This is a genomic window from Pseudomonas matsuisoli (assembly GCF_014647635.1).
Lineage (GTDB): Bacteria > Pseudomonadota > Gammaproteobacteria > Pseudomonadales > Pseudomonadaceae > Pseudomonas_P > Pseudomonas_P matsuisoli.
The window spans coordinates 57,672-114,476 of record NZ_BMPO01000003.1 but is presented as its reverse complement, the minus strand read 5'-3'; the positions used below and the strand labels follow the sequence as shown (position 1 = coordinate 114,476).

The 56,805-nt window shown below is 60.1% G+C and carries 52 protein-coding genes and 1 tRNA gene (2 of these 53 running past the window's edge); 23 read left to right on the top strand and 30 right to left on the bottom strand.

The window, feature by feature from the left end; all coding sequences use genetic code 11:
- Nucleotides 1–514: the 3' portion of an NAD-dependent protein deacetylase gene (locus tag IEY47_RS06830; protein WP_188982424.1), read on the top strand. It extends 302 nt beyond the left edge of the window; the window shows 514 of its 816 coding nt (coding positions 303–816); the start codon falls outside the window, past its left edge; the stop codon is at nt 512–514.
- Between the two features lie 42 nt (nt 515–556).
- On the opposite strand, the gene IEY47_RS06825 is transcribed toward IEY47_RS06830, so the two are convergent.
- Nucleotides 557–1,447 carry a polyprenyl synthetase family protein gene (locus tag IEY47_RS06825; RefSeq protein WP_188982423.1) on the bottom strand — a complete coding sequence of 297 codons (891 nt, stop codon included), beginning with the start codon at nt 1,445–1,447 and terminating at the stop codon, nt 557–559.
- 243 nt (nt 1,448–1,690) lie between these two features.
- On the opposite strand from IEY47_RS06825, the gene fni reads away from it, so the two are divergent.
- The 6 genes from fni to IEY47_RS06795 all read left to right on the top strand — a co-directional run bounded on the left by fni (nt 1,691) and on the right by IEY47_RS06795 (nt 8,668).
- Entirely contained in the window at nt 1,691–2,743 is a 1,053-nt protein-coding gene (fni, locus tag IEY47_RS06820; RefSeq protein WP_188982422.1) for a type 2 isopentenyl-diphosphate Delta-isomerase, read from the top strand.
- Nucleotides 2,740–4,023, top strand: coding sequence for a glycosyltransferase (locus tag IEY47_RS06815; RefSeq protein WP_188982421.1), 1,284 nt, complete (start codon nt 2,740–2,742; stop codon nt 4,021–4,023). Before fni ends, IEY47_RS06815 begins: the two co-directional genes overlap by 4 nt.
- Entirely contained in the window at nt 4,020–5,192 is a 1,173-nt protein-coding gene (crtY, locus tag IEY47_RS06810) for a lycopene beta-cyclase CrtY (protein WP_188982420.1), read from the top strand. The genes IEY47_RS06815 and crtY overlap by 4 nt, the downstream gene beginning before the upstream one ends.
- Nucleotides 5,189–6,679, top strand: coding sequence for a phytoene desaturase (locus tag IEY47_RS06805; protein ID WP_188982419.1), 1,491 nt, complete (start codon nt 5,189–5,191; stop codon nt 6,677–6,679). Before crtY ends, IEY47_RS06805 begins: the two co-directional genes overlap by 4 nt.
- Nucleotides 6,676–7,602, top strand: a complete 927-nt coding sequence (gene crtB / locus IEY47_RS06800; protein ID WP_188982418.1) for a 15-cis-phytoene synthase CrtB — start codon at nt 6,676–6,678, stop codon at nt 7,600–7,602. Before IEY47_RS06805 ends, crtB begins: the two co-directional genes overlap by 4 nt.
- 262 nt (nt 7,603–7,864) lie before the next feature.
- Nucleotides 7,865–8,668: an SDR family NAD(P)-dependent oxidoreductase gene (locus tag IEY47_RS06795; protein ID WP_188982417.1), complete on the top strand. Its 804-nt coding sequence runs from the start codon at nt 7,865–7,867 to the stop codon at nt 8,666–8,668.
- 80 nt (nt 8,669–8,748) lie between these two features.
- Here the strand turns inward: IEY47_RS06795 and IEY47_RS06790 are convergent, their stop codons facing one another.
- Nucleotides 8,749–9,261: a sterol desaturase family protein gene (locus IEY47_RS06790; protein WP_188982930.1), complete on the bottom strand. Its 513-nt coding sequence runs from the start codon at nt 9,259–9,261 to the stop codon at nt 8,749–8,751.
- Nucleotides 9,262–9,436: 175 nt separating this feature from the next.
- Between IEY47_RS06790 and IEY47_RS06785 the strand changes: the two genes are divergently transcribed.
- Complete coding sequence (locus IEY47_RS06785) at nt 9,437–10,879, top strand: ATPase domain-containing protein (protein ID WP_188982416.1); 1,443 nt, start codon at nt 9,437–9,439, stop codon at nt 10,877–10,879.
- Nucleotides 10,880–10,907: 28 nt separating this feature from the next.
- Nucleotides 10,908–11,279 carry a response regulator gene (locus IEY47_RS06780; RefSeq protein WP_188982415.1) on the top strand — a complete coding sequence of 124 codons (372 nt, stop codon included), beginning with the start codon at nt 10,908–10,910 and terminating at the stop codon, nt 11,277–11,279.
- Nucleotides 11,280–11,288: 9 nt separating this feature from the next.
- On the opposite strand, the gene IEY47_RS20745 is transcribed toward IEY47_RS06780, so the two are convergent.
- On the bottom strand, nt 11,289–11,573 hold the full coding sequence (locus tag IEY47_RS20745; protein ID WP_188982929.1) for a DUF3253 domain-containing protein: 285 nt from the start codon (nt 11,571–11,573) through the stop codon (nt 11,289–11,291).
- Nucleotides 11,574–11,776: 203 nt separating this feature from the next.
- Between IEY47_RS20745 and IEY47_RS06770 the strand changes: the two genes are divergently transcribed.
- A complete protein-coding gene (locus IEY47_RS06770; RefSeq protein ID WP_229779327.1) occupies nt 11,777–12,106 on the top strand; it encodes a septal ring lytic transglycosylase RlpA family protein in 330 nt (109 codons plus the stop codon).
- Between the two features lie 46 nt (nt 12,107–12,152).
- Here the strand turns inward: IEY47_RS06770 and IEY47_RS06765 are convergent.
- From IEY47_RS06765 to IEY47_RS06680, 18 genes are all read right to left on the bottom strand, one after another.
- Nucleotides 12,153–12,229, bottom strand: a tRNA-Asp gene (locus IEY47_RS06765).
- Nucleotides 12,230–12,334: 105 nt separating this feature from the next.
- Nucleotides 12,335–13,351, bottom strand: a complete 1,017-nt coding sequence (locus IEY47_RS06760; protein WP_188982413.1) for a serine/threonine protein kinase — start codon at nt 13,349–13,351, stop codon at nt 12,335–12,337.
- On the bottom strand, nt 13,348–14,076 hold the full coding sequence (locus IEY47_RS06755; RefSeq protein WP_188982412.1) for a PP2C family protein-serine/threonine phosphatase: 729 nt from the start codon (nt 14,074–14,076) through the stop codon (nt 13,348–13,350). The genes IEY47_RS06760 and IEY47_RS06755 overlap by 4 nt, the downstream gene beginning before the upstream one ends.
- Entirely contained in the window at nt 14,076–17,585 is a 3,510-nt protein-coding gene (gene tssM, locus IEY47_RS06750; protein WP_188982411.1) for a type VI secretion system membrane subunit TssM, read from the bottom strand. Before tssM ends, IEY47_RS06755 begins: the two co-directional genes overlap by 1 nt.
- Nucleotides 17,582–18,466: a type IVB secretion system protein IcmH/DotU gene (icmH, locus tag IEY47_RS06745; protein ID WP_188982410.1), complete on the bottom strand. Its 885-nt coding sequence runs from the start codon at nt 18,464–18,466 to the stop codon at nt 17,582–17,584. Before icmH ends, tssM begins: the two co-directional genes overlap by 4 nt.
- Before the next feature lie 2 nt (nt 18,467–18,468).
- Nucleotides 18,469–19,800, bottom strand: a complete 1,332-nt coding sequence (gene tssK / locus IEY47_RS06740) for a type VI secretion system baseplate subunit TssK (RefSeq protein WP_188982409.1) — start codon at nt 19,798–19,800, stop codon at nt 18,469–18,471.
- Nucleotides 19,797–20,276 (bottom strand): type VI secretion system lipoprotein TssJ, encoded by a 480-nt coding sequence (tssJ, locus tag IEY47_RS06735; RefSeq protein WP_188982408.1) that lies wholly within the window; start codon nt 20,274–20,276, stop codon nt 19,797–19,799. Before tssJ ends, tssK begins: the two co-directional genes overlap by 4 nt.
- A 5-nt stretch (nt 20,277–20,281) precedes the next feature.
- On the bottom strand, nt 20,282–21,460 hold the full coding sequence (gene tagH, locus IEY47_RS06730) for a type VI secretion system-associated FHA domain protein TagH (RefSeq protein WP_188982407.1): 1,179 nt from the start codon (nt 21,458–21,460) through the stop codon (nt 20,282–20,284).
- A 13-nt stretch (nt 21,461–21,473) separates the two neighbouring features.
- Nucleotides 21,474–21,602: a type VI secretion protein gene (locus tag IEY47_RS06725; RefSeq protein WP_188982406.1), complete on the bottom strand. Its 129-nt coding sequence runs from the start codon at nt 21,600–21,602 to the stop codon at nt 21,474–21,476.
- A 156-nt stretch (nt 21,603–21,758) separates the two neighbouring features.
- On the bottom strand, nt 21,759–23,267 hold the full coding sequence (locus IEY47_RS06720; RefSeq protein ID WP_188982928.1) for a sigma-54-dependent Fis family transcriptional regulator: 1,509 nt from the start codon (nt 23,265–23,267) through the stop codon (nt 21,759–21,761).
- A gap of 10 nt (nt 23,268–23,277) precedes the next feature.
- Nucleotides 23,278–25,824, bottom strand: a complete 2,547-nt coding sequence (gene tssH / locus IEY47_RS06715; protein WP_188982405.1) for a type VI secretion system ATPase TssH — start codon at nt 25,822–25,824, stop codon at nt 23,278–23,280.
- Nucleotides 25,821–26,843: a type VI secretion system baseplate subunit TssG gene (gene tssG / locus IEY47_RS06710; protein WP_188982404.1), complete on the bottom strand. Its 1,023-nt coding sequence runs from the start codon at nt 26,841–26,843 to the stop codon at nt 25,821–25,823. Before tssG ends, tssH begins: the two co-directional genes overlap by 4 nt.
- Nucleotides 26,807–28,597 (bottom strand): type VI secretion system baseplate subunit TssF, encoded by a 1,791-nt coding sequence (gene tssF / locus IEY47_RS06705; RefSeq protein WP_188982403.1) that lies wholly within the window; start codon nt 28,595–28,597, stop codon nt 26,807–26,809. Before tssF ends, tssG begins: the two co-directional genes overlap by 37 nt.
- Nucleotides 28,598–28,654: 57 nt before the next feature.
- The gene (gene tssE, locus IEY47_RS06700) at nt 28,655–29,059 is read right to left on the bottom strand and encodes a type VI secretion system baseplate subunit TssE (protein ID WP_188982402.1); all 405 of its coding nucleotides are present in this window, start codon (nt 29,057–29,059) and stop codon (nt 28,655–28,657) included.
- A 55-nt stretch (nt 29,060–29,114) separates the two neighbouring features.
- Nucleotides 29,115–30,590 (bottom strand): type VI secretion system contractile sheath large subunit, encoded by a 1,476-nt coding sequence (tssC, locus tag IEY47_RS06695; protein ID WP_188982401.1) that lies wholly within the window; start codon nt 30,588–30,590, stop codon nt 29,115–29,117.
- A 25-nt stretch (nt 30,591–30,615) separates the two neighbouring features.
- Nucleotides 30,616–31,122 carry a type VI secretion system contractile sheath small subunit gene (gene tssB, locus IEY47_RS06690; RefSeq protein WP_188982400.1) on the bottom strand — a complete coding sequence of 169 codons (507 nt, stop codon included), beginning with the start codon at nt 31,120–31,122 and terminating at the stop codon, nt 30,616–30,618.
- A 32-nt stretch (nt 31,123–31,154) separates the two neighbouring features.
- Nucleotides 31,155–32,723 carry a type VI secretion system protein TssA gene (tssA, locus tag IEY47_RS06685; RefSeq protein ID WP_188982399.1) on the bottom strand — a complete coding sequence of 523 codons (1,569 nt, stop codon included), beginning with the start codon at nt 32,721–32,723 and terminating at the stop codon, nt 31,155–31,157.
- A 378-nt stretch (nt 32,724–33,101) separates the two neighbouring features.
- Complete coding sequence (locus IEY47_RS06680; protein WP_188982398.1) at nt 33,102–34,115, bottom strand: asparaginase; 1,014 nt, start codon at nt 34,113–34,115, stop codon at nt 33,102–33,104.
- 210 nt (nt 34,116–34,325) lie between these two features.
- Here IEY47_RS06680 and IEY47_RS06675 point away from each other — a divergent pair, with 210 nt between their 5' ends.
- The gene (locus IEY47_RS06675) at nt 34,326–35,138 is read left to right on the top strand and encodes a helix-turn-helix domain-containing protein (RefSeq protein WP_188982397.1); all 813 of its coding nucleotides are present in this window, start codon (nt 34,326–34,328) and stop codon (nt 35,136–35,138) included.
- A gap of 62 nt (nt 35,139–35,200) precedes the next feature.
- Here the strand turns inward: IEY47_RS06675 and IEY47_RS06670 are convergent, their stop codons facing one another.
- Nucleotides 35,201–36,637, bottom strand: coding sequence for an alanine/glycine:cation symporter family protein (locus IEY47_RS06670; protein WP_188982396.1), 1,437 nt, complete (start codon nt 36,635–36,637; stop codon nt 35,201–35,203).
- Between the two features lie 307 nt (nt 36,638–36,944).
- Nucleotides 36,945–37,838, bottom strand: coding sequence for a LysR substrate-binding domain-containing protein (locus tag IEY47_RS06665; protein WP_188982395.1), 894 nt, complete (start codon nt 37,836–37,838; stop codon nt 36,945–36,947).
- A 220-nt stretch (nt 37,839–38,058) separates the two neighbouring features.
- Between IEY47_RS06665 and IEY47_RS06660 the strand changes: the two genes are divergently transcribed.
- From IEY47_RS06660 to IEY47_RS06620, 9 genes are all read left to right on the top strand, one after another.
- The gene (locus tag IEY47_RS06660) at nt 38,059–39,126 is read left to right on the top strand and encodes an ABC transporter substrate-binding protein (RefSeq protein ID WP_229779287.1); all 1,068 of its coding nucleotides are present in this window, start codon (nt 38,059–38,061) and stop codon (nt 39,124–39,126) included.
- A gap of 106 nt (nt 39,127–39,232) precedes the next feature.
- A complete protein-coding gene (locus IEY47_RS06655) occupies nt 39,233–40,306 on the top strand; it encodes an ABC transporter ATP-binding protein (RefSeq protein WP_188982394.1) in 1,074 nt (357 codons plus the stop codon).
- A complete protein-coding gene (locus IEY47_RS06650; RefSeq protein ID WP_188982393.1) occupies nt 40,293–41,165 on the top strand; it encodes an ABC transporter permease in 873 nt (290 codons plus the stop codon). Before IEY47_RS06655 ends, IEY47_RS06650 begins: the two co-directional genes overlap by 14 nt.
- A 5-nt stretch (nt 41,166–41,170) precedes the next feature.
- Nucleotides 41,171–41,968 (top strand): ABC transporter permease, encoded by a 798-nt coding sequence (locus tag IEY47_RS06645; protein WP_188982392.1) that lies wholly within the window; start codon nt 41,171–41,173, stop codon nt 41,966–41,968.
- A complete protein-coding gene (locus IEY47_RS06640) occupies nt 41,965–43,101 on the top strand; it encodes an NAD(P)/FAD-dependent oxidoreductase (RefSeq protein WP_188982391.1) in 1,137 nt (378 codons plus the stop codon). The genes IEY47_RS06645 and IEY47_RS06640 overlap by 4 nt, the downstream gene beginning before the upstream one ends.
- Complete coding sequence (locus IEY47_RS06635; protein WP_188982390.1) at nt 43,091–43,438, top strand: (2Fe-2S)-binding protein; 348 nt, start codon at nt 43,091–43,093, stop codon at nt 43,436–43,438. Before IEY47_RS06640 ends, IEY47_RS06635 begins: the two co-directional genes overlap by 11 nt.
- Complete coding sequence (locus IEY47_RS06630) at nt 43,435–44,814, top strand: FAD/NAD(P)-dependent oxidoreductase (RefSeq protein ID WP_188982389.1); 1,380 nt, start codon at nt 43,435–43,437, stop codon at nt 44,812–44,814. Before IEY47_RS06635 ends, IEY47_RS06630 begins: the two co-directional genes overlap by 4 nt.
- 1 nt (nt 44,815) lies before the next feature.
- Nucleotides 44,816–45,943, top strand: coding sequence for an NAD(P)/FAD-dependent oxidoreductase (locus tag IEY47_RS06625; protein WP_188982926.1), 1,128 nt, complete (start codon nt 44,816–44,818; stop codon nt 45,941–45,943).
- Between the two features lie 9 nt (nt 45,944–45,952).
- Complete coding sequence (locus tag IEY47_RS06620; RefSeq protein ID WP_188982388.1) at nt 45,953–46,312, top strand: RidA family protein; 360 nt, start codon at nt 45,953–45,955, stop codon at nt 46,310–46,312.
- A gap of 394 nt (nt 46,313–46,706) precedes the next feature.
- Here IEY47_RS06620 and IEY47_RS06615 read toward each other — a convergent pair whose 3' ends face one another.
- The 3 genes from IEY47_RS06615 to IEY47_RS06605 all read right to left on the bottom strand — a co-directional run bounded on the left by IEY47_RS06615 (nt 46,707) and on the right by IEY47_RS06605 (nt 48,612).
- Entirely contained in the window at nt 46,707–47,375 is a 669-nt protein-coding gene (locus tag IEY47_RS06615) for a GNAT family N-acetyltransferase (protein ID WP_188982387.1), read from the bottom strand.
- Between the two features lie 4 nt (nt 47,376–47,379).
- Nucleotides 47,380–47,832: a GNAT family N-acetyltransferase gene (locus IEY47_RS06610; RefSeq protein WP_188982386.1), complete on the bottom strand. Its 453-nt coding sequence runs from the start codon at nt 47,830–47,832 to the stop codon at nt 47,380–47,382.
- A 153-nt stretch (nt 47,833–47,985) separates the two neighbouring features.
- Nucleotides 47,986–48,612 (bottom strand): FMN-binding negative transcriptional regulator, encoded by a 627-nt coding sequence (locus IEY47_RS06605; protein WP_188982385.1) that lies wholly within the window; start codon nt 48,610–48,612, stop codon nt 47,986–47,988.
- A gap of 47 nt (nt 48,613–48,659) precedes the next feature.
- Here IEY47_RS06605 and pdxR point away from each other — a divergent pair, with 47 nt between their 5' ends.
- Nucleotides 48,660–50,171: a MocR-like pyridoxine biosynthesis transcription factor PdxR gene (gene pdxR, locus IEY47_RS06600; RefSeq protein WP_229779285.1), complete on the top strand. Its 1,512-nt coding sequence runs from the start codon at nt 48,660–48,662 to the stop codon at nt 50,169–50,171.
- Between the two features lie 375 nt (nt 50,172–50,546).
- Here the strand turns inward: pdxR and IEY47_RS06595 are convergent, their stop codons facing one another.
- A complete protein-coding gene (locus IEY47_RS06595) occupies nt 50,547–51,971 on the bottom strand; it encodes an aspartate ammonia-lyase (RefSeq protein WP_188982384.1) in 1,425 nt (474 codons plus the stop codon).
- A 169-nt stretch (nt 51,972–52,140) separates the two neighbouring features.
- Here IEY47_RS06595 and IEY47_RS06590 point away from each other — a divergent pair, with 169 nt between their 5' ends.
- On the top strand, nt 52,141–53,052 hold the full coding sequence (locus IEY47_RS06590; protein ID WP_188982383.1) for a LysR substrate-binding domain-containing protein: 912 nt from the start codon (nt 52,141–52,143) through the stop codon (nt 53,050–53,052).
- Nucleotides 53,053–53,301: 249 nt separating this feature from the next.
- Nucleotides 53,302–55,809, top strand: coding sequence for an ATP-binding protein (locus IEY47_RS06585; RefSeq protein ID WP_188982382.1), 2,508 nt, complete (start codon nt 53,302–53,304; stop codon nt 55,807–55,809).
- 22 nt (nt 55,810–55,831) lie between these two features.
- Here the strand turns inward: IEY47_RS06585 and IEY47_RS06580 are convergent, their stop codons facing one another.
- The 3 genes in view from IEY47_RS06580 to IEY47_RS06570 are tightly spaced (at most 13 nt apart) and all read right to left on the bottom strand, a layout consistent with a single transcriptional unit that may run on beyond the window.
- The gene (locus IEY47_RS06580) at nt 55,832–56,161 is read right to left on the bottom strand and encodes a Na+/H+ antiporter subunit G (RefSeq protein ID WP_188982381.1); all 330 of its coding nucleotides are present in this window, start codon (nt 56,159–56,161) and stop codon (nt 55,832–55,834) included.
- A 13-nt stretch (nt 56,162–56,174) separates the two neighbouring features.
- On the bottom strand, nt 56,175–56,444 hold the full coding sequence (locus IEY47_RS06575) for a K+/H+ antiporter subunit F (protein WP_188982380.1): 270 nt from the start codon (nt 56,442–56,444) through the stop codon (nt 56,175–56,177).
- Nucleotides 56,429–56,805, bottom strand: partial view of a Na+/H+ antiporter subunit E gene (locus tag IEY47_RS06570; RefSeq protein WP_188982379.1) — the 3' portion only. It continues 124 nt past the right edge of the window; 377 of the gene's 501 nt are visible here — the last part of the coding sequence; its start codon lies off the right edge, out of view — the gene reads right to left on this strand; its stop codon occupies nt 56,429–56,431. Before IEY47_RS06570 ends, IEY47_RS06575 begins: the two co-directional genes overlap by 16 nt.

Below are 56,805 nucleotides of genomic sequence, written 5' to 3'. Positions count from 1 at the left end.
GTTGCACAGCGCCGCCGGCAGCCCGGATGTCGTTGATTTGCATGGCAACCTGCATCGAGTGCGCTGCTTGGACTGCGCCGGTACCTTTTCCCGTGCCGATATCCAGACCCGGCTAGAAGCGCAAAATCCCGATCTGCGTGACATCGAAGTGGTGCTCGCCCCGGACGGCGATGCCCAGGTTGCGGCAGAGTTTCTAGAGGGCTTCGTGCTACCCCTCTGCCCCAGGTGCAGTGGAGAACGACTCAAACCGGATGTAGTGTTTTTCGGTGAGAACGTTGCTGCAAATGACGCGACCGCCGCGATGGCACGGGTTCAGGCAGCGGATGCATTGCTTGTCGTCGGCTCGTCCTTGATGGCCTTTTCCGCATTCCGGCTATGCCAGGCAGCGCATCGAGCCGGCAAGCCGATATTTGCGATCAATCATGGTAAGACGCGGGCAGACGAGTTGATTGCACTGAAGATCGACATCCCCTGTGAGCGCGCGTTGCCGTTGCTTTGCAACCTGGTGACGTAAAGCGTGCTCCGCGGGGGCTATCCAGTTCCCGGTGGCGTGGGTTCACGCGATATGGAATAGGGTGCCGAGGTATTGGCTGATTGTGTTCCCAGGCCCGTACACGTGCGTGAGCTCGGCATTGGCAGCGTTCATGTGCGCATGCAGCCGACGCCGTACTTCATCTGTGCCCAGTAGAGCCAATAGGGTCGATTTACCGTCATCCTTGCAGGTGTCTTTGCCGGTCGAGCTGCTGTCACGGCGGTCCTGTAAGTCGTCATAAAGCTGGAAGGCCTGGCCTAGCTCAACGGCAAAATTCCTCAGCGACTGGCGAACTTCGTCCGACGCGCCCGCGACCAATCCGGCAATTTCCAATGCGGTGCCGAAAAGCACACCCGTTTTGAGCTCGTTCGTATCGATGATGTCTTCCGCGCGGCGCGCGCCGTTGCCTTCACGCAGATCCTTGTACTGGCCTCGCACCAGTCCCTGCGTTCCGACCACATCGGCAAGGCTGGCCACCAAGCGATTGCGCAGGGGCGGCGCAACATTCGGCAACGATGCGACTACCCGAAAGGCGTGGCTGAGCAGCGCAACGGCCGCTAGAACGGCGACGTCTTCGCCGAAATGGCGATGGATCGTTGGGCGACCGCGCCGCAGCGCTGCGTTATCCATGCACGGCATGTCATCAAGTATCAGCGACGCGGAATGAATCATCTCGACCGCGCAGCCGAGGTCGAACAACTCGGATCCGTCGTATCCCAGGTCGCGTGCGGCCAGGATCATCAGCATGGGGCGAATGCGCTTGCCGGGCGCCAAGGTGCTCTCGCGCATCGCCAAGCACACGAGATCTCGATCGTCCGCGGGGCTTGGTAGCACTTCCTCAAGCCGCTTGTTCAGCGTATGACGCAATGAGCCCACGAGGTCTGGGGCGGCCACGGCGGATACGAGTGTTGTCATGCGGGCCATTCTCCGTTGGGCGTTGCGCCTATCGCTAGGGGCGCTTCCAGTCTATTAGTCATGACGTCGCATCCCGCTATCGATTCGAAAATGCTTCGAAGAGTGCCACAGAGGGAACGGCGCGGGCCACGAGTTGCCTTATAGAACGTTACGCGACATCGTTGTACAAGAGTTGTACAAGGCTGTCGGCTTAATCAAAGGGACAGCAGAGTCGGCGAAAAATCCCTTGTTCAGGAGTGATTCATGGAGAAAGCCCAGCTGGTGAGCCGGAAGAACGATCACCTCGACATCGTTCTGGATGCCGACCGTGCGGGCGTGCTTTCTCAAACAGGATTTGCGGCTTACACCTTCGAGCACTGCGCATTGCCGGAGTTGGACTTCGATGCGATCGACCTTCGCACGCAATTGTTCGATCGCCCCCTGCAGGCCCCTTTGCTGATCAGCTCCATGACGGGTGGCGCCGCGCGTGCATCCCGTATCAATCATCACCTTGCAGAGGCGGCGCAAGCACTTGGCATTGCGCTGGCCGTGGGGTCGCAACGTGTCGCGCTGGAAACCGACTCGAACTACGGCCTCACGCGCGAACTGCGAGGACTCGCACCGGATGTTCCGATCCTCGCGAACCTAGGCGCTGCGCAAGTGCTGTCGCAAGGCGTCGATCTGGCCCAGCGCGCAGTCGACATGATCGAAGCGGACGCGTTGATCGTTCATCTCAATCCGCTTCAGGAGGCGGTGCAGGTCGGCGGTGATCGTGACTGGCGAGGCGTGCTGGAAGCCATTGCTGGGTTGGTACAACGATTGTCCGTGCCCGTGGTGGTCAAGGAAGTCGGTGCCGGTTTGTCCCCGGCTGTTGCCCGCGCACTTGTGGACGTCGGCGTCTCCGTCATCGATGTCGCAGGCGCAGGCGGTACCAGTTGGGCTGCGGTGGAGGGCGAGCGTGCCAAAGATCCTGCTGATCGCGCCGTGGCCATGGCGTTTGGCAGTTGGGGGATACCGACTGCGCGCGCGCTTATTGCTGCGCGTGAGGTATTACCCGCAACGACCCTGATCGCGTCGGGTGGCGTCCGCGATGGCGTGGACGCGGCAAAGGCCATTCGCCTCGGTGCCGATATCGTCGGCCAGGCGGCTTCGGTGCTGGCGAGCGCGGTGGATTCCACCGAGGCGGTTGTGGAGCATTTCTCGGTGATTACTCGGCAGCTTCGGGTGGCTTGCTTCTGCACTGGCTCGGCCAGCCTCGACGCATTGCGCGTGGCGCCGATGGTGACGTGCGCACCGGCGACGGTCCGCCTTCCATGATGCACTTTGGATTCATCGCCCCGGCGTTCCCTAGCCATTTCAGTGCGCTGCAAGCCCTGGCACTGACGCTCATTGCGCGAGGGCATCGCGCGACGTTTTTCCACCAGGCGGACGCCGCAGGCTTACTCCGCGATCCCCGTATAGGGTTCGTGCCGTTGGGCGGTTCGACGCACCCGTCAGGCTCGCTGGCGCAATCCCTACGACGTGCAGCCAGCCCTGGCGGCCCCTTCGGATTGAAGCGCGTAATCGACGATCTGGCATTGACGACGGACATGCTCTGCCGTGAGCTACCTGCCGCGCTGGAGCGGCACCGTGTGGACGCGTTGGTAGGTGACCAGATGGAGGCCGCAGGTGGGCTCGTCGCTGAAGCGGTGGGGATGCCGTATGTGTCCGTCGCCTGCGCGCTGCCGGTCAATCGAGAGCCCGGCCTGCCGCTGCCCGTCATGCCCTGGAGTTTCTCTCAGGGCGCGCGGGCCGACCGTCTTTATGAAACCAGCGCGCGCATTTATGACCTGATCATGGCGCCGCATCGCCGGGTCATCGAACGCCACTCGCGGGCGTTCGGGTTGCCGGTCCGCGGAGCGCTTCACGAATGCTTGTCGCCACAGGCGCAGATCAGCCAGACCGTCGCTGCGTTCGACTTTCCCAGACAACAGCCTCCCGCTCATTTTCATGCGGTCGGCCCATTGCGGTCGTCTGCGTCAGACACGTCGCTCGAACTGGATCTTCGTCAGGATCGTCCCTTCGTGTTCGCCTCGTTGGGGACCTTGCAAGGCCAGCGCTATAACGTCTTTCGCAAAATCGTCGACGCGTGTCGGCGGTTGGATGTCCAGCTGTTGCTTGCTCACTGCGGTGGGTTAAGTACGACGCAGGCGGATGCCTTGAGCGTGCCGGGAAGTATTTGGGTGACCGACTTCGCACCTCAGCAGGCGGCGCTGGCGCGGGCGGACGCGGTGATCTCCCACGCCGGACTGAACACGGTGATGGATGCGTTCGTCGCAGCGACCCCGATCCTGGCGATGCCCATTGCCTTTGATCAACCCGGCGTGGCATCGCGGGTGGTGCATTCCGGCAGCGGCCTGAAAATCTCGGTCCATTTCGCGAGTGCGCAGCGTATCGGAAAGCATCTGGAGCGACTGCTGGCCGAGCGGACGTTTGCCATGCGGGCAGCGGTGTTAGGAAATGCGGTGAGAGAGGCGGGCGGCACGGCGCGTGCGGCCGATATCGTCGAGGCAACGGTTTTAGGTGCACCCGTGCGGCGCATCGAGGCGGCTATATGACAGACCGTTACGACCTCATTCTGGTCGGCGCCGGGTTGGCGAACGGGCTGATCGCGTTGCGCATACGTGAGGCGCGTCCTGACCTGCGAATGCTGGTGTTGGAAAGCGACCCCGTTCCAGGCGGCAACCATACCTGGTCATTTCACGACGGCGATCTGAACCACGCGCAGCACCGCTGGCTGGACCCATTGGTGAAGCACCGCTGGCCTGCTTACTGCGTGCGCTTTCCCGAACGTACGCGCCGTCTGGACACCGGATATGCGTCGATCCTTGCAGAGGATTTCGCGCAGCACCTGCAAGACATTTTGGGTGATACGTTGCTTTGTAATACGACGGTCGTGGAGGTCGCCCCAACACGCGTGACCTTGGCCGACGGCCGCGTGCTCGAAGCGGCTGCGGTGATCGATGGCCGAGGCCCGCGCTCGAGCGACCATGTTGCGTTGGGCTACCAGGCATTTCTCGGACAGGTCATCAGAACCCGAACGCCCCATGGGCTCACTGTGCCCATCGTCATGGATGCAAGCGTGGCACAGGGGGAGGGCTATCGCTTCGTCTACGTTTTGCCATTCGCGCCCGATGTGTTGCTGATCGAAGACACGCATTACGTGGATTCCGCCCACCTCGACGATGCGACGCTCAGAGTGCATATCGAGGCTTATGCGCGCCAGCAAGGTTGGGAGATTGCAGAGGTTCTTCGCGAAGAGCAGGGCGTTTTGCCAATCACGCTTGCCGGCGATATCGACGCGTTCTGGGCGCAGACGCAGGGGCAGCCCCATGCTGGATTGAGCGCAGGGCTTTTTCACGCGACCACGGGCTATTCGCTCCCCCACGCTGTCAGACTCGCGGAGCGGATCGCTGCATTGCCCGAGTTCGACGCGCCGGCCGTGTACTCAGCTGTACATGGGTTCGCGTCGGAAAGCTGGCAGGCGCAAGGTTTCTTTCGATTGCTCAACCGCATGTTGTTCATGGCCGGTCGCCCTAGCGATCGGTGGCGGGTGATGCAACGTTTCTACGGTTTGTCCGAGGGGCTGATCGAACGCTTCTACGCAGGGCGACTTACAGTCTTCGACAAGCTGCGTATCCTTTCCGGTAAACCGCCGGTTCCGATCGGCGAAGCATGGGTCGCCATGCAGCAGACCGATCCCCATCGCATAAGGAAGTCCAGATGACCCAACCCAAACGCGCCGTAGTGATCGGTGCGGGTTTCGGTGGTATCGCGCTCGCCATTCGGTTGCAGGCCGGCGGCCACCAGACGACGTTGCTGGAGAAGCGCGACAAGGCCGGTGGGCGCGCGTATGTGTATGAGGATCACGGCTTCGTCTTCGACGCCGGCCCCACGGTCATCACTGATCCTTCGGCGCTTGAGGAGCTGTTCACCCTCGCCGGCAGAAAGATGTCCGATTACGTCGAGTTGCTCCCAGTGAATCCGTTCTACCGTCTCTGCTGGGAAGACGGCTCCTACTTCGACTATGCCAACGATCAGGATGCACTGGACCGGCAAATTCACGCGCGCAATCCAGCGGATGTCGAAGGCTATCGACGCTTTCTGGCCTACTCCAAAGCGGTGTTCGAAGAGGGTTATCTAAAGCTCGGCGCAGTGCCGTTCCTGTCTTTCCGCGACATGTTGCAAGCCGGACCACAGCTGGCCCGGTTGCAAGCGTGGACGAGCGTCTATGGCATGGTGTCGCGCTTCATCGAAAACGAGCAGCTGCGCCAGGCCTTTTCCTTTCATTCGCTGCTCGTGGGAGGCAACCCGTTCGCGACGTCTTCCATCTATACGCTCATTCATGCCCTGGAGCGGGAGTGGGGCGTATGGTTCCCCCGGGGCGGTACCGGCGCGCTGATCAAGGGCATGATCAAACTCTTCGAGGATCTCGGTGGACGCGTCGAATTGAATGCCGAGGTCTCTCGCATCGACGTGCAGGAAGGCCGCGCGCGTACCGTGCAGTTGGCGGACGGACGTCAATTTGCAGTGGACATGGTGGCGTCCAATGCGGATGTCGTGCACACCTATGCGAAGTTGCTCGGTCATCATCCACGCGGTGTGCGGCAAGGGGAGGCGTTGAAACGCAAGCGGTTCAGCATGTCGCTGTTCGTTCTCTACTTCGGTCTGAGCAAACGCCACGAACAGCTGCGGCATCACACCGTGTGCTTCGGTCAGCGTTACCGCGGGCTGATCGAGGAGATTTTCAATCACGACACGCTCGCTGACGATTTCTCACTGTATCTGCATGCACCGTGCGCAACGGACCCTTCGCTGGCACCGCCCGGCTGTGGATCTCACTATGTGTTAGCGCCGGTCCCGCACCTCGGAAATGCAGAAATCGACTGGACCGTCGAGGGGCCTCGCTATCGCGATCGCATCTTCGATTATCTGGAACAGCATTACATTCCGGATCTGCGCCGTGATCTGGTCACGAGCCGATTCATCACGCCGTTCGACTTCCGCGATGAGCTCAATGCGCACCATGGCTCCGCCTTCTCGCTGGAGCCCATCCTGACGCAAAGCGCCTGGTTCAGGCCGCACAACCGCGACACGACGATTCCCAATCTTTATCTGGTTGGCGCAGGCACCCATCCCGGCGCAGGCATTCCCGGGGTGGTGGGTTCGGCAAAAGCGACCGCGGGTTTGATGCTGAGTGAGGCCCGCGGATGAGCGAGGCGCTGCTGGAGCATGCCACCCGCTCGATCGAGGTCGGGTCCAAGAGCTTTGCGACCGCGTCCAAGCTGTTCGATCCGCTTACCCGGCGTAGCGCGGTGATGCTCTACGCGTGGTGCCGTCACTGTGATGACGTCGTCGACGGGCAAACCTCCGGATTCGGCCAGACGCAGGGCGATCGGGCTGATAGCGAGCAACGCTTGGCGGAACTGTTCAGCGCGACGAACAGCGCGTACGCAGGCGAGCCCATGTCGGATCCAGCGTTCGCGGCCTTGCAGGAAGTGACGACTGTTCACGGGATTCCCAAGCGTTTTCCTCTTCAGCATCTCGAAGGCTTCGCGATGGACGTCCACGATCGTCGATACGTAACGCTCGACGATACGCTGGAGTACTGCTACCACGTGGCGGGCGTCGTCGGCGTTATGATGGCCATGATCATGGGCACGAAGGATGAGGCGACCCTCGACCGAGCGTGCGATCTGGGACTGGCTTTCCAGCTCACCAACATCGCACGTGACCTCGTCGAGGACGCGGAAATAGGGCGCTGCTATCTACCGTCGCAATGGCTGGACGAGGCGGGCATTCCGCAGGACGCAATCGCCGATCGCCGACACCGAGCAGCGCTGGCGACGCTGGCGGCCCGGCTCGTCGAAGCAGCAGAGCCGTATTACGCGTCAGCGCGTATTGGCATCAGCGCGCTTCCGGTGCGTTCTGCCTGGGCGATCGCCACGGCGCGCGGCGTCTATCGAGAGATCGGTGTCAAGGTCAAAGCCCGCGGTGCAACGGCCTGGGACGAGCGAGTGTCAACGTCGAAGCTAGACAAGCTTCGGCTGCTGACCGAGGCAGCCGGCACCGCGTTGGCATCGCGCGGTGCGAATGCCGAACCGCGTTCGCCGGGGTTGTGGCAGAGGCCGCGGTAGGAACCTGTCAGTAAGTTCGCGGGAAAACCTGTAGGAGCCAGCTTGCTGGCGATCGCGTTCGATCAGGCAAGACGGAATGTTCTGCCGCTACCGGATCGCCAGCAAGCTGAACGCAGCCGGGCTGGCCCCTACACAGAACGCGTACCAATCTGATCGATATTCTTTTCAGTGGAACACTTCGCTACACCTTGTCGGCCCACGAACGTAATGGCGAGTTGCGAACGGTCAACCGCATCAGTTCTTACCGACACATGAGGTGTACATGAACCTGGGCATCGAAGGGCGCGTCGCGCTTATCACTGGCGCGAGTGGTGGCATTGGTTTGGCGACGGCGAAGTTGCTGGCCGAAGAGGGTGTAAAACTGGCGCTCACCGATCTCGACGAGGGGCAATTGAACGTTGCTCGTGAGTGCGATGAATTACGCGGTTGCTCGTTTGCGGTTGCCGCAGATATGACGCGTCAGGATCAGGTAGATGGGCTGGTGGCCAAGGCGATTGCACACTACGGCAAGATCGACATCGTCATTCACACGGCGGGCGTCACCGGTGCGAAGGGTGACCCGCTCGAGTTGTCAGATGCGGACTATTTGGAAGCCTGGGAAACCGACTTCTTCTCGGCCGTTCGCGTTGCAAGGGCGACCATCCCTGCGATGCGCCAGCGCAAGTGGGGCCGCTTCGTCTGCATTACCTCCGAAAACGCTGTCCAGCCGTATTGGGAGGAGGCGGTTTACAACGTCGCGAAAGCAGGGCTCGCCGCATTCATCAAGAATCTTTCCTACAAGGAAGCGACCTACGGTGTGCTATGCAATACGGTGGCACCGGCATTCATTGAAACGGGCATGACCGACGGCATGATGAAGCAGCGCGCACAGCAGATGGGGGTTTCCATCGAGGAGGCGGTGAAGAGCTTTCTAGAGGAAGAGCGCCCAGGAATCGTGCAGCAGCGTAGGGGGCAAGCTCACGAAGTGGCGGCAGCAATAGCGCTGCTGGTGTCAGAGCGGGCCTCGTTCATCAATGGCAGCAATATTCGTGTCGATGGTGGGTCAGTGCAGGCAGTGCAGAACTAAGAAACCGTGCTCGCCCGTTTGTCTCCGTGGGAGTAGGCCATGCCCGCGAGCTGCGGGTACTGCCCGCTCCCACAGAAGGCTCATCTCTCTGGTGAACTCTCCCTGTCCCGGCGCCCTTGTAGTGAGCCGCCGTGAATCGCCCGCAACTGTTTCTTCAGCGTCTCTACCGATGGCGCCCAGAGGAACCCGAAGGACACGCAACCGTCCTTGCCGTCCACCGCGTGGTGCATACGGTGAGCCTGGTATAGGCGTTTGAGGTAACCGCTCCGCGGCACGTAGCGCAGCGGCCAACGGTGATGCACCAGACCGTCGTGCGCGATGAAATAGAGCAGCCCGTAACCCGTCATGCCAGCGCCGATCCATTCCAGCGGATGCCAGCCTTGGGTTCCCAGATAGATCAGCGCGATGGCGAGCCCAGCGAAAACGACGGCATAGAGGTCGTTCTTTTCAAACCAGCCCTTGCGTGGCTCGTGGTGAGACTTGTGCCAGCCCCAACCCCAGCCATGCATGATGTACTTGTGTGCAGCCCAGGCCACGACTTCCATCATGGCCAGGGTGGCGAGAAACACTACGGTATTGGTCAGCGGGGACATGGTGACCTTGGTCATTTCGGGGACTGCCGCATCATAGCGCGTCGTTCCCCCATCCTGAACCACACTGACAAGGCGCTTTATCGGGGCGTTGGTGCACAAGAACTCTGACCTTTTGCCGCGAACCTGTGTAGGCTATCGCGTTCCAAACGCTTTATTTTTTCGAGGCAGACCTGACGTGGAACAGCTAACGCGCCTTCAGAGTGGGATCGAAGGGCTCGATGCCCTATTGAAGGGGGGCTTGGTCGCGGGTGCGTCCTACATTGTCCAGGGACGGCCCGGCTCTGGTAAGACCATCCTGGCTAACCAGATCGCTTTCAATCATGTGAAAAGTGGCGGGCGGGCATTGGTCGCAACGCTGCTTTCAGAAACCCATGAGCGGCTCTTCCAGTTCCTTTCGACGCTTAACTATTTCGACAAATCCCGCATTGGCGCCGAAGTGCAATTCGTTAGCGCCTTCGACACGTTGCAGAACGAGGGTTTGGAAGAGGTCGTCAAGCTTTTGCGTCGCGAGATCAGCCGGCAGAAAGCCTCGGTGCTGATCGTTGACGGGCTGCTGAATGCGCGGTCCAAAGCCGATACGCCTCTCGATACGAAGAAATTCATCTCCGAACTGCAAGGGCATGCGGCCTTCGCGGGCTGCACGGTCCTGTTTCTGACGAGCTCGAGACTGGATGACGGTAGCCCCGAGCACACGATGGTGGATGGCATCATCGAGCTCTCGGATGAGTTGGTCGGTTCCCGCTCCGTTCGCCGTATTCAAGCGCGGAAAACGCGCGGAAGCGGCGCCCTGTCTGGGTTGCATGAATATGAAATCGTTGATGATGGAATTGCGGTCTACCCGCGGATCGAATCGGTATACAAACGCCCTTCGCGCGTGAATCAGGCCGAATTTTTGAGATTACCCAGCGGCATCGATTCCCTAGATCGAGCCATCGGTGGAGGACTGCCTGACTCTTCGGTCAGTTTGATCATTGGCCCGTCCGGCAGTGGCAAAACCAGTATCGGCTTGAGCTTTCTTTCCAAGTGCACGCTCGAAGAGCCCGGCTTGCATTTTGGCTTTTATGAGACTCCGGAAAGGCTCCGTTTGAAAGGGCGGCTGATAGGCGTCGACATTGAAGGCATGGAGCGTAGCGGAGCGCTTCACATCGAGTGGCAGTCCACTACAGAAGGCTTGGTCGACAACTTAGGTGCACGGCTATTGGCTGCTGTAGAGAGCAAAGGCATCAAGCGGGTTTTCATTGATAGCCTGGGTGGCATGGTTCGGGTCGCGAATTCCACACCGCGCCTGGTCGAGTATTTCAGCGCATTGATGAACGAGCTGAGAGCGCGCGGTGTCTGTGTCTTTGCAACATGGGAAATGCGTGACCTGTTCGGGGCGGATATCAATGCTCCCGCGCCGGAGCTGTCCAGCATTGTGGACAATCTGTTTCTCGCTCGTTTCGTTGAGTTGGACTCAGAGCTCAAGCGCGTGTTGACCATCCTGAAGATGCGGGACAGCTTCTACGATCCTTCGCTTTTAGAGATCGTTATCGGCGATAACGGTGTTGCTCTCAATAAAGCATTCAAACATGCGACAGCGGTTCTCTCAGGGACGGCGGCGCCGGTGTCTAATGCATGATCGCGCACGCTGTTGGATATAGAGACGCATGACAACCATCCTGATAGTCGACGATGAATATCTGATAGCAGATATCCTCGGCTACGCATTGGAAGACGAAGGTTACATGGTGGCCAAGGCCAGCAATGGCCGCAAAGGGCTAGAGGTGCTCGATCGTGAGCGCCCTGAGCTTGTCATCACTGACTTCATGATGCCGGTGATGGATGGGCTCGAATTCGCTCGTGCGATACGTGCGCGTCCCCAATTGGCAAATCTGCCCATCATTCTCATGAGTGGCGCCCAAGCCCATGTCGGGCGTGCTCAGCCTGGCCTGTTTTCGCAGGTGTTCGACAAGCCGTTCGATCTGTCGTCGATTCTCGAGGCGGTTCATGGATTGGTCGGCCCTGCGGAGCCGCTTTGATCCTGAAGCTCAGCCCGGCTGCCACCTGGAATAGTTCGGCCCCCGTCGAAGGCGAATAGGACCTCTGATTTCTCCCGTCGGCGCCAACACCTTGCCTGCCTGCGTGATCTGCACGAAACCATTGTCCGCCAGTTGACGACCCACCTCCCTGACAGCCGGCATCAGCGCTCTCCATGCCGCTCCATCCGCCTCGAGCGAGCGCGCCACATCCGATGGGCAAATCGATGCCTCGGCGGTTCTAACCTCCAGTAATTCACGAATACACCTGGAAATGACGGCCTTGCTGCATGTCATATCGATCAATGCCTTGTAAACGTTCGTACCGATGTGGGTGCGTCGAATCGAACCAACGCGCATCGGCGTGCTCCGAAAGAAATCCATCTACCGCTTCGGTCTAGGCAATTGAGCGCTCGAAAGGCCGAGGCGTTCCAAACATAAGGAGGGTGCTTTTGCGTGCTCTAACAAAAATAAAGCTGCGGTACACATTTGCCTTCGTCCTGTTAGCGCCTGCAGCCTTTGCGGCGGAGGAAAGCTCATTCACCCAGGAAGGGAAGGCTTCGCATTATTCGGATGCCTTTCAAGGCAAACGCACCACGAGTGGAGAGCGATTCGATAACGACGAGCTCGTCGCGGCCCATAAGACATTGCCGCTGGGGACGCGTGTAGAGGTGACCAATCTGGAGAACGACAAGACGGTGACCGTGCGCATCAATGATCGCGGGCCGCACACACCAGGCCGGGTCATCGACCTTTCGCAAGAGGCGGCCAAGAAGGTGGATATGCTCGAGGAGGGCGTAGTGCCCGTAAAAGTAAAAAAGGTGGATTGACGAATCAATCCACCTTTTTCGTACGACCGCTGATGCAGTCGAGATATGGCGCAGCGGACGGGACTCGAACCCGCGACCCCCGGCGTGACAGGCCGGTATTCTAACCGACTGAACTACCGCTGCGCGTCGGTTCGCATGTCGATCTGGCTGTTCACCTGATCGCCTTGCGAGGCGCGCAATTTACGCAGGCCAGGAACCTAAGTCAATAGAATCGTTGAGATTTTTTGTTCAACGGCAAAAGAAACCGAAATAGCGTTCAAGCGAGCTTCCGCGACGCGTCTCGAATGCCTGAGCTAGGCCTTCTACGGCGATCTTGCGGTCCGACGCTGCCAACGAAAGGGCTGCGCGCAACGCTTTCCAGCAGGGCTCGGGTAGGCATTCCGGTTTCTCGAGCTGCTTATCCAACTCCATGTTTCGCGCCTGCTTGGCATTTAGGCGCCGGTAGGGATGCCGTCCGCTGCACAGCTCGTAGATGACGCAGGCGATAGCGTAGGTATCGGTCGCTTCGGAGAGCATGCCACCTTCGATCAATTCGAGCGCTGCGTATCGCGGTGTCCAGGCTGCGAAGCGGTCGCGGCTGATTTGCGGTAATCCCTCGAGCACACCGTTTTGGGCGCGGCCTAAACCGTAGTCGAACAATCGCACGCCATCGGGAGTAAGCATGATGTTGCTGGGCTTGAGGTCGCCGTGCAGGATGCCTTTCCGATGCGAGTACGCAAGCGCCGCCAACAGCTCGCTGGTGATCGCCTGCGCTGTTTCCCAGCTAAGCCCTTCAGGGTTTTCTTTCAGCGTGTGATCGAGCGTCCTTCCCTGCAGCGATTCCAGTGTGATGAATGCCCGTTGGCTTGCCGTGTCGACATGGAATTCGAAAAGTTTGATGACGCCGGGATGATTCAGCTGGGTCGTCAGTGCGAACTCGGTATAGAGCAGCGCGCCAGCATCGGGGTAGTCCGCGAAATCGTCGGTCAGCGTCTTGATCGCAAGGTAGGGCGACGGATCACCGAATTGCTCACGCAGGAGGTCCCTTGCGCGGTATACGGCACCCATGCCGCCGATCCCGAGTAAACGTTCGATACGATAACGACCCGCCAGTACCGTTGGCATTTCGCCGATGTGGCGACGCGTCGACAGGTCTTTCGGTGCTTCGGCCTCCGGGCGCTCCTCGGATGCGAAAGCGTAGTAGGTCAGGGCGTCGGGTTCTTCGGCGATCGGTGAATCGACGGATGCGGTCGCGTGCGTGTTCATCGACGTACCACCACGGCGCTGACGTTGTCTCGAGCACGTCCGGCGAGCACCTTGTCGAACAGTTGCTGAATGGCCATGGCGGGCGAACGTTGGTTAAGGGCTTGGCTGAGGTCTGCCTCGGTTACGTCGCGGTAGAGGCCGTCGGAGCACAGGAGAAAGGTATCCCCAGGCTCCGTTTCCAGCTCCAATAGATCCAGCTGCAATACTTCACTCGCGCCGATGGCACGCGTGAGTGCTTGGGCCTTCGGATGGCGTGCAGCCTCCTGTGCCGTTAGGTTCTCTTCGACCATCAACTCCTGCATGAGGCAATGGTCACGGGTCAATTGGTAAAGTCGATTCTGTCGCCACAGGTAGCACCGACTGTCGCCTGCCCAGATACAGACCGCACGGTCATCGTCCGCTATTAGCGCCACGACGGTGCTGCCGATCAACGGGGTGTCGACGCCGTGCTGGAGCGTAATGTCCTGGCCCAAGCAGCGGTTGACGTCATGCAGTCGCATGCGCATTTCACGTACTCGACCGTCCAGTGATCCACTGACGGATTCCGCCAGCCGCTCGACGATCAGGCGACTGGCCAACGCACCATTCTGATGGCCGCCCATCCCATCGGCGACCGCCCATACCTGCGCCTCGCTGCTTTCGAGCACCGCATCTTCATTGCGCGCACGAACCTTGCCGGTGTCGGTACGTGCGGCGCTTTGCCAGGCGATGAGAGACTGCGCCATCACAAGCTAGCCGGCAATTCGAAGCCGCGCAGCATCGCGATGTCGAATGGGTTCGGTGAACGCTGGCTATGCAGCAAGTAGTTCGCGTGCAGGCCGCCAAGATTGGCCTTGAGAATGAGTACATCGCGACCGCTGTGATAGTCCACCGTCATGAGGTCCAACAAGCGGAACAGCGACCATGGACCGGTATTCTTCTCGATCCCGACCTTGCGTCCGCTAAGCTCCTCCACGACCAAGCTCGTTCGGCCTTCCAAAGCGGTCGACGGCCACTGAAACGCAGTCTGGACGATTGGACCATGGCGGTATTCCATTTGCCGATCGCCGAACTGGAAGTCCGCGCGGCCGACGCTGGAATCCAAGGAGTAAGGTTCGAGTTTGAACTGCACCTGTGGCTCGTTGGGATTCTCCGCAAAGAAGCTTGCGCGAATGGTCTGCACGCGGGTGAGTTGGCTCAGGAATGCACGTGAAAGCGGCAGGCCCCGCCCATCGACGCGGCGCAGCTGGTATTGGCCGGAAGCATTGTTGACGAAGGGTTTAAGGTAGTTATCGAAAAAGGTCTGCGCGGTACCCTGGGTTTTGAAGAACTCCCTGAAGTCCGCAACGGCGACGTCGCTTTCGCTGTGCGCGGCAAACGGGTAGCGCTTTTTCAGCGAGCTGTCGTAGGCGGCATAGAGCTCATGCTTATAGCGCTGATTCAGGTATTGATGCGCGTCGTTGAGCACGGCGGTCCAGCTCTCTTCGGCAAGCAGGGTAAGCCAGGCGCCAACCGGTTGCGGCAGGCGTGTCACGACAGTGCGCACTTGATGGAATGCATCGCGCTCGCCGCCCATGCGTGCCCGCGCCATGTCATAGGCGGCTTGCTCTGGCGCGCCGGAATGAGCAAGGCCAGCCAATTGAAGTTGCAGCGCATTCAGCGCTTGCAGCGCGTTCGCCAAGTCCATGGCAGGTGCGTCGCCTTCGTCCAATAGGCGATGCAGAGGTTGGAAACGGTTGGCGAGGGTTCGCCGCGACGTGTCCGGAACGGCAAGGGATGTTGCGGCAGCTGCCAAGGCGTCCGTCGCTTTCGCCAGCTTATTACCGGTGCCGTTCGGGACGTGGGCGATGGCCTCGGAGGCTGCGTCGACCGGTCCGGACAACAGCGTGTTATCGCGTACTTCGATCAATACCTGAACGAGGGGTGAATTAGCAGATGTCAGCCCGGCCAATTGCTGCGAACCCAAATTGATGTCGCCAATCGGCTGCATGGACAGTTGCGCCAGCGCATCGCCCCAATGGTTCGCGTAATCCTGGAAGTACAGCTGCTCCACTTCGGCCATCAAGCGCGTCAGGTCTTTCGGGCTAAGACTTTCGCTTTCGCCGAGCACCCAGTTGTTGCCCAATATGCCTTTCACCAGACCCACGCCCTGCGCAGCGAACAAGGTTTGGTAGCCGTGGCGCGTGTACAGGCCGGGAATGACGTAATCGGCGCCGATGAAAAGTGCTGACTGCGTCCCGAGTTTTCCGTCAAGCCGATAGTCGGGAAGCTGGCGCGCCTGCTCCCTGATCATGCGGTAAACGACGTTGGCCAACGATTCTCCACGCAGCGTCTGGCGCGCTTGCGCGACCAGCGATGCATCGAACGTGTAGGACCGGAAAGGCTGCGAAAGTAGGCGCTCGAAGTGAGATGCCAATCCATTCTGCAAGACCGCATTGCCCGGGTACTGGACCGACCATTCCGCCGCGATCCAATCTTTCAAGAAGGCGGGATCGCGACGCTCTTGGAGGCCCAGCATCAGATAGGCGCGCAGACTGTTGAGCAGACGCTCGCGATCGTTTCCGTAGGCCCTGATCTGGGACTCGAGCTGAGCCGCCACCAGCGGCAGCAAGCGCTCTTCCAGATCCTGGCGGTATGCCGCGGCGACCACGGGAGCGACCTTATCCCCTTGATAGAGGCCGCTGTGCTCGCGATATTGCACGTCGGCGCCAGTCGGGAAGACCTGCGCGGCGGCGTAACTGCTGTCCAGAACCTCGAGCAGCGAGGTCCCATCGCGCCCATCGCCGAGCGTTTCCAACTGACGTTCTTTGCCTTGTGCGAGGTCGCGAAGTTGTTCCAGACGCTGATGATTGGATGAAAAACTGAACGCCCACACACAGCCGAACAGCACGAGACAGGCAGCGGCGCCGGCATAGAGCGCGCGCTGACTCCAGCCGATGCGACGGCGCGCATGCTGATCCAGCGTAGCCAGCTCCGCCTCCGGAAAAATGACCCGGCTCAACAGGTGATGAATGAAACGTGCGCGGCCACGCCGCAGGGTAGGTAGGCGTCCGGTGGCGAGGCCGATATTGCGCCCGATCCCGGCAGTGGTCTCGTGCAACTGGCCGTCGAGGTGTGGGGCACTGGTGAAATAGAAACCACGCAGCTGTGACGCGCGCTGATAGCGGTTACCGGAAAACGCCAATTCAATGAACAGACACAAGGGCTCGCCGATGTTGCCAAGCCCGTGCGGGAAATCGAGGATGCTGCCGCGCCGCTGAATGTCTCGCTCCTGGTGCATCTTGACGATGACCTGGCTGTTCAAGCGCTGGAGCAGTATTTCGAAGGCCTGCTTCACGACGAGTGCTTCGGTGCCGTTTTGGTCCTTGCCAAAGCTCGCGCCTAGCACCTGATCACTTTCCTCGCGGGACAGCTGATCAAAGAATTCATCGAAGCCCTTCAACCTATCGGCTTTGCTCAAAACCAGGTAGACCGGTACTTCCACGCCTACGCACTGATGTATCTCGAGCAGTCGTTGGCGCACCTGTCGGGCCAGGGTTTCGAGCTCGACTTCGTGACCGGCAACGAGCAATTCGACGGGCAATGTGACCAAGACGCCATTGAGTGGTCTAGCCCGGCGTTTGCGCAGCAGGTCGAGCAGCGTGCTCCAGCCCGCGCCGTCGACGTGCGTCTCGGGCTGCGTCAGGTAGCGGCCGGCGGTGTCGATCAAGACGGCGTTGTCGGCGAAATACCAATCTGCATGACGTGTCCCTCCAATGTCGCGGGTCAGGCGCTGCTGATCGCCACGGTTCAGCGGGAACTCAAGGCCGGAAAAGTCGAGCAGACTGGTCTTGCCGCTTTGTTCTGGACCGATCACCAGATACCACGGCAAGTCGTTTCGCCACCGCTCGGAACGGCCTCCGTAGAAAGTGGAGCCCTTGATGGTCCGCAGCGCCTCCTTGTACCGGCTCTGCAGCTCCACTTTCTCCGCGTCGATGATCAGTGCCTGATGCGAATGCTCCTGCTGTGAGACGTCCTCGGTATCAGGCGCGCTAATGGAAGGGCGGCCGGCTAGTGCCATGCTGAGCCCCCAGCTGAGCATGAGAATGCATGCCGTAAGGAGACGGCTCGTCTCGGACGCCCAAGGGCGATAATCGCCGAGCGCAAGGTAGGGGCCAGCGAACCAGATAGCGAGTACCAGCATCAGCAGCAGACAAAGCGTCCAGACCCAGCGCCGTGTGAGCAGGGATGCCATTCGTTTAGCCAGTGTTTTCATTGCGAATCGTCCGTGATTGCAGAAGCCTCGAGCGGCGCCGAGGGTAGGTAAGGCGTGAGTACGGTCTGACGATGTTCGGCAAGCATCCAGGCGAAACCGAAATACAGAACCCCCAGGGAGATGAACGTGAAACCCGCTATGACCCACCAGGGCACGATGCGTATGAGGGCGCCACGCGTGTTTTTCAGCCCTTGCCAGTGTGGCGAGATTTCCCGCGGGACGTCGCCGCGCAGTTGTCTGACCTGGCGGTAAACGCTGTCGCGCACCGCTTCGAGCTCCAGCAGCCCACGTGGCAATACGCGGTATTTACCTTCGAATCCCAACGACAGGCACAGGAACATCAGCTCGAGCATTTCCAAGTGCTTTGCCGGGTTGCGGGACAGCCGCTCCAGCAACTGGAAGAATTTTTCGCCGCCGAACGTTTCATTGTGAAAGGCGGCGAGCAAACTCATTCCAGACCATTCGCTCTCATTGCCCCAGGCGGTCGTCACGACGGCTTCATCGGCGACAGTGCACAGTACGTAGCGCGCAGCCAGTACCTGCGCATTTTCGATGCCGGCGTTCAGGGCCCGATGTTCGAAATGCCGGATGTCCTCCATCAGTCTTTGATTCAACGCATACAGCTCTTCGCCATGGTGACTGTGTTTGATTCGGACGATTTCCGAGAGCACCGCAGAGGAGGAGGCCACCAGCGGGTTGACGCTGAGGTTGAAGGTTTCTGCCGGCGCGAGGCGCGCAGCGTGAATCATCCGCTCTTCCAATTGCTCGAAGCGCGGCGCGTTGGAGAAGTCCATAAGCGGGCTGTGCTGCGCCGGTTCGCCGCGGCGGTTGAGAACGACCGTTTTGTCGGCCGCGCCGAATTCCATTTCTCTGATAGACATAGCTAGTTCCTGATCGCCCAGAATTTGAGTTCGAGGTTCGCGAAGTCGCCGGAGACGTGAAAGGCGAATCCACCCGAGTGCTCGAGCTGCGCCTGGTCTTCTGCTGAAAGCTCGAGAGCGAAGTAGGTTTTGTCTGCATGAAATGGAATCTGGCGGGGCGCGACCGGCAGTGGACGTAGGCGAAGGCCAGGCAGATGCAGGTTCACCAACTGACGTATGCGCTCTACGGGCCCTACCTTCAAGTGTGCAGGTAAGTGGTTGCGGATTTCTTCCGAATCACACTGGGCATTCGCGGCAATGACGAACGTGGACGTCGCGAGCAGGGCGTGGTCCGGTAGCGGCGAGACCAGAATGCCGTATTGGCGCTTTTGCAGTTCGAGCTCGATGGCGTGTTGCTCCAGGACCATCGACAGCACCTGTCGGATCGCCTCCATTACCTTGCGAAAGCTCGCACCTTGATCGGTGTGTAGGTAGTGGTTGTCATGGCGTGGCCGTTTCTGTTCGTTGGCATAGGTCGCCAGTTCGCCCAGTAGGCCGATGAGTTCGCGATACAGCATTTCCGGGTGAACTTGTTCGATCGCGCTGAGGTGGCGAAGCGTCGGCTCCAGGCGATTGATTAATTGCAGCATGAGGAAATCACCGACCTCCGCGCCGCCGACCTTGCCGGTGGAGCGAATACGCTCGGCGAGGATGTCACCGCGGTGGGCCAACATGCTGATCACTTCCTTGAGGCAGGCGCGCAGATAGGCGGAGGCGTGAACGTTCAGGTGCGTTGGAACGTACTCGGCATCCAGTTCCACGACGCCGTCAGGGCTTGCCTCGAGCACGCGACAGACCAACATTTTGACGTAGCCTTCGTCGGCCGGTTGATTGCCGAGCAGCAAGCGGAAACCCAATCGGCCGCAAGCCACTTGGCTGATCGCACTTTCGCCGGCATTGGAATCGGCTTGTTCGCTCTCGAAACTGATGTAGCGAGCCTGGACGTCACGTTGTGCTGGACGACGACTTTCGACGTGATTGCCCGTGACGAGGGGCAGGGCCAGATACACCGGCGTATTGCGGGTATTGGCCGGGATGTCCAACGCCAGCACGTCGTGGTCGGCACCAATGTCGAAAAGCGTACCGTCCGGTAGCACACCGCTGGCCTTGCTAACAACGACCTTGCCGGTGCTGAGAAACTGTCGGTCGATTTCGACCTCGAAGAATCCCCAGGCGTATCCGGACAGCTTGCACGTTCTCGCCCTGAACTGGTGGTCGATGTATCGGTCGTTCTGTTGGAAGTGCTGCGGGCGAAGCAGCATGCCTTCCTGCCAGATCACTTTGTGTTGATTCATTTTCGATGCTCCGCCACGTTATCCAGTGCTTCGATGCCTTGCTCCTGCAAAGCCAGCGTGACGGTGTTCCGCGTGTTCGGCGCAAGCGGGATGACATAGCGCCAAGTGGCATCCGGCAGGTCGCGGTAGGCCGCGAGCACGCCGACGTAGCGACTGCCTTCCTGCACTGACAGCTTGAGCTGGCGCTGCTCACCTGGACGCAGCTCCAGTTCTTCCCGGGCAATGAGATCGGGTGACAGCGTTTCCTTCGGTCGCTGATAAAGCGAGAAGAAATCCGCGCCTTCGAAGGCGGCGGCGTTCTTGAGCTCGACCAGCTGCAGGACGACCGGCGAGGGGCGACCGTGAAGGTCGGGATTGAGCCGATTGCTGCCTTCCAGCGTTAGGTCCAGCTTGGTGAGGTTCGATGAAGGGGACCGCGATGAGCAGCCACTGATCGTCGACGCGACTAGCAGGGCGAACAACAGAGAGCGAAACATGGACATCATCCTTGAGTGTCGGTTTTTAGCGTGGCAATCAGGCGGATCTGGTCGTCGTACGCTTGGGCCAGATCGTTGGAAATCAGTTGAGCGACACCTCCGCCGTCGCCAGTAACGGAGGCATGCCAGCGGCGATACGCACGCCAGTGATAAGCATCCGTTTTGAAGCGACGCGCGCCCTCGGTTTTTTCGAACGTCAGCGCCAGCGCCGTCGGGGACAGTTTTTCGAGAAGCGCGGTATGCGCGGCTCGCGTCGCTGCGGCCAGCGCTACTTGATGCGCCTGAATGTCACGAAAGGCGCGCAGCACGGTGGTTCGGGTCTCACCAATGCCCTGGTTTTGGAGCGCTGCCTCGCATAGAGTCGAGCAGTCGATTTTGGCCCTGGGGCTAATCGGGTCTCCCGCCTGGGCTTCGGGCGCAAGGTGCAGTTCGTGCCTCAGCTCGTCACGGTTACGCAAGGTGAGTTTCAGCTGCTCCAGGGTGTCGCGTAACAGTCGGGCGGAATGGAGCGCAAGCTCTTGCACCTGTGTGCTGTCCAGTGCGGAAAGGTCGAGGTCCAGTGCGTCGCTCAAGGCATCGCGAAACCGCACGGGGAGTTCGTGAGCTGCTGGCTTAGCGGCTGGAGGGGGCGGCGCATTTGGAGCGATGAGCTCTGGAACGATCAGGTGTTCATCACTGATCGGTGCATGATCTCGCATCTGCGCGGCGATAGAGGCAGGCCCGCGAGGGGCGAGCAGGTCATCTTCGAACGCGCGTTCACTGGCGTCGAGATTAGCCAGTGGGTCCAATCCGAGAAAAACGTCGTCCGGAATGAACGCATTATTCATGGCATGCATGTGCGTGCCATCTTCCCGCATCGCCTCAGGCTCGATACGGCTTTGAATATCAAACTGACCGATGCGAAAGAGCGCACCGTGCTCGAGGCGGTAGGGATCGTATTTGCGAAGGTTGAGCCCTTCTCGAGGCAGCTCGATGCCGTTGCTACTGACATCGGTCAGGTAGAAGGCACCGTCGCGAAAGGTCACTTCAGCGTGCTTGCCGGAGACCAGTCGAGTGCTGTCGGGAAGGTGCCAATCGCTATCGGGCGAGCGCCCGATGAAGCCGCCTGCTGCGTCGAATGTTTGGTAGGCAGAGAAGCCCGGTTCGCGACGCTCTGCGCGCACGATTTCTAGAGTCAGTTTCATGCTAGGTGCCTGCTCAGACGTTGCGCTTTTCGGCTTGGGGATCGCCAAGAGGGCGGTAATCGCGGTCGCTGGAATGTTGGCTGGAGCAGGATGCCACCGCGAGGGCGGCAAGCAGAGCGATGGCGCAATAGCGCAGATGCATGAGGATTCCTCCATGAAATCAGGGGTGAAACGCATGACCGTCCTGGCCAAGTGCTATTAGAGTTCAAAGCATCCCAAGAGCAGGTTGACCTAATTCACGAACACAGGGTGGTCAGGGCGAAAAATGAGACGTCGATCAGATTGCCCGGTGTCTTCGTCAAACGTGCTTGGCTGTAATGCCCAATACCTTCATCCGGTAGAGGAAGGTGCGACGCGGTAAGCCAAGCTCGCGGGCCGCCTGGCTTTGGTTTCCGGCGTTCTTGCGCAAGCAATCCAGCAACAGGTTGCGTTCGACCTGGTCCAGGCGTTCTCGAATGTTTCCCGTAGGCGGCGCGCTCAGGTGCTCGGGTTGCAGGGCGAAGTGGGCTGGGAGCAACTCGCCACCCTCGCATAGCAGCACGGCCCGCTCGACCAGCCCCTTGAGCTCCCGCACGTTACCGGGAAATTGATAGCTGGCCAGGCAATCCAATGCAGCGTCCGACCAGCGACAAGGCCTGCGTTGGAGAAAGGCGCAGGCCTTGTCCGCGAAGTGTCGGGCGAGAACCAGGATGTCCTCACCCCGTTCGCGCAATGCCGGCAAGACGATTGGGAAATGCGTCAGGCGATAGTAGAGGTCTTCGCGGAAGAGACCTTGTTCGACACGCTTTCGTAAATCGTGGTGGGTTGCGGCGATGATGCGAACGTCCACTTTATGGGTGGTTGCGCTGCCGACGGGACGAACTTCGCCTTCCTGCAGGACGCGCAACAACTTGGCTTGCAGCGTCATGGGCATGTCGCCGATTTCGTCCAAGAACAAGGTGCCGCCATCCGCTACATCGAACAGCCCCTTGCGGTCTCGATCCGCGCCCGTGAATGCGCCTTTGACGTAACCGAACAGCTCGCTTTCCAGCAGGCTTTCCGGAAGGGAGGCACAATTTTGAACGACGAAGGTTTGGGCCCGCCGCGAGCCAAAATCATGGATGGCGCGGGCAGCCAGTTCTTTTCCTGTCCCGGTTTCGCCGTTGAGCAGCACGTTGACGGGCGTGTGCAGCACTTTGGCGATGAGCCGGTAAAGCGCTTTCATCGGCGCGCTTCTACCGATGAACCCATAGCCGTCTTCGGCGATAACGGGGGCGCTGATGGGCATCTCCACGGCGACCGGTGTGCGCAGGCGCTGTAGCAACCGCATACGCTCGAGGGCCGCGCTCGCTAGACCCGCCAGCGATTTCGCGTAGACATTCAGGTCCCGTGCGTCGTATCCCGCCATGACCATCAATCCGACCACGTGATTGTCCGCGCCACTGATCGGCAAGCAGAGCAACGAACGCCAGCGCCTTCCCGGCGGCAGGAAGGTCGTGTCATGGAGGCTGACGTCGAGTTCTTCGATAGCGAGCACGCGGTTCTGGCACAGGCAATATTGCAGCAGTTGGCTGCCGTCATAATCGCTTGGCATCGCGTCCGTCGCCAACGGCTGTACTTGGCCCTGATACCAGTTGGCGCACGGTTTCAGCGTCGTGGCGGTCTCGTCGAGCAGATAGAGCTGACCCGATTCGCAGCTCGTGAGATCGATGGCGGCTTCGACGAGACTGTCAACCAAGCGTTGCGTATCGGACACGTGCGACAACGCCGTGAAATGCCGTAGGAGCGCTTCCGCATAGCGAAGCGGTTGCGGGAGAGCGGTAGGCAGGAGGTGGACGTCAGGCGAATTCACAAACGATTCCTCCATCGCCGTCGACGGTCGCACAGACCTGATCGAGGGTTTCTCCGGTTGCCATGGCACTGAGCATACGATCGACGACCTGTGCCTGGATCAACTGCTCCAGCAACCGATCGATGACGCGGGCGCCGCTTTCGGTGTGGTTGCATCGATCGACCAGAGTGCCCACCAGACGATCGCTGTATTGGAACGCCAGGCCGCGCGTTTTCAGGCGGTCGCCAAATCGATGAAGCTTCATACGCACCAGTTGCTCGAGCACTTCGCCATCGACGGGGTAGTAAGGCACGACCTTCATGCGGGCGAGCAGCGCCGGTTTGAAGTGGCGGCTAAGGGCTGGGCGAATGGCCTGTTCAAGGTCTGCGGCGAGGGGCCGATCTCCACTCCCGCAGCGCCGGGTGATCTCGTCGCTCGCCAGGTTCGACGTCATCAAAATCAGGGTATTGCGGAAGTCGATCTCGCGGCCTTCGCCGTCGTTGGCAATGCCTTTGTCGAAGATCTGGTAGAACACGTTCATGACGTCGGGGTCTGCTTTTTCGACTTCGTCCAGCAGGATCACCGAATAGGGCTTTTGCCGTACGGCTTCGGTCAACATGCCGCCTTCGCCATAGCCAACATAGCCGGGCGGTGCGCCGATGAGCCGCGAAACGCTGTGGCGCTCCTGAAATTCGGACATGTTGATCACCGTGAGAAAACGCTCGCCGCCATACAACAGGTCCGCCAGCGCCAGTGCGGTTTCCGTCTTGCCGACGCCGCTTGGGCCCACCAATAGAAATACGCCTAATGGCGCATCGGCGCGGTTCAGACCCGTCGCTGCGGCGCGCATCGCTTGATCCAGCGCAGTCACCGCTTGCTCCTGCCCGTGCACGCGCTGGCGCAACTCCGCCGCGAAGGTCAGGACCTTGGCGTTGTGTTCGCGGACCAGCTGACTCAATGGAACGCCGGTCCATTGGCTGATGACCTCGGCGATGAGCCGGGGACACACTTCATAACTCACCAGACGATCGTGCTGCTGCAACGCCGCAAGGTCCGTGCGCAGGGATTCACGTTCATCCCTCGATGCTTCCGTCTCCGCACCTACGTCGATACGCAGCGACACGATCCGCTGGGCAAGCGTACGTTGCTGCTCCCACCGCGCCGTCAACTCGGCGTGCTGTCGACAAAGGCTTTCCAGCGTTTCCGCCGCGTCATCGCACGCGTGCCCGTCAATGGCAACGCCGGCATCTCGATCTCGGCACAGGGCCCTGTGCTGACGTTCGTGAACCACGATGTCGCTACGCAGTTTTTCGATGGCGACTGGCGCCGCCGCCAGGCTGATGCGGACACGCGCGCAGGCGGTATCCAGTACGTCGATTGCTTTGTCCGGCAGCTGGCGTCCCGTCAGGTAGCGAGCGGCAAGCTCTGCTGCGGCGACCACCGCATCATCCCTTAGATAAACCCCGTGCTCCTTTTCGTAAATCGGCGCCAGGCCCCGCAAAATGGTGATGGCGTCGCTCACGGTCGGCTGTAGCAATTGAACCGGCTGGAAGCGGCGGGAGAGGGCGGGATCTTTTTCGAAGTATTTTTTGTATTCACTCCAGGTGGTTGCGGCGATGGTGCGCAACTCACCGCGGGCAAGCGCCGGTTTGAGCAAATTGGCGGCGTCGCTTGCGCCGGCTTGCCCTCCTGCGCCAATGAGCGTGTGGGCTTCGTCGATGAACAGGATGGTTGGTACCGCCGCGTGCTTAGCTTCATCAATGACGCCTTGGAGGCGGCGTTCGAATTCGCCTTTCATGCTGGCGCCCGCCTGGAGCAGGCCGAGATCGAGCGTGAGCAGCTTGACGCCCGCCAACGCCGGCGGCACTTGTCCATGGGCGATACGTAGCGCAAGCCCTTCGACGATGGCGCTCTTACCGACGCCCGCTTCGCCGACGACGATGGGGTTGTTTTTACGACGCCGCGCGAGGATATCGATCATCTGTCGAATCTCGTCGTCCCGGCAGAAGACCGGATCGATCTTGCCCTCACGCGCTTTCTGCGTGAGGTCGTGGGCGAAGCGTGCGAGGTTCGGCTCGCCACGGTTATCGGGATGGGTGGTGTGGTGTGCGCAGGAGAGAAAGTCGACGAAACGCTCGACGTTGATCTGGCCGATCAACGCTTGGTAGCGCGTCCCGGCATAGCGCATTGGATTGCGCAGCATGGCCAGGATCAGAGCGCCTTCATCGATGAGCACTTTGCCCAATTCTAGATTGCCAACCAGCAGTGCATCCTGTAGCCACTGCACGAGCTCTGCGGAAAACACCGGGCTCTGCGTTTCCTGCGCTGCCGTCTTTAGCTGCAAGACGGCGGCCAGTTCATCCGCCTCGATATCGGCGTCCAGCAGCGCCTTGGCGAGCAAGCCGTCCGCGCGCTGTAACAGGGCGAGCAGCAGGTCTTCCACGGAAACCTTGGCGCCGCCCCGGCGTACGCAGCCCTCGGCAGCGGACTCCAAATCCTGTTTGCTTGGCGCATCGAGCGCGTGTATCAGTTGTTGCAGGTCAATGTTGATCATTGATGTCCATCCTTGGGTGATTGGCTGCCGAGCGTGACGACTCCATCGGCGTGCTCGACCCCCAGCCAGCTCGTCCAGCCGAGGCGACAGGGGTTGTGTTGTCCTATGCGCAGTTCGCGTAGCTCGTCGCGGCGAAGTTGCAGACGAATGTCGTAGTCCAGTGGGTCGCGCAGGGTGAACCGCACGAGTGCGCAGAGCGGCTGGTAACCCGGACCGATTGGCAGGAACTCGTGGAAGCGCGCCCAATCGAGCCCTTTGACGTGGACGCGAAACTTACCGCTGCAATCGCGCACGTTGGCGCCGAGCACCAGGTCGTGGCCGAGGCGACTTTGGGCAACGCCGAGCCTGTTGCGCTGGTCTTCATCGACGCTCACCTGGCGCTCCACGCACTGCTCGATATTCAGGTCTGCGTGCTTGAAGTAGTAGCGCAGTACTGCTTCGACGAGCGCGGCGGAGTGTGCCCTGAGGCTCAACAGGCCAAGGTACGGCAGCAGGCGCTTCCAGTTCAGTTCGTCGGCGTGGCGAATGGCGTTGCCGCCGAGACCGATGAGGGCGAAGAGGTGTTCCGAAAAGTCGTCCGAGGCGCCGCTGCGAAAGCGAGCGTAGTAACGGTATTTGCTCCAGATCGGCAGCAATAGGCGTTGCAATCGATTGTGGAAGAGGTCCAGGAAGTCCCGGGTAGTTTTGTTCTCATGTCCATCGCCCAACGCTTGCTCGCCATAAAACGCCGGTATCGGCGAACCGGCGCCGAACAAGCTGACGACGTTGATCCGCAGGCGAGCACGTAGCACACCGCCTTGTTCGAAGAACTGGACCTGATCGATATCGCTGCCAGGAAAACCCAGGCTCGGGTTTGCTTCGTAATCCAGCAGCTCATGCAGCGCTTTGTCGTCCAGCGCCGGGTGAGCGGCCCGCAAGCGCTCCAGCACCAACTGTACCCCCTGGAAAAGGCTGTACTCACGGATGCCCTGGCTGAGTCGGCTCAAAGTAGCGGCTGTTGGCCCATGCGCGGCGACCATCGGTACACCTCTCCCTTTGTGCTTTTCACATGAAGCTCGTGGTACGAATTGAGGCTGGCGTATAGCGCGAAGAACTCGTTGAGCACCGACGCGAAGAGGTACAGGTCCGCCTCGCCGAGAAAGCTCTCTGGATTCATGGTCAGCTCCGTTCGTATTCCGCGTACGGGCAAGCCCCGATGCAGCCGATCGACCTGTCGGTGGCGGATGCCTTCCAATCCATCCATTTGCCGCCGACTGACCCGCTGGGCGTGCCCGTTGTAGTAACGCGGTAGGTCGTAGGTTTCGAGAATCACCTTCAACGCGTCGACGTTGGCAAGCGACAGGTAGTTGAGCGACATGTTGCTGATGAGCTTCCAGAGGAAGTCGTTGTGTAGTGGCGGCGCATAGCTCGGGGTTGGCGTGGTGATGTTGCGGAAGGTCAGAAACTCGGGGGTGCCTTCAGCAGGCAGGCAGATATCACCGAGCTTGAGCTGACGCGGCAGATTGGCGTTGGTGCAGGTCAGCTCGATGGAGAGCGTTTCGTGCCGCTGTATGTCGCGGATGCCAAAGCTGAGATAGGTCTCGAGTCCTTCGTCCGCGAGGGATACACGTTGCCGTACGCTGTAATGCGGGCGAACGTCGTCCACATCGAAACTGTGGTCGTGATCGAAGGACTCGAATGGCACGTAGCGCTCGTAGCCTTTACCACCGGGTCGCCATCCGGTGACGCGGTCCACCGAGAATACGCCGCAGTGCCCCGCCGCAAGCTCTGCGGGGCGGAGCAGGTATTGATCCTGGCGACCGTCGAGACGGATGGGGACGGCGTCATGGGCGAAAAGATTGGCGACGGGGCAGCAATACAGTTTGATGTTATCCAGCGTGGGCTGGATGCGCTGCGAACCGACCTTGCCCAGCTCGAACTTGAACGCCATGCCTTGTGCACGTTTGAGCAGCTCAGCCGGGTAGCGCTGCAACGCATCGAGCCCGGTGAGTTCGACGAACAGGAATTTCTCCTGGAAAACGAAATATTCCTGAAGGTAGCGGTACCCGCGAAAGGTGTTCAGCGGGTAGGGGATCAACGCCTCCTCTTCGGAGAAGCCTGCCGGCTGGATCGATTCGGGATTCAGCGCAAGTGGTGCTACGTGTGCGCCGCTGTCCTGTTCGAGCGGCGCGCCGGTGCCATCCAGGAGTACGATTTGAAGGGATTTAAGATTCGTTCGCATGGCGAAGTAGAGCCATTGCGCAATGTAGCGCTCGCCGCACAGGTGCAAGCGCAAGTTCGACAGGCGCAGATCGCTGAGATCGCCGCCGCCCGTCACGCTGGCGCGAAGGGTGAGCAGGGCGCCTTCGCCCTTTGTTGCATAGTCGAGCGCGGTCAGGCCTAGCGGGTGGATTTCTACCGCCGATGTGGTGCGAAACCGACACGCCACGCCTTCGATTGCCTTGGATTCCACGGGCGTGTATGGGGGGACGACGACCGCTGCGCCAACGCGGTCCAGCGGATCGAATTGCAGCATGCTGAACGAGGGTAACGGCCGCATGTAGTTTGGCCAGAGCAGGTGCATCAGCGAATGGGTGAGCTCAGGCAGCCCATCATCGAGTTTTTGCCGTAGACGACCGGTAAGGAAGGCGAATCCCTCGAGCAAACGTTCCACATCGGGATCGCGTTCGCTTTGGCCGAGAAACGGTGCCAGCGCGGGGCTGCGTTCCGAGAAACGCTTGCCGAGCTGGCGCAACGCCGTCAGTTCGCTCTGGTAGTAATGGTTGAACGACATATCGATCCTTGATTGACCTTCGCGAGGGCATCCTGCCCGTGTGGCAGACGGGTGCCGTCAGCTCACCTTGACTTGCCCGCTACCGTCCACCTGGGCGGAGAAGCTGACCTTTCGTTTGAATCCTTCCACTTCCAATACGGCGTCTATGGCGAAACGCAAGGTCAGTGGATCATGCTCGCGGGGTAGCGGTATGACCGATACGCGGCTAAGGCGCGGTTCGTAGGCGTCGATGAACCGTTCGATCGCGCTACGTGCCTGCTGTAGGGAATCGTGCAGGGAACGACGCATATCGTTCAGGTCGGGTAACCCGTAGTCCGGTAGCGTCTGCACGCTACCGGCGCGAGTACTCAGCATTTTGGCCAAATGGGCGGCCACCGAATGCATCGCTGCGGCAGGAAGATCCTGCCCGACGCGTCGGCTGCTGTCGCCACTCAGCCTTTCGAACAGACTGCCGTAAGTCATTGGGGCCTCCTTCGCGTAGAGGCGCGCACGGGAGGCGCCTCTACGCAATCCACGGTTATTCCTTATCCAGCTTTCCAACCAGCGAAAGCGTGAAATCCGCGCCCATGTATTTGAAGTGAGGGCGAACGTTCAGGCTGACGCGATACCAACCCGGCTCGCCGGCGACGTCGCTGACCGTGATTTGTGCGGCGCGTAAGGGACGGCGCCCGCGCACCTCCGGGCTTGGATTTTCCTGGTCGGCAACGAACTGGCGGATCCACTTGTTGAGCTCCAGTTCGAGGTCGGTGCGTTGTTTCCAGGCACCAATCTGCTCGCGCTGCAGCACTTTCAGGTAATGCGCCAGGCGGTTGACGATGAACAGGTAAGGCAATTGCGTGCCGAGCTTGTAGTTGAGCTCGGCGAGCTTGCCTTCCTCGCTGTTGCCGAAGTACTTCGGCTTCTGCGCGGAATTGGCGGAGAAGAACGCCGCATTGTCGCTGCCCTTGCGCATGGTCAGTGCGATGAACCCTTCATCCGCGAGTTCATATTCGCGGCGGTCGGACACCAGCACCTCGGTTGGGATCTTGGTTTCAATCTCACCCATGCTTTCGAAGTGGTGCAGAGGCAGGTCTTCCACGGCGCCGCCGCTCTGCGGGCCGACGATGTTTGGGCACCAACGGAATTTGGCGAAGCTGTCAGTCAGGCGGCTGGCGAAGGTGTAGGCCGTGTTGCCCCATAGATAGTGCTCGTGACTGTTGGCGACGTTCTCCTTGTAGACGAACGTTTTGACCGGGTTTTCTTCCGGATCGTACGGGTTGCGCAGGAGAAAGCGCGGCACGGTCAGCCCAACATAGCGGGCATCTTCCTGCTCGCGGAAGCTTTGCCATTTGGCGAACTGTGGGCCGTCGAAATGATCCTTCAGATCCTTGATATCCGGCAGGCCGGTGAAGGTCTCCAGGCCGAAGAATTTCGGACCGGCAGCGGCGATGAACGGCGCGTGGGCCATGCTTGCAACATTGGAGACGTATTGCAGCGTCTTGATATCGGGAGCGCTTGGGTCGAAGAAGTAATTCGCGATCAGGGCGCCTACAGGCTGGCCACCGAACTGGCCGTATTCTGCGGTGTAGACGTGCTTGTACAGCCCGGATTGAGTGATTTCCGCGCTGTCCTCGAAGTCGTCGAGTAAGTCTTGCTTGGAAGCATTGATGATCTCGAGCTTGATGTTCTCGCGGAAGTTGGTGCGGTCCACGAGTAACTTCAGGCCACGCCAGGACGATTCGAGCGCCTGGAATTCAGCGTGGTGCAGGATCTCGTCCATCTGCCGGCTGAGCTTGGCATCGATCTCGGCAATCATGCGGTCGACGAGCGCTTTCTTGACAGGCTCGTTTTCGTTCTGCGGTTTGAGCAGCTCCTCGATGAAGGCGGATACGCCGCGCTTGGCAATACCGTAGGCTTCGTCGTGCGGGGTTAATTTGGTTTCGGCGATGATGCGGTCCAGAATGCCGACGCTGGCGGTACCCTGGTTGGTTTCTACAGCTGCGCTGGTGCTCATGTTTCGGTCGTCCTTGTCTGCTTGCTTACACGTCCTGCTTGGCGTGCTCGGTCATTTCCAATTCGCCCAGAACACGGGCGCGGGACTCGTCATCGGCCAATACGTTTTCGATCGCCTTGCGGAAGGCAGGGGCATTGCCCAGTGGGCCCTTGAGCGCTACAAGCGCATCCCGCAGCTCCATCATTTTCTTCAGCTCAGGGACCTGGTCGACCAGGTTGGCCGGGTTGAAGTCCTTCATCGAGTTGATCTTCAGATCGATCGGTAGCTCTTCCGTCGTCGCCTCATCCTGCAGGCGGTTGGGAACGCTCAAGGTCAGCGACAGCTCTTGTTTGGCGAGCACTTCGTCGAAGGTGTTCTTGTCGATGCTGATGGGTTTGCGGTCCTCGATCTTTCGATCATCGGCCCGTTGGGTGAAATCCCCCAACACCATGAGTTTGAGCGGAAGTTCGACTTCTTCCTGCGCACCCCCATTGCTGGGTTTGAACGTTACGTTGACGCGTTCCTTGGGTGCGACGGAGCCTTCTTTGGCCATGGTTCATCTCCTTGGTTTAGGGCCCTTGGGGCCTAGTCGAGTACCGCTTCGAGGTCGAGGTGACACAGTCGGCGATAGGTTTCATCCCGGGCTTCACGAATGTCCGGGTTTTGCGGAAGCGATTCGAGGCAACCGTGCAACAGCCGCAGTACGTCGAGGGCAAGTTGCGGTTCCCATTCCGCCAGTGCCGAGCCCTGCAGGCTGCGATCCAATGCATCGAGCCGGTTATGCGCCAGCTCGAATTTCTTGCCGGCGATGCAGAGTCGCGCCTCGGCGAGTTGCCAGTGAAAGCGTTCACGGCCATTGCGGGCATCGGCATGGCCTTGTTTGAGCGTGCGAATGCCGGTCTTCAGGCCGTCTTTACGCAGCCCCTCCACGGCAGCTGCCAGTGATGCGTTCCAGGCGCCTTCCGAGGTAACGGCGCCGCCAGGTACCGGAGCTGGCGCTGCAGGAGAACGGCCCTGCACATGCGGCGCGACATAGGCATCGATCCAGCCCCGCGTCTGCGCGTCCGCGAACGGGATGCCGTCGTGAAAATGCAGCAATTCAAGGCCGGGGTTGCGGGCCAGGAACAGCGCCAACTGGATCTCGATTTCACGCATGGCGGCGTGGGCATCCAGTGTTTCCAGGCATTGCCATACGAGAAACTGGCCATCCAGCCAAAAGGGCGCGCGGGCGATGCTCGTTTCAAGATCGAGCAGTAGATCGCCCCCTGCACGTTGGCCGATTCGGTCTCGAAAACTGTTCGATTTGTCCGCGGGGATGCCTCGGAGTGCCGTAATCTTTTCCGCGTTGCAGCCGGGTAACGAATCGATCGGCAGCCACAGCAGGGTCCTCGCCAGGCGAAAAGCCCGCACGTCGTCATTCTTCTGTTTTAGCCAAAAAGCGCTGAGTGGCCGCGCAGCCTCTTGTAATCCTCGTAGCGCTTTATGCGCTTCTTTCTCGCTGTCGAAATCCAGCTTTTTAACCGCTGCAGCGGTATTGGTTACTTCAGTGGAAAGTTCCGAAACTTCCTCTTCAGATTTGGTCTGCTGTATGTTTTGTGTGCGGTCTAGTTGATCTTTTAACCGGCGGCAGAGTGGAACTAACAGTGGTGCTTGATCGCCTAGCTTTTCAGTCAAAAAGCTGTCCAGCGTGTTCAGCGTTTGGGTAAGGCTTTCGAAGAGCGCACGTTCCTCAATTTTGGCCGTGTAGTGGGTAAGCACCTCTTCGAGTCGCGGTAGCAACCAGGCAAACGCAGCAGTACGGGTGCGAGGTTTCGCGGGGTGAAGGACGTCCCAGTGCTCATCGCTTAATGCAGCGAGCAACGTGATGCCGGCATGGAGACCAAGGTAACTATAGCGCTCATAAAGCGCCCAGGTAAGCCAACAGGCAATGCGCAAGTCCTTGCTTTGCGTGCTCAGTAAGTTGACGCAAAGTTCATGTGTTCTATGCCAGTCAGGGCCATCGGTCTTGTGTATAGAGGTCGCTTTTCCAACTTCATTCTCAATGGTTTCGTATTCAGGCGAATAACGTGCATCGCTACCGGCGAAATTGTCTTCCGCTATTGGCGTATGAGCGATCGAAAGAATGGACGTCAGTAAGTCGCTTGTAAGTGTCATTCCATGACTCGACGGCTGATGGGATATGCCGAAAGTTCACGGCAGCTTTATGTAAGCTGCCTATTGAGCATCCTGCTCGTAAGTTGTGTGCAAATAGTTGCTTGGTATTGCGCAAGTATTGGCACGGCATGTAAGTCGGAGGGAATGCTATAGACGTAGGCAGGACAGGACAACCGGGATAATGTGAACTGGCCATCACTTAAAAAGATCGGATTCAAACGGAGGGAACTTCGCGCGAAGCTCCCGATGGACGCACTTACATATTCGAAGTTGCAGTGAAAGATGCGCACTTCACATTATGGCCGATGCATCAGGCGAGTTAATCCGTTTGTGCGCACGTTCACCTCCGCAAACGTGCCTGACTTTTGTGTGTAAGGGCTACCGCGCAATGGTATTCGGGTCATCGTGCATCTCGCCGCACAAATCCTGCGCGAACCAATGCTCCACGTCCTTTTGCACCATGCCCATCCCGAGCAGTGCGAAGAGCTTCCCAAGCGCGGCCTCTCGCGTCATGCCGCCGCCGGATACAAGGCCGACATCACGTAGCCGGCTTCCGGCAGCGTAGGTGTCGAACGCGATGTGCCCATTTGGGCATTGGCTGATGGCGGCCAGGACGGTGCCGGCGCGGTGCGCTTCACGCAATGCCGCCAGAATTTCTTGGTTATCGGAGGGGCCGGTTCCGCTGCCGTAGCACTCCAGCAGCAACGCCTGTGGGCGTGAAGTGGCCAGTGCCTCGATGTGGTGAGCTTGCAGGCCAGGGAAAAGCGGCAAGATGGCGATATTCGTTTGCGAACGAGGGTGCTGGAAGTCGATCGACGCGAGCGTGCGCGCCGGGGAGGCTTCGCGACGGCGGGGCAGTACGTGGAAGGCATCCGGGGCATCGCTGCGCAGTTTGCTAACCCGTGCGCCGTGCATCAACCGGCCATTGAAAAAGACGTGTACTCCGGGCCGAACGCCTTCGGCCAGTGCCTGCATGGCGCCGAAGAGGTTCGGCCATGCGTCGCTGTCCGCTGCGCCGGCGGGCTGCATTGAACCGGTCAGCACCACCGGTATTGGCAGATCTAATAGCAGGAAGCTTAAGGCGCCTGCGCTGTAGGCGAGGGTATCGGTGCCATGCAATACCAGTACGGCGTCGCAACCGTCCTTTTCGTAAGCCGCGACGATTTCATCGCGCATCGTGAGCCAATTGCGCTGAGCCATGTTGGCGCTGTCCAGCAGCGGCGCGAGCTCCTTGAAGCTCCATTCGGGCAGTGCCTGCTTGCTAAAGGATCGCTGCGCCTCGCGCAGTCGCGCTTCGAAGCCGCCGGCGGGGGCCAGGCCATCGTTACTCATCTGCATGCCGATAGTGCCGCCGGTGTAGAGCACCCGCAGACGTTGCACGGTTGTATTCAAACGCTATTCCTCACCCGTTTTATTTATTGGCACCGTTGCCGTTTGTTTTGCCTAGCCTAACGGCGCGCGCTGGATAGGCCCAGTCGTGAATCGATTCGCGGCCGCTTCTCGAATGGTGCTGTCGCAATGATGCCCCTGGCGACATCGCAAACTCGGATTGGTTACGCGACTTGATGCTATATTCGCGCCCATAGCACCAGCGAGGCGATCATGTCGAACCACTTGGGTGAAAACCTGAAACTGCTCTGCAGCCATTACCGCTCCATTGCCGAGGTGTGCCGCAAGTTGTCGCTCAATAGGGCGCAGTTCAATAAGTACCTGAGCGGCCAAAGTCACCCCACGGCTTATAACTTGAAGCGGATCGGCGACTTCTTCGGTGTTGAAGGGTACGAGCTTGGGTTGCCTCCCGATCAATTCGCGACATTGATCGGCGCCCGCAGCAGCGATACGCCGCAACGTAACGCGCGTGACCCCATAACGGCTTTGTTCGAGCCGTTGCGCGCGCAGGCCGGCAATCTGTCGCGTTACTGCGGTTACTACTTCGAATATGCCAATTGCATGTCCGTACCGGGACACATCGTGCTGTCGCTCGTGCACTTACGCGAAGACAACGGGCAATTCCTGTTCGAAAGACAAGAGCGCCAGGAGCAATCTGCAGCAGGTCAGGCCGAGGACTGGACACGCTGCCGCTACCTCGGCGCGGCCTATTACCTGCAGGACCGTTTGTTTCTGATCGACTACGAATCGCTAACGCTCAATGAAATGAGCCAGACCATCCTTATCCCCAGTTTCAAAAGCCGTATCACGCGCTTGAACGGGCTGAAGACGGGTGTTTCCAGCGGCGACCGGCGGATGCCGGCGTCAACCCGCGTGGTCTGGGAGTACCTCGGCCCGGAGATCAATCGCGTCAGCGCGTATCGCCAAGTGATGCTGTACGGCCCGGAAGACCCGCGGATCGATCAAGACATTCGAGATCGCCTGAGCGGTGCCGAGATTCGCCACGGTCTTCTTGAGGTGGAGTGAGCATGAGTCCTGGCGTCTACGCCGCTTTGGCCAGCGCCAGGTTGCTCGGGCTCTAGCCGCGGTTAGCCGTTAGCGGGTGTCGGTGCCATTTGGGTATCCGGCGCGCTGTCCGGCTCGGACCACGCATCGCGGTCCAAATCCAGATCGCTGAAGTTCGACGCATCGAACACAGGCTGGTCGATTCCCGCGCTACGCTGGGCATCGTAGTCCTTCATGACCCGCAGACCCACTTTGATGAGCAGGGCCAGGGCGGTGAGGTTGACGAATGCCAGGCAGGTCATCGTGATATCGGCGAAGGCGAATACAGTGCCCAAATTCTGCATCGAGCCCCAGCACACAAGCACCAGGACCAGGCCACGGTAGCCGAGTAACGCGACCTTGCTGCGACCGAACATGAACTGCAGCGCGTTTTCGCCGAGGTAGTAGTTGTAGGTAATGCACGTGAACACGAACAGGCTCAGCGCGACGCTGACGAAGGTGCGTCCCCAGTCGCCAACGACGGCGGCGAGTGAGTTCTGCGTCAGGACGATGCCATCCCCTTCGAAACCAGGGGTATAGAAGCCTGACAAGAGGATCAGCAACGCGGTGCAGGTGCAGATAACGAAGGTATCGAGAAACACGCTGAACGCCTGCACCACGCCTTGTGCGGCCGGGTGCTTGACCGATGCGACCGCCGCCACATTTGGCGCGCTACCCAAACCCGCTTCGTTAGCGAACACGCCGCGCTTCACGCCCATCACGATCGCGCTGCCGAGCAAACCCGCGAAGGCCGGCTCCAGGCCAAACGCGCTTTTGACGATAGTGGCGAGCATGCCAGGAACCATGTCGATCTGGGTAACGATCACGTACAGGGTGACCGCGATATAGGCGAGCGTCTTGACCGGCACGAGCAAGTCGGACACGGAGGCAATTCGCTTGATGCCACCGATGAACACCAGGCCCAGCAGCACAGCGAGGGCGATACCGCTGTACTGCACAGGAATGTCGAAGGCGTTCTGCAGGGAATGCGTGACGGTATAGGACTGCAGGCCATTGAAGGCGAAGCCGTAGGTGACCAGCAGCAGAACTGCGAACGTGACCGCCATCCAGCGCAGGTTCAGGCCGTGTTGAATGTAGTAGGCCGGGCCGCCGCGATACAGGCCGTCGCCATCCGAGCGTTTGTAGACCTGCGCCAAGGTGCACTCGAAGAAGCTGCTGGACATGCCGACAAGCGCCGTGACCCACATCCAGAACACCGCGCCTGGGCCACCGAGTGTGACCGCAATCCCGACGCCTGCAATATTGCCTGCGCCCACACGGCCCGCCAGGCTCAGCATCAATGCCTGGAACGAGCTCAATTGCCCGCCGCTGGATTTCAGCGAGTCTTTGAAGACGCTGAACATATGCAGGAAATGGCGGAACTGAACGAACCTCGACCTGATGGTGAAGTAGCTACCCAGCCCTACGATCAGAACGATCAGGACTTTTCCAGACAGAAAATCATTAAGCACTTCAAGCATGAACGCATCCTCGGATTCTTGTTATTCAACACAGCTGAATACACACGACCGGGCCAGGCGCCGGTCCAAGGCGCGCATGGTTCAGGATGTCCGAAGGCGGAACAATTTCGCATTTTGTAAAAAAATGATGCGAGTTGATGCTAAATGTTTCTGCGCTTAGGCGTGGGGGATTTAGCGTGCCGCGGGAATGGGCCTGTAAGGGCCTGGTATTAGCCCAAGGATGGAGCGGTGTATGCTGCGAATCGCGGGCATGGCCCGCTCCCACATTTTTTTAATGCCAAGAATCCGAAGTCGGCAGCTTGCGGGCTTATTGGGGAAACTCCGCCGCATAATGTTCGCGCAGCGCCTGAATGAATTGTCGGGCCAGTGGTGTCTGCCCGGCCTCCGCTGGCGCGACGACGTAGACCGGAAACAGCAGCTCGGGCTCGAAGCGGTGAATCGTGATGCCCTTGTGCAAGAAGTCCCGGGCAACGTTCGGGCTCACCAGCGCGGCCCCCATCCCGGACGCGACCATTTCACAGTTGATGGCGCTGTATTGGCCTTCGACCACCAACTTTCGCTCGACGCCGGCCTGCTCGAATACCTTGTCCATCTGCTCCCGAGTGCCGTCGCCGTGGCATAGCGACACGAAATCCTCTTCGTGGAGATCCTGCGCCGTTATCCGTTCCCGTGAGGCGAACCGGTGTCCGGGCGGCAATACGCAAACAGCACGCAGCTGGGCAATCAACTGTGTCTCCAGCGGGCCGGCATCGCTTGGCTGAACAACCACGCCAAGATCGCAGAATTGCGATTGCACCCATTGCACGACGGTCGGCGACGCATTCATGTGCAGGGACACGGTGAGTTCAGGGCGAGTGGCGACGAACTGCTTGATGACGTGAGGTATGAGCGTGAGTCCGGTCGAGGGTACCGCCGCAATACGTAGACGGCCGGTGCCGAGGTTCCGGATGTTCTTCGCGGATTGCCGCAGGCTGTCGAGACCTACGTACGCGCGCTCGACCTCTTGGAAAAACGCGCTTCCTTCTTTGGTCGGTATCAACCGCGCGCCCGCCCGCTCGAACAGCTTCAGCCCGGTACTCAGCTCGAGTTGCGCGATTAGCCGGCTGACGTTGGGCTGCGAGGTGTACAGCGCGTCAGCCGCAGCGGTCATCGATCCCAGCCGCATAACACTACGAAACGCTTCGATCTGCCTAAGATTCATGGAAGCCCTCATATCAAATATGAATACTTAACCCATACATCCGTATTTGACCCTATGGGACGGTAGCGACAATACTCGTTTCACAGCCAAATGGCCCCATAAAAAGAAAGCGTTTTCGAAGGCAGTCAGCCATCGCCTCGGAAGCGGATGCATCGATCTTTTTGTCGCAGCCCTGCGACGTTCTCGATCTGCCGCTACGCAAATAAAGGGAGCATTGCCCGTGATCAGTCCGCACTCCGTCCTCGCCTCATCCAATTCCTTCCGCCATGGCCTTTCCGCGTTCGTGCTTGCCGCGGCGGGTTTCTCGGCATGCGCTCACGCCGAAACCACCTTGTACGTGGCAGGAGTTGGCGGTTCCACCGAACAGATGTACAAAAATCGCGTCATTCCCGAGTTCGAGAAGGCTCACAACGTCAAGGTCGTCTACGTATCCGGCAACTCGACCGAGACGCTCGCAAAGCTGCAAGCGCAGAAAGGACGTCAGCAAATCAACGTCGCGATGATGGACGACGGTCCGATGTACCAAGCCCTGCAACTGGGGTTCTGCGAGAAGCTGACGGATGCCCCGGTCTACAAGGATCTGTACCCGCTGGCACGGTTGAGCCCCGAGGCGACTGCACTTGGCATGGTCGCGACAGGCATCGGCTACAACGAAGAAGCCTTCAAGAAGCGCGGTTGGGCGCCACCGACCTCCTGGAATGACCTGAAGAATCCGCAATACCAGCAGTTGCTCGGCATGCCGCCCATCACCAACACCTATGGGCTGCACAGCCTGATCGAGATGGCGCGTCTGAATGGCGGCGGTGAGAAAGACATTGATCCTGGCTTCAAGGTGTTCGAGGAAGATATCTCGCCGAACGTGTTGGCCTGGGTGAGCGCCCCTGGCGAGATGGACGGGATGATGCAGAACGGTGACGTGGTCATGGCGGTTTATGGCAGCGGCCGCGCCGTGGCGCTGCAGAACACGGGCTTCCCACTCAAGTTCATCTATCCGAAGGAAGGTGCCGTGGCGCTGCAGGTCGCGGGTTGCTCCGTGACGCCAAATGCCCAGTCCGAGCTTTCCCAGAAGTTCATCCAGTACGTGTTGTCTCCCGAAGTGCAGAAGATCCAGTCCGAGAGCAATGGTTTCGCGCCGGTGAACCGTACTGTCGAGCTTCCACCGGAGCTGGCTGCGCGCATGCCTTACGGCCAGGAGAAGGTTGACGGCTTGATCAAAGTCGACTGGGAAACGATCAACCAGAAGCGTTCCGAATGGACTACGCGCTGGAATCGCACCATCGAGCGTTGATACGCCTCTCCTGATCTTTTAGGGGCAGGGCCACCTCGTCCTGCTTCTGAAGACACCTCCTTTCGACGAACAGCGATCACGCCATCGTGATCGCGGAGGCATGCCCATGGCTTTTTTGACCCTCGACGGCATCGTCAAGACCTACGGTGACTTCACCGCTATCGCCGGCCTCGACCTTGCGGTGGAGAAGGGCGAGTTCCTGTCCTTGCTCGGCCCGTCCGGTTGTGGCAAGACCACTACTCTGCAAAGCATCGCCGGATTCGTTCAGCCCACTGCCGGGCGCATCGTCCTGGACGGTCGGGATATCACCCATGTCCGACCGGAAAAGCGGGGCCTCGGAATCGTCTTTCAGAGCTATGCCCTGTTCCCCCACATGACTGTCGCCGAGAACGTCAGCTTCGGCCTGGAGATGCGCGGCGTCCCGCGTAGCGAGCGGGGCCAGCGCGTACAGTCCGCCCTCGACATGGTGCGCCTGCACGGCCTGGGCGAGCGTTATCCCAAAGCGCTGTCCGGCGGCCAAAGACAACGTGTCGCGATTGCGCGTGCCCTGGCCATTCGCCCGGACCTGTTGCTGCTCGACGAACCCATGTCCAACCTCGACGCCAAACTGCGTGAGGACATGCACATCGAGTTGCGCGCGATCCAGCGCGACCTCGGCATTACCACCATCCTCGTCACTCACGACCAGGTCGAGGCGATGACCATGAGCGACCGCATCGCGGTGATGCATGGCGGCCGCATCGTGCAGATCGGCTCTCCGTTCGATACCTACGAACGGCCACAGTCGCCATTCGCCTCGAGCTTCCTCGGCAAGACGAATGCCTTCGCGGGTGCCGTCCACACTCGCAAGCCGCGTTGCTACGAGGTAAAGGTCGATAACCTGATGTTCCATGTGCCCCACGAAGGGCATCAGTTCGATGGCGACGTCAATGTCTATCTGCGGCCGGAAAAGATTCATCTGGCCGATGTGGCGACCGCACGCTTGCGCGGCAAGGTGCGTATGCGTGTCTTCCTTGGCAACCTCTGGCTGATCGGCGTGGAAAGCTCGCTGGGCCCGGTGAATCTCACGCAACCGAACTTCGGCGCTCCACCTCCGATGGAAGGTGAAGAAGTCGGCCTGACCTGGAGTGACGATGACCTGCGGCTGCTCGAGCGGGAGGTCGCGAATGGCCACGTATGACGCCGAACGCGTTGGCAGCGCGCCGTGGCTTCTGACCGGGCCGGCCCTGCTGGTCTTCGTGACATTGCTCGCGGCGCCGCTGGTACTGACAGCCATGCTGTCGCTCAATCTGTTCAGCGATACCGAGGGCGTCATTCCCGTCTACACGCTGGCGAACTATCTGGAGGTGTTCGGTGACGATTACTTCCACGAAATCTTCCTGCGCACCGGTGGCATGGCACTCGCGGTCACCTTCTTCTCGGTGCTCATCGGCGTACCGGAAACCCTGATTATCGCGCGCATGCGCAGCCCTTGGCGGTCGCTGTTCCTGCTGGTGGTACTCGGGCCTCTGCTGATCTCGGTGGTCGTGCGTACCCTGGGCTGGGCGATCCTGCTTGGTAACAACGGGCTGATCAATCAGGCGCTGCAGGCGCTCGGTATAACCGAGTTTCCCATTCGCATGATGTTCACGCAGTTCGGTGTCGTGCTCGCGCTGACGCATGTACTGGTGCCGTTCATGGTGATCGCGGTCTGGGCCAGCTTGCAGAAACTCGACCTGCAGGTAGAGCAGGCGGGGCTGTCGCTGGGAGCGTCACGCATGACCACGTTTCGCCGGGTGGTGCTGCCGCAGATCATGCCGGGAATCCTCTCCGGCTCGATCATCGTCTTCGCCCTCGCCGCGTCGGCGTTCGCTACGCCCGCCATCATCGGCGGTCGGCGGCTCAAGGTGGTCGCTACGGCGGCGTACGACGAATTCCTCGGTTCGCTCAACTGGCCGCTGGGTGCCGCCATCGCGGTGCTGCTGCTGATTGCCAATCTGGTGATCGTGGTGGGTTGCAGCCGGCTCGCCGAGCGGCGTTTCAAACAAGTCTTCGAGTGATCGCCATGTACCGGAACGGATTTTTCTCGCTCGCGTTTCACACGCTCTTCATCGCCTTCATCGTTGCACCGTTGGTGGTGGTGATGGCGGTGTCCTTCACTGGCGAAGGCTACATTTCCCTGCCCACCGACGGCCTGTCGCTGCGCTGGTTCCACACGCTGTGGGAGAACCAGGAAATGGCTGATGCCTTTTGGCTGTCGCTGAAGCTGGGGCTGGTTTCCGCCACGTTCGCGACGTTGCTCGCGGTGCCCGCCGCATTGGCCATCAGCCGCTACAACTTCCCCGGCCGCGGTGCGATTACCGGGTTCCTGCTGTCACCGCTGATGATTCCGTCGGTGGTGCTGGGCATCGCGTTCCTGCGCTTCTTCTCGCTCGCGCAGGTCGGTGGCTCGTTGTGGGCACTGAGCATCACCCACGTCATCGTGGTGCTGCCATACGCGTTGAGGCTGACGCTGGCGTCCACCATTGGCCTGGAGCGCGATGCGGAGCAGGCAGCGCTTTCTTTGGGTGCCGGGCGGCTCAAGGTGTTCTGGCGGGTGATCCTGCCGCGCATTCGTACCGGTGTGATTGGTGGCTGGCTGCTGGCGTTCATTCAGAGCTTCGACGAACTGACCATGACGGTGTTCGTCGCTACACCCGGAACTACGACGTTGCCGGTGGCCATGTACAACCAGATATCCCAGACCATCGACCCCTTGATCACGGCAGTCTCGACCGTCCTGATCGTCGGAACCCTGGCGCTGATGCTGCTGCTCGATCGCCTGGTCGGACTGGATCGGGTGCTGATTGGAGAAAAACAATGAACGAGACGGTGCCGAACACGGCAGACGTCATCGTCGTCGGCGGCGGGCTCGTCGGCATGGCTGTGGCGTATGGACTAGCAAAGGCCGGAACGAACACGCTGGTGCTTGATCAGGGCGACGACGCCTTTCGGGCCTCGCGCGGCAACTTCGGCCTTGTATGGGTGCAGGGTAAAGGCTTCGACCGGCTGGAGTATTCGCGTTGGACGCGGTCGTCAGCTCGCGCTTGGGCCGGACTGGCAGAGGGGCTAAGGCAGGAAACCGACGTCGATGTGCGGTTAACGCAGCCGGGCGGGTTTCACATGTGCTTCTCCGATAACGAACTGGCCGAACGACAGGCGCGACTGGCGGGTATGCAGGCGGCGCTTGGTGATTACCCATTCGAGATGCTCGACGGAGCGGATCTCAAGGCGCGTCTGCCAGGTATCGGGCCGAAGGTTGTCGGCGCCAGCTACACGCCTATGGATGGCCACGTGAATCCGCTGAAACTGCTTCGAGCACTGCATGCCGGCGCTCGCCATCACGGCGCGACCGTAGTGGGCCGTATGCCGGTGACAGGTATCGAGTCGGCGCCTGGCGAATTTACCGTGGTCACCCCGGAACGTCGCTTTACGGCACCGCGCATCGTCTTGGCGGCCGGCTTGGGCAATCGGGTGTTGGCCGAGCATGTCGGCCTGCATGCACCCGTTGCGCCGAATCGGGGGCAGGTGCTGGTCAGCGAGCGCGTCCGGCCGTTCCTGAAGTACCCAACCATCAACGTTCGTCAGACGGACGAAGGTAGCGTGCAGTTCGGCGACTCGATGGAAGAGGTCGGTTTCAATGACCTGACGACCACCGACGTGCTGGCGAAGATCGCTCAACGCGGCGTCTCGACATTCCCATTCCTCGCGGACGTCCGCATGGTCCGTGCTTGGGGCGCGCTACGGGTGATGAGCCCGGACGGCTACCCGATCTATCAACAGTCGGAATCGCATCCCGGCGCGTTCGTCGTCACCTGCCACAGCGGTGTGACCCTGGCGGCGGCCCATGCGACGCGCATCGCGCCCTGGATTCGGGGTGGCGAACGACCGGAAGAGCTGGCGGTGTTCGCCGGCGAACGTTTTCTCACGGGGGAGGTGTTTTCCCATGCCCACTGATTCTTTGTTTCGTCGTGTCGATGCCGAAGGTGCTCGCACGGTCGAGGTGACTTTCGACGACCAGCCTTTGAGTGTCCCTGCCGGGCTGACAGTTGCGGCCGCCTTGCTGCTGGGCGGCGTACGGCAGTTCCGTACTTCACCGGTCGGCGGCGGTCCGCGTGCGCCATATTGCATGATGGGCGTGTGCTTCGAGTGCCTGGTCGAGATCGACGGTGTGCCGAGCCGGCAAAGTTGCCTGATCGAAGTGGCGGATGGCATGCGCATCCGTTCTCAGCAGGGCGCACGTGATTTGCCTTTTCCCCAACCCGAAGCCGTTGTGATGGAGGTTCAGCCATGAACCTGGAACCGATCGATGTGGTGGTCGTCGGCGCCGGCCCCGCAGGCATGGCCGGCGCGAGGACGTTGAGTGAGTTGGGCTTGTCCGTCGTGCTGCTGGATGAACAGTGTGCGGTGGGTGGGCAGATATACCGTGGCATCGCCAGTGCATCCCCGGCACGCCGCGAGATGCTTGGGCCTGATTATGCGGCCGGCGCAAAGTTGGCCGACGCACTGCGAGGGTCAACCGTGCGCCACGAAACAGGCGCCTCCGTATGGCAGGTCACGCGAGAGCGTCACGTGCACTATTTGCAAAACGGGAAGGTTCGCTCTTTCGCCGCCAAAGCCGTGTTGCTGGCGACTGGAGCCATGGAGCGACCTTTCCCCATTCCCGGCTGGACCCTGCCTGGCGTGATGACGGCAGGGGCTGCGCAAATTCTGCTCAAGACAGCAGGCATCGGTCCGCAAGGCCCGGTTGTGCTCGCCGGTTGCGGCCCGCTGCTTTATTTGCTGGGTTGGCAATACCTGCGCGCGGGCATCGCCATCAGTGCGCTGGTGGATACCAGCCGCCGAGAAGATTACTGGCGCGCTCGTGGTCATCTGCTGGCGGCACTTCGGGCCTGGCCTTATTTGCGCAAAGGTGTGTCGCTGCTGCGAGCCCTGCGTAAAGGTGGTGTGCCGCATTACACCGGTGCGGAAGGGCTGCAAGTGGAAGGGGAGGGACAAGCGCAGGCTTTGAGCTTCACCGTCGATGGCCAGCGTCAGCATCTGCCGGCCAGCACGGTTCTGCTGCATCAGGGCGTGGTGCCGAACATCCAGTTCACTCAGGCGCTCCGGGCGCAGCACCGTTGGGATGAGGCGCAGCTCTGTTTCGTTCCCGAGACGGATCGTTGGGGCGCGTTGGATGTACCGTTCATTTCGGTCGCGGGCGACGGCGCCGGTATCGGCGGTGCCCAGGCAGCCGCTATTCAGGGGCGGTTGGCGGCACTGGGATTGGCGCGTGATCTGGGCAGCATTACGCCTGCGCAGCGTGATAGTACGGCCGCACCACTGCGCGCCGAGCTCGAGCAGAACCTTCGAATTCGTCCGTTCCTCGATGCGCTGTATCGTCCGCGCGAGGAAAACCGTATTCCTCCGCGTGACGACGTCACGGTCTGCCGCTGCGAAGAGGTGACTGCGGGTGATGTGCGTCGCTTCGTCGAACTCGGATGCAGTGGGCCGAACCAGGCGAAATCCTTCGGACGCTGTGGCATGGGCCCTTGCCAAGGGCGGATGTGCGGGCTGACCGTCACCGAGATCATCGCCAAGAGCCGTGGCCTGACGCCAGACGAAGTGGGCTATTACCGCATTCGTCCGCCGATCAAGCCCATCACGCTGGGAGAGCTGGCGAGTGGCTGACATGGCGGCGGACGTTCTTGTCATCGGCGCGGGACTACATGGCTTGAGCACCGCACTGCACCTCGCGCGGCGCGGTGTGAAGGTGACCGTGCTCGAAGCGGATTACGCCGGCCGGCATGCCTCGGGTGTGAACGCAGGCGGCGTGCGGACGCTTGGCCGGCATCTGGCCGAGATACCGCTGGCGCTCGCCTCGCGCGAGCTCTGGCACAACCTGCCCGAGCTGCTCGGTGACGACGCCGGCTTCGTACCAAGTGGCCAGCTGAAGCTTGCCGAGAACGAGGCGGAGCTCGAGCAATGTCGAGCGCGGATGGCCGAACTTCAAGCAAACGGTTTTACCCATGAAGTCACCATCGATCGTGACGAAGTCTTCGAGTTACTGCCGACGGTAGCCCCGCACGTCGTCGGTGGCATCTGGGTCGCGGACGACGGCTATGCGGTGCCTTATCGCGTCGTGACCGCCGTTCGCCGTACCGCGCAACGATTGGGCGTGGTTCTGCATGAGCAGACGCCGGCATTGTCCGTCACGCAGCGGGGCTCGGGTTGGCAGGTCGACACGCCAAAAGGGCGGTTTGAGGCGGAACACCTTGTCGTCACCGCTGGCGCCTGGGCTGGGCGACTTGCCGCTGAAGTGGGCGAACCCGTCCCGACGTATCCACAAGGGCTGATGCTGATGGTCACCCATCGCGTCGCGCCGTTCTGCAAGCAGGTACTGGGAGCGACTGGACGTGCGCTTTCGTTCAAGCAGTTCGACAACGGTACGGTGGTCATTGGCGGCAAACTTATTGGCGACCTGGATTTCGACGCACGTCATGGCGAGGTGGATATCGTCCGCCTCATCACCAGTGCGCAAACCGTGACGGATCTTTTCCCGCATCTGAAACACCTCGGCATCAACCGGGCCTGGTCCGGTATCGAGGCATTCATCGAGGACGATCTGCCGGTCATTTCCCAAAGTCGCCATGCCAGCAACCTGACGTATTCATTCGGCTACTGTGGCAGTGGCTTTCAGATGAGCCTGGGTACCGGCGAGCGTGTCGCGCAACTGGTACTTGGCGAAGATTCACCCATCAATTTGGACGCGTTCGCCATCGATCGCTTCCAACCGCTTTCATCCACCTCTCCCAACTAAGGAGCTTTCATGCAACCGATCACTCGAATCGAAACCAACCAGCGCATGAGCCGTGTCGTTCAGTACAAAGGCGGCATCACCTTCATCGGCGGCCAGACTGCCAATGATCGTAGCCAGGACATCAAGGGCCAAACGGCCCAAGTGTTGCAGAAGATCGACGACTATCTGGCCAAGGTCGGCCTGGATAAAACACGCATTCTCAGCGCACAGGTCTGGCTGTCGGACATCCAGGCCAACTTCGCTGGGATGAATGAAGTCTGGGACGCCTGGGCACCAGAAGGTCAGGCACCGGCGCGTGCGACCGTTGAATCGAAGCTTGCAGCGCCTGAGCTGCTGGTGGAGATTGCCATTGTTGCGGCGGTGGATTGATGCGGTGACTCGGTGAGTGACGCCGCGTCATTCGCCGATCCGTTGGTGTGCATCAAGCTAATCGCGGGCATGGCCCGCTCCCACAGAAAGCCTCCGATCCGGCAATTGTGGGAGCGGGCCGTGCCCGCGATCATTTTCCCAGCCAACATTGAAGTAAGGTCAGGATCGCATTCGTATGCAACTAGATCGCCGCCTGGCTCACGCCTAAAAAGGCCTGCAGATCAAAAAAATCGATGTCGACGCAGATCCCCTGTAGGAGCGGGCTTGCCCGCGAAAGCGGTGGTGGGCGCGAAGATGATACTGACCCGGCTACTGCATTCGCGAGCAAGCCGATCGCGGCCCGGCACGCTCCTACAGAAGATCGAGAAATCCTTACAATCGCTAACGAAGCCACTCACCGCAACGCTTCCAACCGCTCCCGCTGCACCCCGCCCTCATCAAAGTTCTTAGCCGCCAGCCAACGCTCGAACCCTGCCCGAATCACCGGCCAGTCGCCGTCGATGATTGCGAACCAGGCCGTATCGCGGTTATGGCCTTTGATCACCATGTGCTGCCGGAATGTGCCTTCATAGGTAAACCCAAAGCGCTCCGCAGAGCGTTTCGAGCGAGCATTACGGTCATCGCATTTCCATTCCAGGCGTCGGTTGCCCAGGCGGTCGAACGCGTACCGTGCGAGCAGGAAGATGGCTTCAGTGGAGATCGGCGTACGCTGCATAGTCGCGCCATAGGTCACGTTGCCGATCTCGATGCTGCCGTTGGCGGGCACGATGTTCATCAGGCTGAGGCTGCCGACAGCCTTGCCCAACGCATGGGACATGATCGCAAAGTGCTGCGGATCCTTGCTTGCGGACTGCCGCATCAGCCAGTCATCGAAGCTTGCGCGATTCTCGAAAGGGCCGGCGAACAGGTAATCCCAGAGTTTGGGGTCCGCGCCCGCGCCTTCGAAACTCTCCCAGAGATCATCTCCATGGCGAGCGGCGTCGAGCGGTTCCAGCGTGCAAAAGCGGCCTTCCAGTATTTCGCGCTCAGGCGTTCGAGCGGGTGACCAGTTAAGTGTGGACATGGTGTCAGCCCTTCTTGAATAGATGACGGTATTGGATGAAACCGGGGCGATCAGCGATGCGGTCGTACAACTGGCGCGCCTGGAGGTTGCCTTCCTGGGTTAGCCAGTGAACACGGCCAGCGCCATCCTGTTCTGCACGGGCGTAGACGAACTCGATGAGCGCTCGACCAATGCCCGACCCGCGCTGCGTGCTGTCGACGAACAGATCCTGCAAATAGCAGTAGTCGCTTACCGTCCAGCAGGAGCGATGGTAGATCCAGTGCACCATGCCGACTGCGCGGTCGCCGTCCCAGGCAATGGCGGCATTCATCGGCTCGCGCTCATCGAGGAAGCGCTGCCACGTCGTGCCTGTGGCGTCCTCGGGAATGACGGTCTGGTAGAACGCCTGATAGCCCAGCCATAGCGGCAGCCAATGTTCGTAGTCGTCGGGCGTGATTGGGCGGATTTCGATGGTCATTTAGGCTCCTCAAAAACCTGTTTACGATCTGCTGCGCGTCGGCCCTGCTTCGTTAAAAACAGCCTCAGAATGCTCATTTACAACGCGTAAACTCCGCTTCTTCGGCGGTTTTCGCCTTGCATGGCGCTAGCTCGCAAGACCGTAAACACGTTTTTAGGCAGGCGGCATATGGGTTGAAAGATCACGGTCGAGAGCGTCGGCGCTGTGGGACAGCCCGTTCCGAACACCTGCGAAGTCGGCCTCGGAGCGGTTCTGTCCAAGTTTCCACTTGCCTTCGATACGCTCGATTGGAAGCGCAAAGCCGACGATCGCCTTGAGCATGCCGTCGATGTAGTCGAGTGGCGCGTCGTTCACGGACCAAGGAGAAGGCCGCGAATGTTCATGCTTGTCGGTCAGGCGGCTGACGATATCCAGCAGGCGCGGGGCATCTTCGATGATTTCTGCACGACCATAGGCATGCACCGCGATGTAGTTCCAGGTCGGCACGACCTTGCCGTGCTCGGCCTTGGCGGCGTACCAGGACGGTGTGATGTAGGCATCTGGGCCGTTGAAGATCACCAGCGCTTCTCCATCCGCCAACGCTTTCCAGTGAGGATTGCCGCGCGCGAGATGGCCGTAAAGCGTCCCGTGTTTACCCTCGTCCTCGGCGAACAAAAGAGGAACGTGGCTGGCGATCAGACCGGATGGCCCATTGCTTACCAGCGTGGCCAAGCGAGCTTCGTGAATCTGGCGATTCAGCATTTCGCTATCGTTCTGGCGGAACGCGTTAGGTACGTACATCTGTATGTCCTCGAAACCGATACCGTGATCCTAACTATGGTATTGGTATGACTGAAGATCCATTTCTGGTGAATATCATGGTGCCAATCGAGGCTGGTAATGCTCCGCTACCGTTCGACCTTTCAGGCATACGGCTAGACGCTGGGCGAGGCCTGGCGACGCAACTCTACGAGCATTTGCGCGACCGCATGCTCGATGGCCGATTGGGCGCAGGCGTACGACTGCCGGCGAGCCGTGAGCTGTCGGAACAACTGGGTATTTCCCGCAATACCGTAGTGCGTGCGCTGGACCAGTTGTATGCGGAGGGTTACGTGACGGGCCGAGTGGGCGATGGCACCTATGTGGCGAGTACCGTGGGCAAACCTCGTCAGAACACCATGGCTGAGGCTTCCGCAGTACTTCAGGAGGAACTTGCGCCGCGCCTGATCGATAACCGCATGCCGCTGCCTCCGTCCGGACCACCTCGCGCGTTCCGCGTCGGTGTTCCTGCTTTCGATCTGTTCCCGTTCGAAACCTGGGCGCGGCTGCAGGCGCGCTTCTGGCGTAAACCGTCGCCGGCGAGGTTGGGCTATGGCGATCCCGCAGGTGATCGCCAGCTCCGAGAGCTGATCGCGATCTACCTGCGAAATGGTCGTGGGTTGCACTGCGATGCGTCACAGATCGTGATCACCAGCGGGGCGCAGCAGGGCATCAGTCTTTGCGCCCGATTGTTGCTTTCGCCGGGCGACAAGGTCGCGGTGGAAGATCCCGGTTATCGCGCGGCTGGGCGTGCATTCGGCGCTGCGGGTGGATGGCTGATCGGGATTCCTCTGGATGAAGAGGGTCTCCGTGTCGACCGTTTGAAAGCGGAGGAGGGGTGTCGGCTCGCCTACGTGACACCCTCTCATCAATATCCGACCGGTGTGACGCTCTCACTCGCCCGCCGCCTTGAAATGCTGGATTGGGCGGTGGCCAACGCTGGCTGGATCGTGGAAGACGATTACGATGGCGAGTACCGCTACAGCGGCACGCCCCTGGCACCATTGGCGGCGCTCGATACGCATGGGCGAGTGATCTACGTTGGGACGTTTTGCAAGATCGCTTTCCCGGCGCTCCGTCTGGGGTACGTGGTGTTGCCGCCGGCATTGGCAGATGCCTTTGCCCAGCAGCGGGCGTTGGATATGCGCGGCTCGGATATCGGTACGCAGGCGGTAATGGCCGAATTCATCGCGGATGGCCACTTTCAACGCCACGTACGGCGTATGCGCAAGGCGGCGCGTGCGCGTCTGGAAGCGTTGCAGGCACACTGGCCGGAATCGGTCGAAGGCTGCTCCGCCTTGCCGGACGTGAAAGCGGGTCTGCACCTTTGTGTGCGTGTCGAGAACGCCGAGCGGGAGAGGGACCTTTTTGAGCGCGCGGAGAGCGTTGGGGTAGAGATGAGTCGGTTGAGTGATTACTGGATCGATCCGTCCAAGGCCGAACCGGAAAAGCGCGCGGGTTTGGTTCTAGGGTTCGCAGCAGTGCCTGAGATGGAGATCGTAGAGGCGTTGAAGCGGTTGCGGGAGGTTTGGAAAGGCTGAACGACCGAGAGTCGTGACCGCGTCCGGCGCAGTTTCTTCGTGATACTGACATCGCATTCGCGGGCAACCGGAGCGTCGGCCGACCCGCTGCTACACGGGCGGCGTCGTTTTTGTAGGAGCGGGCATGGCTGCGATCAGCGTGCCTAGGAATGCAATTTGCCCGGTCCCCTCAAGCGATCGCCCACAAGTGGGCTCCTACACGGAGACCGAGTTGACCGCACTATCGCAAATACATTTGCTTCATTTGTAGGAGCCCACTTGTGGGCGATCTCGGAAGCAGCCCCACCCACTTTCTACGGTGCAAACACCCACAAAAAAGGACGACCGAAGTCGTCCAAAACGCGAGGCCGCTGTTCACAGCCTTGCTTGGTGAGATCAGGCGCTCAGCGGCATCAAGCGCGGCGCGATCATGTTCTCCGGGCGGAGAATGTCGGAGAGCGTCGCTTCGTCCAGCAGTTGCTCTTCACGAACCAGTTCCAGCACGCCACGTCCGGATTCGAGAGCAGTCTTGGCGATACGCGTGCTGTTCTCGTAGCCGATGTAGGGGTTCAGTGCGGTAATCAAGCCGATGGAGTTTTCCATCAAGGCGCGGCAGTGGGCTTCGTTGGCGGTGATGCCGACGATGCAGTGTTCGCGCAGCATGTCCATCGCGCGTTGCAGCAGGCGGATAGAGTCGAAAATCTTGTAGGCGATCAGCGGCTCCATCACGTTCAGCTGCAGCTGACCGCCTTCTGCAGCGAGGGTCAGCGCCAGGTCGTTGCCGATGACTTCGAAGGCCACTTGATTGACGGCCTCAGGGATCACGGGGTTGACCTTGCCGGGCATGATCGAGCTGCCTGGCTGGCGTGCCGGCAGGTTGATCTCGTTGATGCCGGTGCGCGGGCCGCTGGACAGTAGGCGTAGGTCGTTGCAGATCTTGGAGAGCTTGACTGCCAGGCGCTTGAGCATGCCGGAGAACAGCACGAAGGCGCCCATATCGGAGGTCGCTTCGATCAAGTCCGCGGCAGGTATCAAGGGCTGGCCACTGATCTGCGCAAGGCGCTGCACGGCGATGTTCTGGTAGCGCGGGTCCGAGTTGATGCCGGTACCGATCGCCGTTCCGCCGAGGTTGACCTCGCAGAGCAATTCGGGGGCGAAGCGGGTGAGTTTGTCGTGGTCTTCGTTCAACGTGTTGGCGAAGGCGCGGAACTCCGAGCCCAGCGTCATCGGCACCGCGTCCTGCAGCTGGGTACGGCCCATTTTTAGGACGTGAGCGAACTCTTCTCCCTTTACCGCGAGTGCTTCGATCAGGCTTTTGAGGCTTGCGAGCAACGTATCGTGACCGAGCAACAGGCCAAGGCGAATGGCGGTCGGGTAGGCATCGTTGGTGGACTGCGCCATGTTCACGTCGTTGTTCGGGTGAAGGTGCGCGTACTCGCCTTTCGCGTGGCCCATGATTTCCAGGCCGATGTTCGCGATCACCTCATTGGCGTTCATGTTGGTCGAGGTGCCAGCGCCGCCCTGAATCATGTCGACGACGAACTGATCATGGTGCTGACCCTTGATCAGGCGTGCACAGGCCTCGCTGATCGCAGCATGGCGCGCTGCTGACAGCTGACCTAATTCGCGATTCGCATCGGCTGCTGCCTGCTTGACCATCGCCAGTGCAATCACAAGTTTGGGGTAATGCGACAGTGGCACACCGGATAATCGAAAGTTATTCACCGCTCGCAGGGTCTGGATACCGTAGTACGCGTCCATCGGGACTTCGAGGGTGCCAAGCAGATCTTTTTCGAGGCGGGATAATGCAACTGCGGACATGATCGCTTTACTTCCGGTTGGGCGAAGGAAACTTTGTATGCCGCCATGTTAGGCGGTTCCTGAGATTCGAAGCCAATGCCGTTCCTTGCTAGCCTATGCAGCATCGGCATAATGTGCGCGTGACTTGAATGGCGGATGGAGCGTATGGACGGCAATCCCAGGCAGCAGCATGAATATTGAAACCAAGTGGCTTGAGGACTTCAGTGCATTGGCCGCGACCCGAAGCTTTTCCAAGGCGGCCGAGCTGCGCTTCGTCACGCAGCCAGCGTTTAGCCGTCGGATCAAAGCGCTGGAAGAAGCGCTCGGCCTCGTGCTGATAAACCGTTCGCGGACGCCAGTGGAGTTGACGGAGGCGGGTCAGCTATTCCTTGCGACTGCGCGGGGTACGGTGGAGCAACTCAATGAAGTCGTGCGCCATCTGCACCATTTGGAAGGGCAGCAAGGGGAGGTGCTGCAGTTCGCGGCAGCGCATTCGTTGGCGCTGGGCTTTTTCCCGGCGTGGATCGCACGGTTGCGTCGCGAAGGCCTGAATATCGCCAGCCGTCTGGTGGCCAGCAACGTAGGTGACGCGGTGCATGCATTACGCGAAGGCACCTGCGATCTGATTTTGGCGTACTACGATCCCGAAGCCGCTCAGCGAATGGACCCGGAGCTGTTCCCGTCATTGCCATTGGGCATGACGCAGATGGTCCCCGTTTGTGCAGTCGATGAGGGAGGCGAGCCGCTGTATACCCTGGAAGGCGCGGGAAGTATCCCACTCCTGGCATACAGCGCGGGCGCGTTGTTGGGGCGCTCGGTCAACAACCTCGTCCGTGAGCGGCGCCTGCGCTTTACGCTGCTCTATGAAACGGCGATGGCCGACAGCCTGAAAAGCATGGCGCTGCAAGGGCTTGGCGTGGCGTGGGTGCCGCGTCTGTCCATGCAAGCGGAACTGGATCGCGGTGACTTGGTGATCTGTGGCGGCGTCGAGTGGCACCTGCCGCTGGAAATCCGCCTTTACCGGTGTGCGTTGATTCGTAAAGCAGCTATACGTTTGTTATGGCGAAAATTGAACGATGGGCTAGGCGGCGTGGTGAGCTGAGGCTGCGGTGATTTGTCCCGCATGATCCAGATGACGTACGTGCAAGTAAGGCCTATGCTCTGCGCCTCCGAGGCGCCGCGTGTTTTGACTGCTTCGCTTACATTTATAGAGGCGCCGTCCATACGTACGCTTCTGCTCGCATCGCCAACTTCACTGGCGTGTCGGCGTCACACGTGAATGCCCAAGGGAACCCGTCGCACCACGATGGAGCGGCTGACTGGCCTGATGCTTTATGGATGAGAACTGAGCATGTCCGCTTCCCGCCCACCCGGTGTTCGTCAATGGATCTGGCGTGCCTTCGTCCAGAGCGCGCTGGTGCCGCTGCTGCTGGTGGAAATCGGCTTTATTGCCATCTATCTGTTGAGCAACGACGCTATTCGCGATGCGCAGATCGAGCATCTGCGCGAGACGGCGCTGTCCGACCTGCGCAATGCGGCGGACACCCAGACGCGGTTGATGGAGGAAAAACTCCGGCATGTCGCGGACACTACGGATCTGTACCGCAGCCTGACCGCGCAGGCGCTCGATTCGAAAGGACCCGTACCGGAGGACGACGAACCTCTGGTGGTCACGGCCGACGGCGTGCGTTACAGCGCGCGTGATACCGGAGGGCCCGCCTCGTTTTACTCCAACGCCACGCCGCTGTTCCTGCACGACATGACCAAGGTCGCGAGGCTGTCGTTGGCCGATAACATGATGCGGGTGATCCATCAGCAAAATCCGATGGTGACCAGCGTCTATTTCAACGGCTGGGACAACTACAACCGGATCTATCCCTGGATGGATACAGCAGCCACCTATCCTCACGATCTGATGACCGCGCGCTACAACTTCTATTACCTGGCCGATGCGGCGCACAACCCATCGCGCGAGGTCGTGTGGACCGACGTTTATCTCGACCCAGCGGGCCGTGGCTGGATGTTGTCTGCCGTCGCCCCGGTCTATCGAAACGATTTTCTGGAAGGCGTCACCGGGATCGACATTACCGTCGCCAGCCTGCTCAAGCAGATGGGAAGGCTTGAATTGCCGTGGAACGGCTACGCTGTGTTGGTCAGCGACACCCTCAACGTCATGGCATTGCCCGCCGCGGGTGAAACGGATTTCGGCTTGACCGAGCTGACGGCGCACACCTATCACCGCGCGATCAGTGACGATACGTTCAAGCCCGACGACTTCAATCTGGCGAAGCGCGACACCACGCGCCCTCTTGCCAAGGCTATCGCAGCCGCGCCCGAGGGCGTGATGTCTATCGAACTGGATGGGCGCAAACGGCTGGTTGCGTGGGCCACAGTGGATCCGACCGGCTGGCATCTGTTGAGCGTGATCGATGAACAAAGCCTCTTCTACCAAACGGATGCGATGGCCGACCGCTACGAGCGAATTGGCTTGTTGCTCATCGCCGGTTTGTCGCTCTTCTACCTGTTGTGCTCGTTGTTCATGTGGTGGCGTAGCCGACGCTTAAGTCACGCGCTATTGCAGCCCATTTCGGGGATATCCCAGATGATGGCCGCCATAGGGCAGGGCCAATGGAGGCCTGCACGTCCGGAGGCACGAATCGGCGAGTTGCAGCGCATGGTCGAGGACACCGCGAGCATGGGCGAAAAACTGCAGCAGAGCGAAGCCAGCCTGCGAAAAGCCAATGCGGATGCACTGGCGTCGAACTTGGCCAAATCTAAGTTCATTTCAAGCATCAGTCACGAGCTGCGAACGCCGCTGAACGCCATCCAGGGGTTCGCGCAACTGTTGCAACTGGAGACCAGTGAAAACCGGCAGCGCAGGTCGGAGCTGCTAGGTGAGATCGTCTCGGCCAGTCGGCATCTCAATCAGTTGCTCGGGGACATCCTGGAGTGGTCCGGCGCGCAGAACGAACGCCGCCGGATCGAACTCGCGCCGATCGCCCTGCGCGGTCTGTTCAAAGAGTGCGGTGAGCTGGTGCGGCTGGATGCCGAAGGGCATGGTCTACGGCTCGATATCGAGCTGCCGGACGCGAATATTGGTGTGGTTGGCGACGCCCGGCGTTTGCGGCAGGTACTGCTCAACCTGTTGTCCAACGCCATCAAGTACAACCGGAAGGGTGGGCAGGTGACACTCGGCTGTCAGGTCGAAGGTTCGGTTGCGCGACTGTGGGTCCGCGACACCGGTATAGGCATCGATCCCGCTTTGCATGAGCGGCTGTTCGAACCGTTCCAGCGCTTGGGGCAGGAAAGCTCGAACATTCCAGGGACGGGCATCGGCTTGTCATTGTGTCGCGAATACGTGCGGCAGATGAAAGGCAGGATCGGCGTCGATAGCTCGGTCGGCGGTGGCAGTGAATTCTGGGTCGAGCTGCCGGCGACCGTCATCGATATGGGCATCGCCTCTGTTCGCCCGCTACCGATTGCGGCACCGGTTTCGGCAAAGCCACGTGTGGTTTATGTCGAGGACGACCGGGCCAGCCAGATGCTTATCATCAAGGCTTTGCAGGATATCGCCGACGTGGAAGCCATCGCGGATGGTGCAAATGCGCTAGAGCATGTCTTCGACAATCCGCCTGATCTGATCCTGCTGGATCTGAACATTCCTGGCATGCGCGGCAGTGATGTGGTTCAGCGTCTTCGTACGCATCCGAAGACGGCGTCATTGCCCATCGTCATGGTGACGGCCGCACTGGAAAGCGAGTTCGAGCGTTTGTCGACGCTCGATTGCCAGGGGCTGCTGCGAAAGCCGGTTGAGCTGGACGAGCTGCGGCGAACAGTGGCGTCTCTACTAACAAATTGAGTCGCCACGCCAGCCGCACGGTTCATTCCCAGGGCGTACCGCGGGTTCGTTCGACAAGCTTCACTTTCTGCTGCATCGCCGAACGGGCCAGCATGTGCGCGCTGACCGGTGCGGTGATGAACAGGAACAAAGTGATGAGCAATTCATGGAAGCTCAGCCCTTCCGCGCGGCTGCTGAAGAAGATCATCGACGCGACGATGATGCTCCCTACGCCAAGCGTGGTGGATTTGGTCGGACCGTGCAGGCGCATGAAGAAATCCTGCAGCCGAAATAGCCCAATCGCACCGATCAGGGCGAACGTGCAACCGATGAGCAACAGCGCGGAAACGATAAGTTCCAGCCAAATGGACATGGTCATTCCCTCGTCAGTCGATGATTTCGCCGTGCAGCATGTGCTTGCCCAGGGCAACGGTGCTCACGAAGCCCGTGACCGCAATCAGTAGCGCGGCTTCGAAAAACAGGTCGCTCGTTAGCCAGATACCAAACAGCACGATGATTGCCAGAGCGTTGATGTACAGGGTGTCGAGCGCCAGTACCCGGTCCGGAAGGTCCGGACCCTTGATCAAGCGGTATACGTTGAGCGCCGCGGCAATGCCCATCATTACCATGCACAGCGGGATTACGTACGCGAGCATTCGAATATCTCCATCAGCGGTGCTTCGTAACGGTTTTTGACCTGGGCGATCATCTGTTCGCTGTCGTCGACATCCAGGCCATGGAGCAGCAGGGTCTTATGGTCTGCGCTCAGACCTGATGAAACGGTTCCGGGCGTTAGGGAAACGACGCAGGCCAGCAGTGTCAGCACGAATTCGTCCTCGATTTCCATTGGGACTTCGACGAACGCGGGACGCAGATTTTTGGGTGGCCCAAGCACGAGGCGCGCGACGTTCAGATTGGCGGCGACAATGTCGTAGAGCACCACCAGCATGTAGCGCAACAGAAGGGCAGGGCGTCGCAGCCGCGGCGTCTTCAGCAGGAAGTCCTGACACAGAAGCG

Bases quoted from the DNA above. Each gene is read 5' to 3' on its own strand.
- IEY47_RS06805 (WP_188982419.1), top strand. From the start codon at position 5,189: ATGACCCAACCCAAACGCGCCGTAGTGATCGGTGCGGGTTTCGGTGGT.
- tssK (WP_188982409.1), bottom strand. From the start codon at position 19,800: ATGAATCAACACAAAGTGATCTGGCAGGAAGGCATGCTGCTTCGCCCG.
- IEY47_RS06645 (WP_188982392.1), top strand. From the start codon at position 41,171: ATGTACCGGAACGGATTTTTCTCGCTCGCGTTTCACACGCTCTTCATC.
- IEY47_RS06630 (WP_188982389.1), top strand. From the start codon at position 43,435: ATGAACCTGGAACCGATCGATGTGGTGGTCGTCGGCGCCGGCCCCGCA.
- IEY47_RS06580 (WP_188982381.1), bottom strand. From the start codon at position 56,161: ATGTCCATTTGGCTGGAACTTATCGTTTCCGCGCTGTTGCTCATCGGT.
- tagH (WP_188982407.1), bottom strand. From the start codon at position 21,460: ATGAAACTGACTCTAGAAATCGTGCGCGCAGAGCGTCGCGAACCGGGC.
- IEY47_RS06610 (WP_188982386.1), bottom strand. From the start codon at position 47,832: ATGACCATCGAAATCCGCCCAATCACGCCCGACGACTACGAACATTGG.
- IEY47_RS06595 (WP_188982384.1), bottom strand. From the start codon at position 51,971: ATGTCCGCAGTTGCATTATCCCGCCTCGAAAAAGATCTGCTTGGCACC.
- IEY47_RS06585 (WP_188982382.1), top strand. From the start codon at position 53,302: ATGTCCGCTTCCCGCCCACCCGGTGTTCGTCAATGGATCTGGCGTGCC.
- tssA (WP_188982399.1), bottom strand. From the start codon at position 32,723: ATGACACTTACAAGCGACTTACTGACGTCCATTCTTTCGATCGCTCAT.
- IEY47_RS06755 (WP_188982412.1), bottom strand. From the start codon at position 14,076: ATGGCGCAGTCTCTCATCGCCTGGCAAAGCGCCGCACGTACCGACACC.
- IEY47_RS06795 (WP_188982417.1), top strand. From the start codon at position 7,865: ATGAACCTGGGCATCGAAGGGCGCGTCGCGCTTATCACTGGCGCGAGT.
- IEY47_RS06575 (WP_188982380.1), bottom strand. From the start codon at position 56,444: ATGCTCGCGTACGTAATCCCGCTGTGCATGGTAATGATGGGCATTGCC.
- IEY47_RS06815 (WP_188982421.1), top strand. From the start codon at position 2,740: ATGATGCACTTTGGATTCATCGCCCCGGCGTTCCCTAGCCATTTCAGT.
- icmH (WP_188982410.1), bottom strand. From the start codon at position 18,466: ATGTCTATCAGAGAAATGGAATTCGGCGCGGCCGACAAAACGGTCGTT.
- IEY47_RS06620 (WP_188982388.1), top strand. From the start codon at position 45,953: ATGCAACCGATCACTCGAATCGAAACCAACCAGCGCATGAGCCGTGTC.
- IEY47_RS06790 (WP_188982930.1), bottom strand. From the start codon at position 9,261: ATGTCCCCGCTGACCAATACCGTAGTGTTTCTCGCCACCCTGGCCATG.
- crtB (WP_188982418.1), top strand. From the start codon at position 6,676: ATGAGCGAGGCGCTGCTGGAGCATGCCACCCGCTCGATCGAGGTCGGG.
- IEY47_RS06640 (WP_188982391.1), top strand. From the start codon at position 41,965: ATGAACGAGACGGTGCCGAACACGGCAGACGTCATCGTCGTCGGCGGC.
- IEY47_RS06665 (WP_188982395.1), bottom strand. From the start codon at position 37,838: ATGAATCTTAGGCAGATCGAAGCGTTTCGTAGTGTTATGCGGCTGGGA.
- IEY47_RS06590 (WP_188982383.1), top strand. From the start codon at position 52,141: ATGAATATTGAAACCAAGTGGCTTGAGGACTTCAGTGCATTGGCCGCG.
- fni (WP_188982422.1), top strand. From the start codon at position 1,691: ATGGAGAAAGCCCAGCTGGTGAGCCGGAAGAACGATCACCTCGACATC.
- IEY47_RS06725 (WP_188982406.1), bottom strand. From the start codon at position 21,602: ATGCATCTGCGCTATTGCGCCATCGCTCTGCTTGCCGCCCTCGCGGTG.
- IEY47_RS06605 (WP_188982385.1), bottom strand. From the start codon at position 48,612: ATGTACGTACCTAACGCGTTCCGCCAGAACGATAGCGAAATGCTGAAT.
- IEY47_RS20745 (WP_188982929.1), bottom strand. From the start codon at position 11,573: ATGACATGCAGCAAGGCCGTCATTTCCAGGTGTATTCGTGAATTACTG.
- tssB (WP_188982400.1), bottom strand. From the start codon at position 31,122: ATGGCCAAAGAAGGCTCCGTCGCACCCAAGGAACGCGTCAACGTAACG.
- IEY47_RS06780 (WP_188982415.1), top strand. From the start codon at position 10,908: ATGACAACCATCCTGATAGTCGACGATGAATATCTGATAGCAGATATC.
- tssJ (WP_188982408.1), bottom strand. From the start codon at position 20,276: ATGTTTCGCTCTCTGTTGTTCGCCCTGCTAGTCGCGTCGACGATCAGT.
- tssH (WP_188982405.1), bottom strand. From the start codon at position 25,824: ATGATCAACATTGACCTGCAACAACTGATACACGCGCTCGATGCGCCA.
- crtY (WP_188982420.1), top strand. From the start codon at position 4,020: ATGACAGACCGTTACGACCTCATTCTGGTCGGCGCCGGGTTGGCGAAC.
- IEY47_RS06625 (WP_188982926.1), top strand. From the start codon at position 44,816: ATGGCGGCGGACGTTCTTGTCATCGGCGCGGGACTACATGGCTTGAGC.
- IEY47_RS06670 (WP_188982396.1), bottom strand. From the start codon at position 36,637: ATGCTTGAAGTGCTTAATGATTTTCTGTCTGGAAAAGTCCTGATCGTT.
- IEY47_RS06675 (WP_188982397.1), top strand. From the start codon at position 34,326: ATGTCGAACCACTTGGGTGAAAACCTGAAACTGCTCTGCAGCCATTAC.
- IEY47_RS06635 (WP_188982390.1), top strand. From the start codon at position 43,091: ATGCCCACTGATTCTTTGTTTCGTCGTGTCGATGCCGAAGGTGCTCGC.
- IEY47_RS06825 (WP_188982423.1), bottom strand. From the start codon at position 1,447: ATGACAACACTCGTATCCGCCGTGGCCGCCCCAGACCTCGTGGGCTCA.
- IEY47_RS06760 (WP_188982413.1), bottom strand. From the start codon at position 13,351: ATGAACACGCACGCGACCGCATCCGTCGATTCACCGATCGCCGAAGAA.
- tssC (WP_188982401.1), bottom strand. From the start codon at position 30,590: ATGAGCACCAGCGCAGCTGTAGAAACCAACCAGGGTACCGCCAGCGTC.
- pdxR (WP_229779285.1), top strand. From the start codon at position 48,660: ATGACTGAAGATCCATTTCTGGTGAATATCATGGTGCCAATCGAGGCT.
- IEY47_RS06655 (WP_188982394.1), top strand. From the start codon at position 39,233: ATGGCTTTTTTGACCCTCGACGGCATCGTCAAGACCTACGGTGACTTC.
- IEY47_RS06650 (WP_188982393.1), top strand. From the start codon at position 40,293: ATGGCCACGTATGACGCCGAACGCGTTGGCAGCGCGCCGTGGCTTCTG.
- tssF (WP_188982403.1), bottom strand. From the start codon at position 28,597: ATGTCGTTCAACCATTACTACCAGAGCGAACTGACGGCGTTGCGCCAG.
- tssG (WP_188982404.1), bottom strand. From the start codon at position 26,843: ATGGTCGCCGCGCATGGGCCAACAGCCGCTACTTTGAGCCGACTCAGC.
- IEY47_RS06615 (WP_188982387.1), bottom strand. From the start codon at position 47,375: ATGTCCACACTTAACTGGTCACCCGCTCGAACGCCTGAGCGCGAAATA.
- tssE (WP_188982402.1), bottom strand. From the start codon at position 29,059: ATGACTTACGGCAGTCTGTTCGAAAGGCTGAGTGGCGACAGCAGCCGA.
- tssM (WP_188982411.1), bottom strand. From the start codon at position 17,585: ATGAAAACACTGGCTAAACGAATGGCATCCCTGCTCACACGGCGCTGG.